Here is a 57,671-nt window from a genome sequence, read left to right as displayed (position 1 = left end):
AAAAAAAGTTTATGTACTCCAACATGATAGTAAATAATAAAAATGATGGCCAAGTTGCTTTTAAGATGCCTAGCCATCATTTATTAAAATATTAAAAACTAGAGAACCATGTAGAAACATTTTTTAAGAAATAATCAGGTGGATAATGTCCTGTTAAATCCCCACCTCCAGAATACTGACCTGAGCGATAAAGAGTCAGTCTTACTGGTGCAGTCTTACATTGTGTATATTCAATCGTTTCATTCGATAGTTTTTTAGTTGCCGAGGTATTACATCCATAACTGTTTATCCAAAACTTATTTTGCTCTTTCCCAAATAATCCATTAGGACTATCATCCCCAAAATAATCATCGGCCAAACCAAATACAGTCCAGACAGCAGGTTTACCTTTGCATTTGATTGCAGTGTTATTACTATTATAAAACCAATAAGGACGATTTGCGGCTACAGGTGCAATTGCTTTAAATTGATCACCCAAAAAACACCCTACTACAGCAGCCATATCACCGCCCCAAGAATGCCCTGTTACAAATACTTTTGTAGAATCAATAGAATAGTTACGTTTTGCTAAAGCTAACAACTCCTCTGTGAACTTAATATCATGATTGCCAACAAAGTCAGCACCATTAGGTCCTAATGCCCATCCTCGATCTGAACCCCAGCGCCATTTCTGATCTGGGTAAATAAAGATCGTATCTTGCATATTCTTTTCTAGACCAGGTACAGAAGCATTCCATCCTGAACCAAACCAATCCCTCATTTCTTTACCGGTAGTATCTGTTCCAGCAAAAACTAATACAAGTTTGTATTTTTTTAGAGGAGTATAATTTTTAGGTAAGGTAACAAAATAACTTCTGTTACTCCCTGCTGCCTCAGAAAAAGAACCACTCAACTGCCCACTTGGAACAGTAGCTGCAAACACTATATTAATGAATAAAAAAGATAAAATATTTATCTTTAATAGAATCCTGATAACACATTTCATGTCTCTATCTCTCAACCTGAGTCAGAACTATAAATTTTTCATATCATGTAATTTAGAAGGCCTATTACTATAAAAAACATGTAATGGCTTCAGACTAAGTAAACAATAACAAAATAATTGTTTAAAGCTAATTAAAAATAATTCCAAAAGTCTAGCTAATTCCATTTTTCATCGGAAGACAAACCATGACTGCACTAAGTATTGTAAAAAACGTCATAATCACAATCATGGTCGTAGGTGTATCCATAGATAGCCATGCAAGTAATAATGAAGAAATGATCCCACTTCCATATTGCAATGAACCAATCAGCGCCGATGCTGAACCAGCCATTTCAGGTACGCCATCTAGGGCTGCCGCGGTTGAGTTGGCAGCAATCATGCCATTCATAGAAAAAAAGACAAAAACCATTGCAATAATGCTATAGATTCCCCCTATCTGGGCATAGAACAAAAGGCAAAGGATTAATAGCGCCAACATGGCAATTGCAGTAGTAAATTTGAGTAATTGATCGAGGCTAAATCGTTTGACCAAGTTTCGATTTACAAAACTAAGCCCCATTACGCCGATGATATTGAGTGCAAATAACCAACCATAATGTTGTGCATCTACGCCATAAAAAGAAATATACACAAAGGGTGAGCCAACAATAAAAGTAAAAGCAGCAACATAGAAAAAAGTCACACATAATGTATAACGCATGAACTGCCCATTACTGAGTAACTGTCGGTAATTCCTAAACGTATTCATCACTGAGGATGTAGTTCGCTTTTCTACTACATGAGTTTCGGGTAAAAAGAATAAGGCAAAAAACATTACTCCGCCAATCATTGCTAATAACCAGAAAATACTATGCCAAGTACTAAACTTGATGATTTGCCCACCCAGTAGTGGCCCAGCAATCGGAGCGATTGCCATAATAATGGTAAGTGTAGAGAGCATTTGAGCAGCTTGGGTTCGAGCATACAGATCTCGAATCATCGCACGAGCAAGCATTGGACCTGTACACGCACCAAAAGCCTGAAAAACTCGCCAAAATACGATCTGTTCAATCGATTGTGATAATGCACACCCAATTGAACCAATTACAAAAAGAATCATGCCAATAAATAAAGGAATTTTCCGTCCAATACGGTCGCTCATTGGGCCCCATATTAACTGCGCCAATGCAAAGCCACCCAGAAACCCTGTAACTGTCAGCTCAACATTCCCATTTAATTCATGTGCCATTTGTGGCATGGCTGGTAAGTATATATCTGTAGAAAGTGACGTAAATGCCATTAATGCACCTAAAATCACCATAAAGAACCAGCTTGAGGTCTGTATGGTATTTTTAGAATATGAGATGGGGGCAGATGATGTTGGCATTTGAGAAACTCTATAAATTTTGCTTAGATAAAAATGAATCAGTCCAGTTTATTTTGCTTAAGCCATTGTGAAAGCAGTTGTGCAATTTGTCCGTTGTTTAGATCAGAAAAAGGAAAATGAGTATTTCCATAAATACCAATTTCTGGCAAATGGACTAATTGAGCCTGTCCACCATGTTGATTAATCTTATCAACCCAAAGCTGTGCCATTTTTAAACGCACACGCCAATTGTCTTGCCCTGCATTTTGCTGGCCTGCATAGCCATTTTTTTCAGTGGGAATGTTGTCGCCATAATAAATAATGATTGGCATTTTGGTCAGCTTCTCGAACTGTGCCATTTTTACAGGGGTCGGAGCCAATGTTCCTGTAGCACTCAACATCGACTCAGGCAGTTCATTTTCAGGGAAAACAAAACCACTTCCCGGTTCATACGCCACAATGCCTTTGACCTGACTAGATTTGATTGCTGTCCACCAACCTGGCCCACCCCCTTGTGAATGGGTGATGAGTACAGCATCTCCCGATTTCTTCAAAACCTCAACCATTGCATCGCTAATTACCTGTTCATCATAAGCTCCAGTATTTGGCGTCATTTGACGGAAATATTGATTTAAAGCTTCTGGATTTTTTGAAAACTGTACGCCATTAAAAAAATTAGGATATTGCCCGATACGGAACATATTAAACCAAGCTTGGTCGTTAGTCGTTACAGGTATTTCCGCGGCTACAGTCGATTGGCCTGCTTGTCCACGACGTGGCTGATCCACTACATAAATCGGGAAATTCTGACGTAGAAAAATTGTTTGAAACCCCTCTCGGCCATCAGGTGTTGTTCCCCATGTTTTTGCCGATTGGCCTGCACCATGTAAAAAAACCAGTGGATGAGGACGGGCATTTTCAGGAATTTGATAAAATACAGAAGCATGGTCGCCATGCAAAGTTTGACCTTGGGGGGTAAACAATTGTTTATCATCAAATTGACCCGCAGTTTGAATCACTTTCCCACCCGCTGCAAAATTACCTTGTTGGGCAATCTTTAAAATATTTGATTGCTGAGGGTTGATTGAGCAGGCTGAAATTGAAGCCGCAATACAGATTGAGAGCAGCACTTTGCCGAACATCGAGTTGGTATTTATCATTTCTTTCTCATCTCAATTATTTTAATTGCTGTACAACACTTTGAGCATTGTTTGCCAAATCATTGCCAACGGCTTGCTGTAAAGTCGTCATAATTTTCTGCATTTGAGTAGCATCTACACCAAGATTTTGAGTAATTCTTAAATGCGAACGTAATTGCGCATTTACATCTCCTAATGCAGATAGCGTACTCACAACAACTAATTCACGCTCTAAAGGAGGCAAGTTATCTCGGCTAAACAGATAACCAAATAAATGGGCTTTCAAAGCCTGATCCATCGTAGGTGAAAAATTATCGAACAATGGTTTTGAATTATCTTCGATAGAGGTTTTATTCAGATAAGCTAGTCGTTCTATACCAAGCTGATAATAATCGGTATTACTTGGTAAAGTGCTTGGCATTGCGCCCTGCGTATCTTTAATACCCTTTTTCTCACGCTCTTCAAGTAGGCTTTTAAAAGTTAGCATCCCATTTAATGCACGCGGAAAGCCTGCATAAGCATATTGATGTGCAAATACTTCTTTAATTTCATTGACCGTTAAACCGCTATTCAACCCACTGACTAATGCGGGCTTAAGTTTTTTAATATCTCCTCTTGCAGTAAATGCAGCAATTGGAATCAAACTTAATTGCTTTTGATTTAACACCACTGATTTACGAATTTTGGAAGATTCTGATGTTGGTTGAGCATCAGGTAAATTTACTTTTTCTAACCATGTAACACTTTTGCCATCTGTAGCAACTGGACTCATGGCGATGTGCGACATTGGGCTATGTTCACTTGCTCCATGCCAATGTTTAACATTAGGTGGGCACCAGATCACATCTCCCTGATGAATGATTTGAATAGGCTTCCCCCATTCTTGTGTCCGCCCTTCGCCCTCAGTCACAATTAAATATTGACCGTGAGGATGGGTATGCCAGTGCGTGATAGCCCCTGTTTCAAAACGAACAATGGCAGGCGCAACATTACCTGTTGAAGGCATGACAGGAAAACGTGAAAATTCGGCTTTACCTGAAAAGTTGTTGTCTTGGGCAGATTGAATAGCAAGCTGCTCTACTCGAGTAATCTGTTGCTCTATCTTGTCTTCAGCCCAAACCCCTCCAGAGAGAGAACTCATTACAAGTAAGGCATTTACCTGATTTTTCATCATATTTCCTCTCATCCTATAATATGCAAATCACAAAGTTTTCTATTTCAATTTTTTGCTATAGAAAGCGGTCAACTGACCCATTGCCTGTTTGACATATTCAGGCTTCCAATACGTTTCGATATGCGTCGCATTTGGAATTTTGAATAAGACTTTATCTTTTGTACCTGTAGCTTTAGCAAAGGCATCTTCAGTCATATAAAGGCTATCTGCCTGACTACCTGCGATCATTAATAAAGGCTGATTAATCAACTCAATTTGATCGGTTGCATCCCAACGCATCAGGTCAAGTAAACTGCTCATGGTATATTTAAAAGTTGAATTTGGATGAGCATGTGTTCTCCAATAATATTCATAACCTTGGCGATACATCTCAAATGGCAATTTAGCAATCTGTTCATCCGTCATATCGGCATCACCTGCATAGAGAACCGCACCTCCAGCTGCTTCCTGAGCACGAGCATCAGAGGCTTGCTTTAAACGCTGCTGAATCGTGTCTAACTGAGAATCTGCAAAACCATTACGGCGAACTCGTCCTGAGTTAAACATGCTTAATGTCGCTACAGCTTTAAAGCGTTTGTCCGTTTCCGCTGCTGCCAATGAGTAGCCACCTCCACCACAGATTCCGAGTAAACCTAAACGGTCGCTATCTACACCTGCATATTGGGTAATGAAATCGGCCATGCCATGAACATCTTCAATACGATTTGCAGGTTTATCTACACTCCTCGGTTGGCCACCACTTCCACCTTGATAAGCAGCATCTGCCGTAATGGTGATATAACCTTGTTCAGCGAGGCGCTGTGCATATAATCCGGCAACTTGTTCTTTTACTCCACCATTTGGGTGCGCCACTACCACTGCGGGATATTTCTTATTGGCATCATAATTAGCTGGGGTATAAACATTGGCGACAATATCCAAACCATTCAGCTTATAGGTGACAGGATGAATATTGACTTGCCCTTTAAGATTTTTAGTAATTGCACCGCCATACACTAGGCCAAAAGGGTTATCTTTTTTATCTGCTGCAACAGCAGCACCAGAAGTCGTAATTACTGCCGACATTAAAATGGTATTTAAAAATTTCATCATCTTTCCTCATCTAGACTTATACATCTATTTTTCGATGGGCTAACCACTCAATCATGGCTGGGTCACGATGAGAGAAAAATGCGCTGGTTGCTGTATCCATTGCTGTAATTTGCGTCATATCTTCACTTGATAATTCAAAATCAAAAATATCGATATTTTCTTGCAAGCGTTCTTTACGTACTGACTTAGCTAAAGACACAATATTTCGTTGCAATAACCAGCGCAAAACTACCTGTCCTACAGACTTACCGTATTTCTGCCCGATAGTTACAAGTACAGGTTGATTGAATAAATTATTACGACCTTCAGCAAAAGGTGCCCATGCTTCAGGTTGAATATCACGAGATTTCATCCATGGCACAGCATGCAATTGCTGGTTAAATGGATTAACTTCAATTTGGTTGACCGCAGGTTTTACCTGATTAAATGCGATAAGATCGGCTAAACGATCAGGATGAAAATTACTGACACCAATCGCACGGATTTTACCTTCAGCATATAACTCTTCCATTGCTCGCCATGCACCATGCACATCACCAATCGGTTGATGGATGAGATAAAGGTCTAGATAATCCAGTTGCAAACGATTGAGTGAACGTTCAAATTGTGCTTTTGCACCTTCATAACTGGCATCTTGTAACCATAACTTTGTAGTGACAAATAATTCATCACGAGCAATTTGGCTTTGACGAAGCGCGTTACCCACTTGTGTTTCATTTTGATAAGAGGCTGCCGTATCGATCAGTCGATAGCCTGCATCTATCGCATGTAATACAGCTTGTTCACATTCCACAGGATCTGTCATTTGAAACACGCCAAAACCAACAAGCGGCATTTCAACATCATTATTTAATCGTACTGTTTTCATCGTTATCTCTCACCACGCACATAGTAGGTGTTGGTTAAAAAATAACTATAACTCGACAATAAGGAATGTATTAGCTAGGCAATTTCGATTACATTTATATGAATATTTTATTAATCACATTCTATTAACAAAAAAAGTAGTATTTTCGAGGTCTCCAATGTCTGAAAATTTAGATGATTTGAAATCGTTTATTATTGTTGCTCAAACAAGGAGCTTTACTAAAGCTGCTGGACAATTAGGTGTGTCCCAGTCTGCTTTAAGCTATACGCTTAAAATGCTTGAACAAAGGCTGGGTATTAAACTTTTGAACCGCACCACTCGAAGCGTTTCCCTTACACAAGAAGGTGAGCAACTTCTTAATGATATTGAACCTCTCATCACCGGCATTGAACAAAAGCTCTATAACTTAAATGAATTTCGGGATTCACCTCGCGGCAAGTTACGAATTAATGGGACGGAAATTAGTCTCAACTTTTTATTATGGGATAAATTATCTAAATTTTCACACGACCATCCCAACATACAACTTGAACTGACCATGGACTATGCCTTTACAGATATTGTTAAAGATCGCTACGATATTGGGATTCGATTGGGAGAAAATGTCCATAAAGACATGATCTCAGTTAAAGTCAGCCACGAGTTAGAAATGATGACTTTGGCTTCTCCTGCCTATTTGCAAACATATGGTGCTCCTCAAACTCCTAATGATTTACCTCAACATCGTTGTGTTGGATTACGTTTACCCAGCCATGAACGGATTCAATCATGGGAATTTAAAAAAGCACAAGAGAACTCAGAGGTTCAGGTTCTATCTCCTGAGTTTTCAATGGTTGTTAGCCATGCCAGATTACAATTAAAGGCGGGTTTAGATGGACTAGGTATTGTATGGCTACCGAAAATTATGGTCGAGGCCGAAATACAAAAAGGTAATCTTGTCACGATATTAAAAGATTGGGACATGAGTTATTCAGGTTACTACATGTATTACCCGAGCCGTCGTGAGTCTTCACCATTATTTCGGCTGTTAGTAGAAGCATTACGACTGTAATTTTACCTAATTGTTTTTCATTAGATTAGATATTCTTAACTATAGCCGCTCATACGTCGGCTATAGACTATGAATAAGATGAATTAAAACGTCTTATTCATTATTTCTGAGTCAAAATGTTACACCCCATACGTGGGCCAAAAGCAACAAATGTTCTAATTAATCCCTTAATTGCTTTAGGTTGTTGCCCACGACTAATACGGCGAAATTGCGAAGCATGCCAAGCGAGTTGCAAATAGGCATCTACAGGTTTATAGCCAATTGAAGGCACATGAGCGGGTTCTATTATCGATTTCCCTGCCAAAAGTTGCTTTGCCAAATCTGGTTGTGTAGCAAATGGACGTGCCATTCCTATAAGGTCAACCACTCCATCCGCCACAATCTGGTTCATAAAACTGGCTTTACGTAACCCACCAGTTAACATGAGTGGTAATTTACTTTTTTGTCTTAGACTTTCTGCATAATTTATAAAATAAGCATCGCGCTCTACTTGTCTTTCTGGCGTATATCCGAGCTGCGCTGGAGACTCATAATTTCCACCCGAAATTTCGAGTAAATCGATTCCCTCTTTTTCGAGTGCTAACGCAATATCCATCGACTCTTCAGAGCTTAATCCACCTTTTTGAAAATCGGCAGAGTTGAGTTTTACACTTAATATTTTGTGTTTTCCTATTGCAGCTCGTACAGCCTGAACTATTTCAATCAACATGCGGCGTCGGTTTTCAGGACTACCGCCCCACTTATCTGTCCGAACGTTAGCCAAAGGTGATAAAAATTGTGAGAGTAAATAACCATGTGCTGCATGCACCTGTACTCCATCAAAACCTGCTTCAACAGCCAGCTTCGCAGTTTGAGCAAATCGATTAATCTGTTCATATATTTCCGCTTCGGTCATCGCACGAGGAATACGAATAATATTCATAGCAGGTAAATCAAGCCCAAGTGCTGAAGGAGCTATTGGTTTTTTCAAAAGTGGTAAAACTGCAACACGACCAGGGTGATTAATCTGCATAATAATTTTGCTGCCATTGGCTTGTGCAGACTGAGCCCATAATTTGTTTGCTTGCAGAAATGCTGCTGACTCTAAAACCACATTTCGTGGTTCCACAAAAGCACGATGGTCAATCATCACATTGCCTGTAATTAACAACCCTGCTCCACCTCTGGCCCAAGCTGCATACAACTGTTGTAAGTCAATTGTAGGTGAGCCATGCCGATCGGCAAGTTGTTCACTCATCGCAGATTTAGCAATTCGGTTTGGAATGGTAATGCCGCAGGCTAAAGTTAAAGGGCTTGCTAATGTGGGCTTTAGATTAGGTTTTGTCATTTTGTTTCTTCCTAAATTTAAAAATCATTTATTGAGATATATGTCTTTTAATTTCATCATTTGCACACGGTTATCATGTTGCCAAGGATGGAAATCTTTAGAATAAAAATCTAAGTAACTGCGGCTAATTTTTCGGATTACACCTTGACCGCCAAGCAAATATTTCAAACCTACATATAGACTTTTAAAATCTCTATTTTTGCCAGAAGCCTTTAAAAGCTCTTTTGTTCCTCTGCTGGTAATTATGAGAAAAGAAAGCGTAGTTTCTAACATCACCAACCGTAAGAAATAAGGTCTATTCACTAAAGATTGATAGACATCAAACGCCACAGCTTTATGCTCTGTTTCTTCAATGGCATGCCAAGCCCAAATTTTTCGCAAATGAACGTCAAATAACTCTAAGTCTTCAGGCGCGATACTAATAAAATAGTCCGCTAAAATTGCTGTTAGATGCTCCATACATACTGTACAAGCCAACTGATGCTCTAAAGAAAATCGTTGCTGTAACATACGGTTCATCTTTTTAAAACGCTTATAAATACGTTCAACTGGATAACCTTTTTTAAGCATCACGGCATTAAGTGCATCGTGCTCTTTGCCGTGATGAGCTTCTTGACCAATAAAAGCTCGGACTTGTTTAAGCAAAACAGGGTCGCTAATTTTGTCCTGATAATTACGCACACTATAAATAAACTGCCGTTCACCATCTGGGAAAGCACTTGATAAGGCAGTAAATAACATGGTCAGCAAGGGATTATCGTTAAACCAAAACTCTGGTATTTCGTCTGAAAAAGATAAGTCTAACTGGCGCACTGTAATGTCAATTGATGCAGAAATTTTAGAAAAATCTTGGGCTGACTTTGACTGAAAAAATGCATTCATGTTTATTCTCTCGTTATAAAACGCGTGGATTAAACTGACGTAATAAAAATAACGGCGTACGTAACCGAGGTATTTGAATCGGTGGAATTAACCCTCCCGACAAATCAACTCGATGTAATCTGGCCTCAACAACCTTGCCTAACCCCATATCATGTAATGGATCGTTTGCTGTGCCTGTAAAACGTAAGTTCATTTCAACCTGACGCACTTCCACTGGGTGCTCTTTCGGGGTAAATCGAACTTCACGTGGCAAACCAATTCCTAAACCACCCGTAATATTCCGATGCGGTAATCCCAAAATTGGAGGTGCCTCATAAATGACTTCACCAAGCTTGGCTTCCATTTCAATGAGTGTTGTACCTCGGCGTGAAGCTTTGCTTAAAATGCGTTTGCCATCATTTTCCCAGTTAATTTCACCCATCTTTTTAGGGTAGCCGAGCAATTCACGACCAATAATCATGGCTCGGTCATCGTCCAAAATCATCCAAGGACAAAAGATTCCTGTTCTGTTGCCAACTTTAATATGAACAAATAAACCCGCTTCATGGTAAGCGCCCGTATAGACATTTTCAGGGAAATACACACAAAACAGATCGGCTCTGGCAGGTTTAACCAGTGTCATTCCAGACGGTAACCAGCGCGCCATTGCTTTTTCATCAACTTCAACAACAGCAGTCAAATATTGAGCATTGTGATAAAGCTTATTGCCAAGATTGGCTAAACCCACAGGCACACGTAAGTCATTAATCAACTGTTTCATTAGCTTAATCTCGAAAATACTTGTTTAAGAATGGGTAGCAAAATAATGCGTGGTGTGTAGCGTCCCCCAAAAGTTTGCGCCTGTGCTACAAAGCCCGGAATCACAATTCGACAATTCCGATCCATTCCTTGAATGGCTTCTTTGGCAACGCGTTCTGCGGTTACCCAAACGAGACCACCACCAACGCCATCAATTTTTGTAATGCCTGCAACTTCGTTAAAACCAGTTTTGGTTGGTCCCGGAGCCAGCAATGTACAGCTCACACCTGTTCCTTTAAGTTCACTATGTAATGACTCGGCAAAAGAGTTAGCAAATGCCTTGGTTGCTGCATAAGTTGCGTTGGCTGGAGTTGGCTGATGACCAGAAGTTGACCCTACAATGAGTATCGCTCCAGCTTTTCTTTTAATCATTTGTGGCAACACGGCTAAAGTCAGGTCATGAATTGCCACCGAATTAACTTCAACTTCTTCACGCTCTCGGTCTGCATCTAAATCTTGCAGACAACCAAAAGTCGCAAATCCAGCGTTATTACAAAGAATGGCTACTTCAATATTTTCTAAATAATCACGAAATTTAGCCCGTGCTGCCCGATCTCCCAAATCACATGGATATAAATCTACAGATATTTGATATGCGGCTTTTAATTTTTCAGCAAGTGCCTCTAATTTTTCTACACGGCGAGCCACTAAAACTAACGAATAGCCTCGTACAGCAAACTGTTTTGCTAGCTGTTCACCAATGCCCGATGAAGCGCCAGTAATCACAACTCGCGATGAAGCTTGTGGAATAGGTAAGCTCATAATTAATGCTCAAAATATAATAATTTGATTATTTCGAACTTTTAACTTGAGCGTGAGATGTGGATCAGACATACTGATAATCATTTTCGGCCAAAACAAAAAGTAATATGAAAGATCCATATGGGCTTTCCAAAGCCAGTATTCCTATTTCTTATGCGCATTTGTTATTAGAAATCATGGTCGACAAAGGATTTTCTGCGCTTGAAATTTTGAAGAAAAGTAAAATTCCCTTAAACCTTTTAGATCAACTAGATGCCCGAATTACCCCTGTGCAGTGGTCTAAGCTGGCGTGGGAAAGCTTGTTATTGTCGAAAGATTCTGGCTTGGGATATGACTACGGATTAAAACTACGTTTAACTGCTCATGGTCCGATGGGATATGCCCTCATGAGTAGCCCAAACTTACGTCAGGCCATTGAGGTTTCAACGCAATTCTTTAACATGCGATTAAAAGATTATCGTATTGCTTTGCTTGAAAATAATGATTTTTCTATTATTAAAATTAAAGAAACTCATCCTATTGTCAGCAATCAACCCGAACAAGCGGAAACGCTTAGACGCTTTTTTTATGAATGTTTAATGATTGGTGTGATTCAAACTGGCCAATTCTTGATTGAAAATGATTCTGCTGAAATCGAGTTATGGGTTGATTGGCCTGAACCTGCTTATCACAAAGCATATCAACATTTATTGCCAGCTATTCACTTTAACCAAGCAACTAATCAAATTGGATATAAAAAACAGCTTCTAGATTTACCCATTAAAATGGCAGATCCGATTGCTTTTAAACAAGCTCTGGCACAGTGTGAAGCTGAACAAATCCGTTTTTCCGAGCAAATTAAAGATATATGTCTAACCGTAAAGGCTGAATTAAATCTAAAACCACAGGTGGGTTATCCTTCATTTGATGAAATTGCAACTCGCTTAAACATGTCTAGCCGAACATTACGACGCCATTTAAGCCAAGTCGGTTCTTCATATCTGCAATTGCTTGAAGAAGCTCAACAAAAAGAAGCTGAACATTTGTTACTTCATAGTGATATGGATATACAAGAAATTGCACTTTTTCTGGGCTATATACAACCTACGAATTTCACACGAGCTTTTAAAAAATGGACTGGCCAAACACCAATTACATTTAGAAGGGATCAATAGTGTGGATCTAACAAAATATATCTTGCTGTCTTGCTATTTTTATGTATGATTGAGTAATCACTCAATTAATGTATTTATATATGGCTCGTCCACGCAGTGAAGATAAACGTAATGCAATTTTAAGCGCTGCTATTGAAACATTAGCAGAGCTTGGCGAACGTGCGTCTACCTCAAAAATTGCAAAAGTCGCTGGCGTGGCAGAAGGCACTTTATTTACCTATTTTAGTAATAAAGAAGAACTGCTAAACCAGTTATATCTTTCGTTAAAGGCTGAGTTACGACAAGTGATGATGCTTGGTTACCCGACTAACGCCGATCTGCAAATACAAATGTCGCATATCTGGCAAAGCTATTTGGACTGGAGCTTAGAGGCTCCCCTTAAACGTAAAGTGATGGCGCAGCTTTCAACCTCAGAACAAATTACTGAGCAAAGCAAACAAATTGGCATGCAAACCTTTTGCGACCTCACTCAAAACATTCAAGAACATATTAACAGTGGAACACTACGAGATTATCCGCCGTTATTTATTGCTTCAATTTTAGGTGCACTTGCCGAAGTCACACTAAATTTTATTGGCCAAGACCCTTCTCAAACAGAGCGTTATCGCAAATCTGGTTTTGAAGCATTTTGGCATGCAGTTTCAATCTAGATAAAAGTCAAGGATGCGTGGCGTCCTTATTTTTGAACCAATTAATGAGTGAGCAAATACTCATTTAAATAAATCAAAATAAGTACTTAGCCCAAGTTCTTATTTGCACATATAGGTTTGTTCCAATAAGGAAAACAAAATGACTATTTCAAATACCACAGACTTGCCTTCTGCCTTAATGCCATCTCAACAGCACAATGGCAAATTTAGAAATACGCGTCCAAACCAGCACAAGCCTTCTTTTGGCAAAACGCTCCAGCTCATGTGGAAGTTTCTATTTAACAAACCAAAAGACACCGTTCCAAATAGAGAAATTCCTGTTTTAAGTTTATCGAAAGAACAATTGTTGAGTGCACCCGACCGCTCTCTATTTCGTTTGGGGCACTCAACCATCTTGTTACAACTGCAAAATGAATTTTGGTTAACCGACCCAGTTTTTTCAGAGCGTGCATCACCTTTTCAATGGCTTGGCCCAAAACGTTTTCACCAGCCCCCGATTAGTATTGCCGAATTACCACCCATTAAAGGCGTGATTTTGTCGCATAACCACTACGACCACCTCGACTACCATGCAGTCATGCAACTGAACGATAAAGTTGAGCATTTCTTAACACCGCTTGGTGTCGGTGACACCCTCATTAAATGGGGAATTCCAGCAGAAAAGGTTCAACAACTTGATTGGTGGGATACTACCCATGTGGATGGACTAAAATTGGTGGCTACCCCTGCTCATCATTTTTCAGGCCGTGGTATGGGTGATAGCAATGCGACGCTTTGGGCTTCGTGGGTGATTATTGATAATGACTTACGTGTATTTTTCAGTGGTGACACAGGTTATTTCGATGGATTTAAAGAGATTGGACATCGTTATGGCCCTTTCGATCTCACCATGTTAGAAACAGGTGCTTACGACCCCGAATGGCCTGATGTTCACATGCAACCAGAGCAAACTTTACAAGCACATATCGATTTAAAAGGTCGTCATTTATTGCCTGTACATAACGGTACTTTTGATTTGGCACTTCATGCTTGGGATGACCCGTTTGAACGTATTGTCAGTTTGGCTAAAGAAAATGCGTTAGCGATTAGCACACCGCAAATGGGTGAAGTACTGAACCTAAACGAACCAAATGTCGAAAATTATTGGTGGCGTTCGTAAGTTTTTTTGATAGTTTTTAAATTATTTATATCCTTCAATTTTACTTTAAAGGTATTTAAATTCAGTTATATATCCTCCAATTCTGCCATCTATGCTATTCCAAAATAAAACTAGGACTAACTTTGTCTTAGTTTTATTATTGACTTAAAACGCAGACTACATTAGTCTGTGTTTGTAGTTGATCAATTATGAAATTAAATGGCTTATATCACTAGTAGCGTTGAGTATGCGATTCACTGTCTTCTTTTTCTTGTGAATAATGAAGATAAACCTTTGAGTAGTAAGGATCTTGCTGAATTACAAGGAGTCTCTCCAAGTTTTATGGCCAAGATTTTTCCTAAACTTGAAAAGGCAGGTCTTGTTGTTGCTCAAGAAGGTATCCGTGGTGGGTATTTACTCGCTCGATCTGCTCATGAAATTAGTTTCTTAGATATCGTGAATGCAATCGAAGGTGAAAAACCGCTTTTTGAGTGTCAAGAAGTTCGTGGTAAATGCGCGGTCTTTAATCATGCTCCGCCAGATTGGGCAACCAGTGGTGTGTGTGCAGTACATGCGGTCATGTTACAGGCCGAAAAAGCCATGCGAGATGCTTTAGGTGCTCATACACTTGGTGATATTGCTAACCGTTTTGGCCGTTATGCACCCGACATATTTTTTAGTGATGTAAATGGCTGGATTAATGAACGCATCGAAGGAAAAACAGCAAAAATGCGGAAAAGTAAAATCTTACGGGATACGCTCGAATAATGAGTTTATAGGGCTTCATGCCCTAATTTAAAAATCCTCTAATCGTTTTAAACGCCTTCTCAGATTTTTTCGGACAATCAGAGAAAGGATTCGCTCACCCTAAATTTTGTGATGAGCAGGAATTTTTGTCCGAAAAATCGATCAAAAGGATAATCAAATGAGTAAACGTATTATTATTGCTGGTTCTGGCTTTGCTGGTTTATGGGCTGCACTTGCTGCACAAAGAGCAATTCACTTAGCGTCGCAAGAACAAAACATTGAAGTGGTGATGGTTTCCCCTAGCCCAAATGTTGATATTCGTCCTCGTCTTTATGAAGCTGTACTAGAAAACATGAACCCTGATATTTCAGAGTTATTAAGTGTAGTTGGGGTTAAATTTCTAGCAGGCTGGGTAAATAAAATTGATGCCGACCAACAGACAATTGACCTTTCAACCATCGATGGTAGCAAACAGACTTTAAGTTATGACCGTTTTATTCTGGCAACCGGAAGTACTACGTTTATGCCACCTATACCGGGTCTTACCGAATATGGTTTTAGCGTAAGCACACTAGAAGATGCTGAGAAACTGGACCAACATCTTAAAAGTTTAGCCAATAAACCTTTAAGTGCAGCACGTAATACTGTGGTCGTTGCTGGTGGTGGTCTTACTGGGTTAGAAGCCGTTACCGAAATGCCTGAACGTCTGCGTAGCATTTTAGGTGAAACTGATGTCCGTGTAGTTTTAGTTGACTCTTCAACAGAAATTGGTGCAGCAATGGGTGACCAAGCAGCTACAGTTATTCGAGAAGCTCTTAGCGAGTTGGGTATTGAAGGTAAAGCTGGGCTACGAGTTACGGCGCTAGATGCATCAGGGGTAACGCTTTCTAATGGCGAAAGAATTGAAACAGAAACCGTGATTTGGACTGCCGGCATGCGAGCCAACCCACTCACCTCTCAAGTTACTGGTGAAAAAGATAATTTAGGACGTATTTTAGGGGATGCTTACTTACATGCACCTGAAACAAAAAATATTTTTGTCACGGGCGATACTGTAAAAGTTCCAACCGATAATTTAGGTAATTTTAACGTGATGTCATGCCAACATGCCATGAGCCTAGGCCGAGTAGCAGGTTACAATGCCGCGGCAGAACTAGTTGATTTACCACTTCATCCATACAGCCAACCGAAGTATGTGACGTGTGTTGATTTAGGTCCGTGGGGTGCAATGTATAGCGAAGGTTGGGATCGTCAGGTTCAATTTGTGCGTGATGAAGCTAAAAAAATTAAACAAGAAATTAATACAGTCTGGATTTATCCACCAGTTGCAGACCGCGAAGCAGTTTTTGCAATAGCAAACCCTGATTTTGTGATTGTTCCTTAAAGTTAGCCTTGCTAGATCAAATCATTTTATTTAAACACCCTAAAAGCAAAGCCGTCACTGGTTTTGCTTTTAGGGGTTATGCTTGCACCATTAACAATTACGACTTTTCTAGCTCTTCTACAATCGCCAAAGCCGTCTTTCTAGCTGAAAAAGGGTTTTGACCTGTAATTAAGTTGCCATCTCGAACCACATATGGTGCAAAAGGAATAAAAGCTTTTTCATAGTGAGCACCGTATTCTTTTGCTAATTCTTCAGCATTGTATGGAACTTTTTTTGCCACCCCTGCCAAAACTTCTTCACTCCAAGCAAAGCCCGTTAACTTTTTATTTTTTATCAGTCGCTCACCATTTGAAAGTCTTACATTGAGCAAACCACAATAACCATGACAAACACTCGAAACTATGCCGCCCTTTTCATAAATATTTTTGGTGATTTCTTGAAGTTCAGGGTTATCTAAAAAATCCCACATGACTCCATGACCACCTGTGTAGTAAATCACATCATAATCTTGCCACTTGATATCTGAAGGCTTAAAGGTATTTGCTAAAAGCGTAATAAAAGCTTGATCATTTTCTCTATTTTTAACTGATTTATCTGCTACTAAAGGCACAAGTGATTTAGGTTCAATCGGAGTTTTTCCGCCATTTGGACTGACAATATCCTGTACGTAATTTTGTTTCTCAAACTCATCGTAGGCATGGGTCAGTTCACCTAACCATAGACCTGTCGGTTCATCTATATCTTTATAGCGTGAAATATTTGTCACGACATGTAATATGCGTTTAGACATTTTCTCACCTCATTTTTCATATTTATAATTCTATTCTTTCATCTATCAAAGCATAGAAAGTTGTTACTGAACGTGTGTAGTTAGTAAAGTTATGAACCTTGCTTTTAGAACACTATAAGCCTAAAGTTAACTTGAATGTCAATAGAGTCTGTAGCTATGAATATTAGCGAGTTATCTAAATTAAGCGGCTTAAGCACCCCTACAATTCGTTACTACGAGCAAATCAAACTATTGCCTAAAGCAAAAAGAAAATCGAACGGTTATCGTGAATATACCGATAATGATTTAAAGCAACTTTCTTTAATTCAACAAGCCCAGCAAGTTGGATTTTCTTTAGCAGAAATTAAGGCTTTTTTGCCTTCAAAAGTTGCCACTTGGAACCATGACGCACTCATCCAAACACTTGAATTAAAAATTCAAGAAATTGAACTTTTAGAACAAAAACTCAAAGTGAGTAAACAAAACTTACGAACTATGGTTGAAGCAATCAATAACAAACCTGATGAAATTACCTGCGAACAAAATGCTGAACGACTCATGAATCTCTATTACGACAAAGCAAAATCACCATAATTTCTTCGAGACCTATTGACCTTAAAGTGCACTTTAAACATACGATTGGCTACAGGTGATGAATGAGGACCTGTCATGTTTAAAGTTTGGGATTTTCAGCGTTGGTTAACCATTATTTTTGCCTTTTTTTTGTCTTCACATGCGCTACATGCCGCAGAGTTAGATAAGACTCAAAGTTTAGCCAAAGCAAACGGAAAAATTTTAGTCGTGATGACCAATCACTCGGATTATCCTTCCCGTTCTGATAAAACAGGACTTTGGCTGACCGAACTCACTCATTTTTACGATGTCGCTTTGGCTGCTGGCTATGACATGGATTTTGTAAGTCCTTTAGGTGGTGAAGTTCCACTAGATGAACGTAGCCTAAAATCGATTTACCTAGACAAATCTGCCCGTCACCATTTAGCCGACCCAGCCTTTATGCAGCGGTTAAAAACAACGCTGGCTCCAAGTGCCATTAATCCTACCCAGTACAAAGCCATTTACTATACGGGTGGGCACGGCACCATGTGGGATTTTCCAAACAATAAAGCTTTGCAGAATATTAGTGAACAAATCTATCGCCAAGGTGGAGTCGTTGCAGCGGTCTGTCACGGCGTAGGCGGTTTATTGCCTTTACAGGATGAAAATGGCAAACCCTTAATTGCAGATAGAACTGTTACGGGTTTTGCAAATATAGAAGAAACACTTTCAGGTATTAAGTCTCAAGTTCCATTTTCTTTACAAAATGGACTCATTGAACGTGGTGCAAAATATAAAGAAGCATTTATTCCGTTTACCTCGTATGTGATTTCGGGCGACAGATTAATTACTGGACAAAACCCACAGTCGAGTAAAGAAATTGCCGAAGCAGTTGTTAAGCGTTTAAGTAGCATGCAATAAAGCTAAAAAGACGAATTATAGACCAGCACTGTAATTCGTCTTTTTCATACAAATATTATAGAAAAAACTAACTAATCTTTTGGTAGTGAAGACCGATGGCACCAGAAGCAAAAGTTTTATTTTCAATGAGTTTAAGATTGGTCTTTTGCTGAATACCTTGGAATAGTGGCAAACCACTACCAATCAGCACAGGTGAAACTGTAATTTTGTATTCATCAATTAAATCAAGTTGCATCAAATAGTGTGCGAATCTTGGGCTTCCCAGAATCACCATATCTTTACCCGCTTGCTGTTTGAGCTTATTAATTTCTTCTTCGACATGGTCTTTTACAAGTCTGGAATTATTCCATTCAACTGTATCCAAGGTGGTTGAAAAAACGATTTTCTCTGTTTTTTCAATCCACTCAGCATGATTGCGTTCATGCTCTGAAGCTTCTGGATTTGAAAGCATTGTTGGCCAGTAATTATACATCATCTGGTAAGTCGCACGTCCCCAAATCACCGTATCGGCAGTGCTTAAAATTTCTTTTGCATGATTTGCTAAATCAGCATCGTAAGCAATCCACCCTATGTCCATTGCCCCATTTGGACCTTCGACAAAACTATCAAGCGATGCATGTAGAAACAGTATTAGTTTTCTCATTATTTACATTCCTTTATTATGAAAAATATTTATCGCTTTTTAGTATATTCAATTTGAATTATTTCTTATGCAGTGTTTTGTTTTCTGTCTTTCCTTACACCTTTTTACCACGATATCATTTTGAAATATTTATTAATTTTATAAATTACCCAAACAAGAATGTCTCCTTGTTCGGGACTATCTATAAACATGCTGTTTTAATAAGGGCTTAATTAATTAATGACTAGCGGACCAGAGCCCGGCAACTCGGTCACTAGCTTATAACCCATGAGTTTTGCAGGTGTATATGTACCGCCTTTCACAGTATTTTTGAGTAAATAATTCACTACAGTCAGTGAGCCATTTACGGTAAGGCTATAAGCGTTTTCTGTTTGAATGCGAGCAGTTTTGATTTCCCCACGCGTATTTCTTGCCTCACCCCAAACATAGGTGGGTACTTTCGCGCGAAGCTCCTCATTTGGCCCAACAACCGTTTTTTCAATACGTGACTTAATAAACTTCTGCACAGCATTAATTTTTAATACTGAGCGTAAATAGTTCATCATTTTCGCGCCCATAATCATTTTAGGGAATGCAGGTACAAACACTTCAATGTTTGGAATACCGGTTGTATAAAACGCTGTAGATACATCTCCCCACGGAACACTCATGGCACTTTTTTTACCATCACCAAAATCAATGGTCCGAACATAATGTGCTAATGGAACAGTAGTAATTTTTCCGTTTTTACGAATTTTACCGCCTTCGGCCATACCTTCTGTACTTGTTTTAGCAGTACCCGGTGAAAACCCTGTTCTAGAGTCAAAACCAAGTGCTAAATGGGTCGCATCTGGTAGTGCTTCTTTCAAGGCAGCAGCAACACAATCTGTCGGAATTACATCAAAACCAACACCCGGACAAAGCACAATATTGGCTTTTTCAGCTTGGCTGTTAAGTGACTGTGCTAACTCAAATACAGCGATTTCACCAGTAATATCGAGATAATGAGCACCTGCTTTTATACAAGCTTCCATCATGGGTTTTGATGTCGCTGAAAATGGCCCTGCACAGTGCATGATCAGTTTAAAACCTTGGAGTTGCTCACTGACCGCATCTACGTTATCAAGCCCAAAAGCTTTATAGTCGAGCCCCAACTCTTGAGCTAATGTTTCAACCTTAGCTTTGTTACGACCAGCCAAAGTTGGTTTTAGACCTTGGCGTACAGCTTCACGAGCGATTAACTCGCCCGTGTAACCATTTGCTCCATAAATTATCCAGTTTGAATCATTCGGATTTGTCATAACACAACTCACTTATTAAGAAGCAAATGTATAGTCACGCATGCCTTTTTTGTATTGGCGGGTACGGCATGACATCGCTGATTGTTGCAAAATTAAAGCCCAAGCTGGTGAAACATTTGGTTTTGTTTTTTTACCAGCGCTTAAATTACGTAACTGGAATTTGACCACAGCCATATTGGCAAGTGAAGCGAATGTTTTATTTTCCCATGTAATTGGCTTGAGTTCAGGAGAAACATTTTTGCCTTGTTTCCAAGCATTTGGCAAATTGGGTTCAATCGCTAAAGCTGTGGCAATACCAACCATATCTACACCACTTTCAACTACCTGCTCTGCTACCTGTTTACGGCGTATGCCACCTGTCACCATAACAGGCATTTTGGCAACTTTACGAATTTCTTGGGCAAACTCTAAAAAGTAAGCTTCACGAGCAAGTGTTCGGCCATCACGTGCTTGACCTTGCATTGCAGGCGCTTCATAGCTACCGCCTGAAAGTTCAACCAAATCAACTGCATGTTCATTTAGCATTTTAACCACTTGTTGAGCATCTTCAGCGCTAAACCCACCACGTTGGAAATCGGCTGAGTTCAGTTTTACTGCAACAGTAAATTGAGGGGAAACCACTTTACGAACCGCTTCTACAATCTCAATTAAAATACGAGCGCGGTTTTCTAAAGAACCACCCCATTGATCTTGGCGTTTATTGCTGAGTGGTGAAAGAAACTGACTTAATAAATAACCATGCGCTGCATGAATTTCTACACCAGTAAACCCTGCTTTTTCGCCTAAACGCGCCGTGTTTGCAAAACGCTGAATCACTTCTGCAATCATAGATTCAGTCATTTCGATTGGCGTATTAAAGCGATTTGACATTTTGCCAAGATCAAGTGAAATTGCCGATGGCGCCCAAGTCTGTTGACCAAGGTTTGCTTGCATTTGACGCCCCGGATGATTGATTTGAAGCCAAACCTGAGCACCTTTTGAACGACCAATTTGCGCCCATTTTTTAAAAGTATCCAAATGCTTTTCATCTTCAAGCACGACGCCTCCTGGTCCAGTCATTGCCCGGCGATCTACCATCACATTTCCGGTAATGATTAAACCTACACCACCATTTGCCCAAACCTGATATAAATGCATTAACTCTTCTGATGGTGCATGGTTTAAATCAGCCATGTTTTCTTCCATTGCAGCTTTGGCAATACGGTTAGGAACATATGAACCATTTGGGAATACTAGCTTTTCGAACACTTTCATTGGAATGACCTCATTCAATATGGCTTTACTTTAAGATTAAAGCTAACTTTAATGTCAATACCTTTTCGCACTTCTGTATTTAATTAATTGAATTTATTATTTTTATATAAAAAAAGAGGCACTCAATATGCCTCTTTCTTTAAAGTTTTAAAACTTTTAATTATTCGCGAATAAACGCCAATAAGTCAGCATTAATCACTTCATGATTTACAGTTAACATGCCATGTGAAAAACCCGGATAGATTTTAAGTTGGCTATTTGGGAGTAACTCAGCAGATTTCACACCAGAAGTTTTATAAGGCACAATCTGGTCGTCGTCACCATGCAACACTAAAACAGGAACCGTGATTTTCTTTAAATCTTCAGTGAAGTCAGTTTGCGAGAATGCCACAATACCATCGTAATGTGCTTTTGCACTGCCCGTCATGCCCTGACGCCACCAATTCGAAATGATACCTTCAGATGGTTTCGCATCTGGTCGGTTAAAACCATAGAATGGGCCAGATGGAAGGTCTCGGAAAAATTGTGCACGGTTTGTGAGAACTTGATTTTGTAGGTCATCAAAAACTTCTTTTGGTAAACCTTCAGGATTATTTTCAGTTTTAACCATCAGTGGTGGAACTGCACTAACAAGTACAGCTTTTGCAACGTTTTCTTGGCCGTGACGAGCAATATAATGAGCAACTTCACCGCCACCCGTTGAATGGCCAATATGAATTGCATTTTTAATATTCAGATGTTTAACCACTTCTGCGACATCATCGGCGTAGTGATCCATATCATGACCATCCCACACCTGACTCGAACGCCCATGTCCCCGTCTGTCATGTGCTACAACACGATAACCTTGCCCTAAAAAGAAAAGTAACTGTGTGTCCCAATCATCTGAACTTAAAGGCCAACCGTGATGAAAAAATAAAACTTGGGCATCGCGTGGACCCCAGTCTTTATAAAAAATTTCTACGCCATCTTTTGTGGTTACATATCCCATCTTTGTTCTCCTGCTGAAAAACTGTTTTATCGATTCGTTATAAAGGTTTGGATATTTATACTAAGCTTAAAGTTAACTTTAAGGTCAATTATCTTAATCATCTTTTAAAAATAAAATTTATATGAAGACTCTACTTAACTTTGTATCTTTTTAATCTTGAATTGTTTTTATTTTATTTCTTTTAAATGTCAAAGATTTGACATGTCAAAATTAAAGCCTTGACTTTAAAGTTAGCTTTAACCTTATAGTGCCCACACTGGCTATTAATTAACATGTCTTGATAAAGGCAACGGTAGCTACTCGGTCAATTAATGTTAAAGGAGAACTCCAATGAATATAAAACAACAATTTACTGAGGTTGAATTTGGGCAACAGAAAGTCAAAGTACCTAAAGATGGTTATTATGACCGTTTTAGAATGAACCCTGACCTTGATGAAGTTGCTCGAGATCCAGCTGCTGGCAATATCGACTTTTTCCGCCATATTCCTAAAAAAATTGTGGAATCGAGAGTAGGTCCTGTCTGGGCACCTAACTTTTATTATCGTAGTGCAAATGTTCAGCTGTTAATGCTTGCTCCAATTAAGCAAATTAAAGCAAAACTTCCTGCTGCTTTAACGCCGTTACAACCATTTCCAGGTTATGGGTTGATAGCCCTCACATTCTTTACCTATTCGGTTTGTGACAATGACCCCTATAACGAAGTATCAATTGCGATTGTCATACGCCAACCTAATGCTCGTGGGCCACATATCGTAGAGTTAATGAAATCGATGCGTCAACGTCATTTTTATGCCCATGTTTTAGCTTTACCCGTCGATACTGAAATTGCGAGAGTCCGTGGTGTATATGGTTACCAGTTACCAAAATGGTTAACTCAAATTGACGTCAACATTAACTCAAAAGAAGTTCAAGCCAATATTTTTGATCTTAATGGAAAATTAGATTTAAGTTTAAAAACTGATGTTCCTACTTTAAAACATGTCGATTCTGAAACACATATTAATAAAGCAACCATGCTACATGTAGTCGATGGAAAATGGCACCGAACAGACGTTCAATCTAATATTCTTTCTTTTGCGCAAAAGCTTTTTCCAGAGAAAGTACGACTAGTGAAAAACGAAGGCCCTTTAACAAAGTTACTAAATGAACTTGGCGCTTCAAAAATTCTACGCTTAGATGTTATTGGGGATGCTCAGGTGGTACTTAATTTGCCTAATCCACTATAGACTTATTATTAGAGATAACCGCAGTAAAAAGAGACCATGTGCTGGTCTCTTTTTAATTTTTAGATCGCTTCTTTGGTCATTTCACCATTCATGGGTCATAAAAAAATATCATGCTTAAGAAAAATGTAATATCCGAATCTGTGATAAATCAGAGGTTGATTAAACATCCTCCCCAATTTCCATACAATTATATATAATTTAAAACAATGATTGGATTAAAAAAACTTATTACAGAATAATTAAAAAATCTTTAAATACAATATATTAAAATCAATAAGGCATACATTCCCCTTCAAATAATCGTCTTATTAAACTATTGATTAAATTTACCTTTGTTTCAATTTTGATATTAATAAGAAAACTTGATAGTAAGGGATATTTACTGTGAATCAGAATCAACATCACACCACGGAAGTTGCAATTTTAGGTGCCGGCCCAGTTGGATTAACAATTGCAAATTACTTAAGTAAACAAGGTGTACAAGTTACTGTTATTGAACAATTAGATCAGCTTATTGATTATCCAAGAGCCATTGGTATTGATGATGAATCATTAAGAACAATCCAATCTTTAGGATTAATTAAACAAGTTTTACCACATACTACTCCCAATCACGCAATGCGCTTTTTAACTCCTAAAGGACGTTGCTTTGCAGATATCCAACCCATGACTCGCGAATTTGGTTGGCCACGTCGTAATGCATTTATCCAACCCCAAGTTGACCGTGTTTTACTCGAAGGTTTAGCTTTATACCCAACAACACAGGTATTTTTTTCGCGCCACTTAAATAGTTTTACTCAAGACAAAGAACATGTAACTTTAGACCTTACTACAAAAGACAAAAAACAAGAAATTATTCAAGCACAGTACCTTATTGCCTGTGACGGCGGAAATTCATTTGTACGTCGTAATCTCAATATTAATTTTGAAGGAAAAACAGCGCCTAACCAATGGATTGTTATTGATCTTGCAAACGATCCATTAGCCACCCCTCATGTATATTTATGCTGTGATCCAGTTCGTCCTTACGTATCAGCAGCTTTACCACATGGCATCCGACGTTTTGAATTTATGGTAATGCCGGGAGAAACCCAAGAAGAACTTAGTAAACCTGAGAACATCAATCGTCTATTAGGAAAAGTTTTACCCCATACCGATAATATTGAAGTCATACGCCAACGTGTATATACACATAATGCACGTATTGCAGATCGTTTCCGCGTAGACCGTATTTTATTGGCAGGCGATGCTGCACATATTATGCCTGTGTGGCAGGGCCAAGGTTACAATAGTGGTATGCGTGATGCATTTAATCTTGCTTGGAAAATGGCTTTGGTCATTAAAAAGGTAGCAAGCCCTGAAATTCTTGATAGCTATCAACTAGAAAGGAAAGACCACGCGCAAGCAATGATTAATTTATCCGTTCTAGCTGGTCACGTACTTGCCCCACCGAAAAAATGGCAAGGTGTTGTTCGCGATAGTATTTCTTATGCATTGAACTACATACAACCCATAAAACGCTATTTACTAGAAATGCGTTTCAAGCCAATGCCAAAATATAATGAGGGAATATTGGCGCCATTTTCAGGAAAAAATACACCTGTTGGAAAGATGTTCATACAGCCTCATGTCCAGTTTGGAAACAAAGACAAAATTTTATTAGATGATGTAATTGGAAATAACTTTGCCATTCTCGCTTGGGGAGTCAATCCAACTTGGGGCATATCACCCAATATTATGAAAAAATGGATTAAATTAGGTATAAAATTTATTCAAGTCGTCCCTAACGTGCAATTAGATGCACCAAATCAAACTTCTAATGCAGATTGCATTACAATCGGTGATGCGGATAGTGAAATCCGTACTTGGTTTGGTCAAACAAATCAATCTATGGTGATATTACGACCTGACCGTTTTATAGCAGGTCTTGCTATTCCTCAAACGGTAAATAGTATAAGTGAAGAACTTTTTGAAAAAATGCATTTAATTAACTAAATTTTTTAAGCCATTCTTTTGAATGGCTTTTTTATACTAACTAAAGTCCAGATAAAATTGTTTTTTAAGTACATCTAAAATCAAATCTATAGCTTTATTAACGTGATCTTTTCGATAAGAAACATATAAACCTATCATCGGTAATGGTTCTATCGTCTTTTTGACTATAATTTTATCCCCTAATAGAGGAATCACATATTGAGGTACCAAGCTCCAACCAATTTCCATTCCGACTAAATTAACGTTAAGTAAGATATTAGTTGAGTGCTGTACAACAGCGACGTTAAGCTTAGTTTTTTTAAAGAAGTTATGAATAATTCGATAAAGTTCTGGCGATGACTCTTCATTGCAAATCACAAAATCATGTTGTTCAAAACTTTTTATACTAATGCGTTCCTGCTGAGCCTCTGGCGAATTTTTGGGAATAATTAAGGTAAGTGGCTCTTGAAACACTTGAATCGAAACCAATTCATCTGAATCAGCACCATAACGAGTAAAAGCGATATCTATCTCGCCTTTTCTAAGCGCTACTAGTTGTACATCATCCGTAAGGCTATGAAAATCAATTGTTAGTTCTGGGAAATGCGCTCTTATATTGGGCATGATATAGGGGAAGATTTTCATTTCTGCCACTGGAACAAAACCAATATTTAATTGTTCTTGTTCAACTTTAGCAGTTTGTTGAGCCAAACTAATTGCTTTTTCTGTATGTTCTAAAATGATTAGAGCTTCTTTAAAAAAGACTTCTCCTGCTTTGGTCAGTTCAACTTTTCGCTTACTTCGTATAAAAAGCTGAACTCCTACTTCTTCTTCTAAATCTTTAATCTGCTGACTGAGAGAAGGTTGCACCGTATGCATACGCATTGCTGCCTTAGTAAAATTCAGCTCTTCAGCAACCGCAACAAAGTAGCGTAAGTGACGTAATTCCATGTCATATCCTAATTATTGTCTTTCCATCTTTACTACATATCCAACGATATAAAAATAAAGTCATTATCGTAACGAATGCACACAACTGGTAAGTTTTCTCGTAGCCTATTTGGGCAATAATTAATCCTACCAAAACTGAACCAATGGCCATTCCTAAATCAAATAAAGTAAAAAAGGTTGAAACAGCATGCCCTATTCTCTTTTTCTCAACCGATTGTATTGCCATGGTTTGAAAAACAGGGAAAAGCGATCCGTATCCCATTCCTATTAGTACTGCCGCCAACCAATAGCCCCACTGTGTTTGCATCCAACTAACTAAAAATAAGCCTATTGAAAAAAGGATAAATGAAGGGTAAACCACAGAATTAGCCCCTCTTTTATCATAAGAGTAACCTACCCAAGGACGCACTATAATCATTGATATTGCAAAGATAATAAAAAATATGCTGGTCGCCGCTAATAAGCCTTTTGTTTCACTATAGACACTAATAAAGCTCATAATGCTTGAATAAGCCATTGCAGTAAATAAAGCAATAACGCCGATAGACATCACCCTTTTTTCAAAGATATCGTCAAATGTAATACTCCACTTTACAGAGGCTCTCCTCCTATCGTTTAAGGAAGAAACGGGAATAAGAAAACAAAAAATTAAACCCAAACAAACAATAAATGCTAAAAAGGCAAATAAATTATAAAAACTGGTGTAACGTATCGTGGCTAATGCGATCATTGGCCCAAAAACAACTGCCAGATTCGTAGACATTACGAAATATCCCATACCCTCGCCCTTTCTATGTTCAGGTATAAAATCATTCACAATAGGCACTATTACTGTCGTCAAAATGCTAAACCAGATTCCATGCACACAACGAATAAGCAATAAAAGCCATAACTGATTTGCCCATAGATAACTTAATGCCAGAAGTGCAAATAATAATGCCGAACCTCGTAAGGCATATTTTTTACCTAACCGATCAATAATTAAGCCAGAAAAAGGACGAGTGATAATAGATGAAACCAAAAATAAGGTTAACGCCAAACCAGCCTGACTGATTGAACCGGATAATTCTTTTAAAATATAAAGTGGCAATATTGTGAGTAATGCATAGTAATAAATGAATAAAAAAAGATTGTTTAATACACACAGAATAAATGAACGATTCCAAAGCTTTTCCTTGGTAACTGAATACATTTTTCTTACTCAATATAGATGATTAGTAGAACTGTATCGACTCATATGCTCGATACAGTTCTGAACTTACTAAACATTCGGATGATCAAATTTGAAATTTCACTCAAATAATGCCAAATATGAAAAAAGCTCCTAAATATGAGCTTTTTTCATTGTGGTATTCAGATTATTGGGCCTGATGTAATTTGCGAATCACCAAAAGCATCAGTAATGCTGAAATGATAATTCCAGGGATGGCAGCAGAAATTACGCCTGTAGCACCGCTTCCCATCGCGAGTAATTGTCCAGCAATCGCAGGTCCTAACATTGCACCAATACGCCCAACCGCTGCGGCACTCCCTACACCAGTTGCCCGAATCTCAGTTGGATATACAATGCTACCAAATGCATATAAAACGCCTTGCCCACCAATTGTAAATGTTCCCATTAATGCTGCGGCTGCATACATCGCAGTAAGACTACCGGCTCCATTTAAACTAAATAAACCAGCTAAAATACCTATGTACATCAATATAATGACATAAGCTTTATTCCAGCGATCAATCAAAATACCCAAAACAACCGTGCCTAGTGCAGCGCCCATTTGGAAAAAGACTTGAGCTAAACTACCCTGTTGACGAGAGAATCCCAACTCCATAAAGAGAGATGGCAACCAACTCAACATGATGTATACAACCATCAAGGTAAAAAAATAGCTTGCCCAAAGTAATAGAGTCTGCCCTGCATAGTTATTTTGAAATAGATTTTTAAAAGAGCTTTCTATGCGTGTAATAGATTTATCCTGAAATCTAGTTTCTAAAAACTCCCGTGACTCTGGTAAAAATTTGATCATAAGTGGAAGTACAAGAAGAGGAACGATTCCACCAACGTAAAAAATTGTTTGCCAATGTCCACTTACATCATAGGCTGCCAGTAATGACACCAATATGGCTCCTATTGGCATACCACAATACATCAAACCTACAGCACGCCCACGATTTTCGCTAGAAACAGCTTCCGAAACTAGAGCAATTAAATTTGGCATTGCAGCCCCTAATCCAGCTCCTGCTAAAAAACGTACCAACAGCAACACATAGAAACTATTCACCCAAACGGTAAAAAGAGTAAATATTGCAAAAATAGTTACTGCCCCGATTAGCACCATCTTACGGCCAATACGGTCTGCATAACGTCCACCAATTAATGCACCGGGTAATAACCCCAATATTCCGACACTAAAAAAAATACCGAGTTGAGAGCTATCCAGACCAAAAGATTCTCGAATACCTACAGCTGCGATACCTGCTGCCTGAATATCAATCCCTTCAATCACAGCAATTAAAAAACAAATGACGATCGTAATAATAGAGTGCTTATTTCCTGCACGGTCCATAGAAAAATCCTTTTCTACTAGTTAAAAAAATCATTCACCATCATTTCTTAACTGCTTTTATTTCTAAATTAGCCTTAAGTTCTATAATTTTATAAAAAAATAAAAAAATATTTACTACATTTCACTTAAATACTTTAGTCTTATAGAAATAACCTATAATAAAATTTAAATAAATTTATATTTCAATAACTTATATTAAAATAATGAAACTTAAAATCCAAAAAACATATTAATCACTCAACAAAAATAAAATCTACTAATACCTAAAAATTATAATTCAGTTCAAATTAAGTATTAATAATATCCACTCATGGAAAATATTTATGATTAACCATAAAAAAACCGCCATATAAGCATGACGGTTTTTATTTTCAATATTAAATAGGCTTTTAGTATAACAACCCTAATTAAATTAATTTGCGTAATTCAATAGACAGATCTAGCAACTTTTCTTTATCAAAGGTGCTAGAACTAGAAACCAATTTTTTTAAATGCCTAACATCTTTAGCTTGATTAACAGCAATACCTGCTACAACGATACCTTGGTCTAACCCAAATAAGGTGAATCCAACATTTTGGTTTTCGTGCGGATTCATATTGCCTCGTATATGCCATTCTTTTGCAGACATATCGCCAACGAATTGAAAATTAATATCATACTGATCTGTCCAGAACCATGATGGATTAGCTTTAGGTTGCGCTAATCCCATGACATGACGAGCAAAAGTGCCTGCTTGATTATTGGCATTTTCCCAAGTTTCAATACGGGCATAATTACCATCTGCACGCAACTGAGTTGCTACATCACCAGCAGCATAAATATCTGGATTCGAAGTCTGGCAGTTTTCATTCACTTTAATGGCAAAGTCGACGTCTAAACCAGCATCTATGGCCAATTGAGCATTCGGTACAATCCCAATGCCATAAACAACAGCATCGGCAATCAACTCTTCACCACTTTCCAATATTACAACTATCTCTTCTCCTCGTAAGGTGACATTACCAATTTGCACATTTAAGTGAATATCGACCCCTCGGTTGCGGTGTTCATCAAGTAAAAATTGGCTAATAATTGCTGGTGAACGCCCCATAATCATTGGACTTTGTTCAATTAAGGTCACCTGACAATTTTTAAAACGGGCACTTGATGCTAATTCAAGACCAATAACTCCACCGCCTACAAGCAAAATGCGTTTCCCCGCTTGAAAGATTGGAACCAAGGCTTGTGAATCCTCCAAATTTCGCAGAGTATAAACATGTTTACCAACTGCATCTAAAATTGGAAGACGACGAGGAGCCCCACCTGTCGCGAGTAATAACTTGTCATAGTGAATACTTTCACCATTTTTCAAAATCACTTGATATTTTTCAGGCTCAATGCGTACAACTGCATTGCCTTGAATGGTCTCAACACCTAAATCTTTCAATTTTTGTTGTGATAGAATTTCAATTTTGGTCTGTTCAGGCCTTAAAATCATATCTTTAGATAAAGGGGGACGCTCATAAGGCAGATGAGATTCATCTCCAATCAAAATGATTTTACCGTCGTATTTGTTATTACGTAGTTCCAGAATAGCACTTGCACCTGCCTGTCCAGCACCGATGATGACAATAGTTTGAATATTCATCGTTTTATCCTTTATTTCAGCTCGGCAGATACAATGCCAAAACCAGCAATCCATTCACTGATAGGTTCATAGCAATGTAAGGTCATCTCATAATCGCCAACAGCTTCTAATGCCGCAAAAGCAGCCATCCATGTACGAACTTCTTGCCCACCACGCCCACCTTCACGGCGAATTTCATCTTCAGTCATATTTTCAAGCGCAGCAAAGTCTGCATTTTTGAATTTTTCCAATAACTGTTCGTCCCACTCTGGATTAAGTGGTACAGATACGCTCTTGTCACCTGCTGCTAAACGCTGTCCCACTGAAATGATTTTGGCCTGACGTGTATTACGAGCTTCAACAGTTGGGTTACGTCCGGCAATTAGAAACTCTTCAACTTCTGGTGGTGCAGAGCCCATTTGAGGGGTTGGTGGATCGTGTGAAAGTCCACCTGTGCCCAAAATCAATATACGTTCATTTTCTTGATTAATTGAGTTGATGAAAGCCCCAACCGCTCGTCCTAAAGCAATCGTTCGTTTTGTTGTAGGCATTGGCGCAGCCGCACCATTAATAAATATTGGAATGGTTGGGTAACGATTAAGTTGGCCATCACATAAAAAATGCAGCGGTTGAGTGACACCATGGTCGGCTTGCATCCGATATGAATATGCAACATCTACACCTTCATCAAGTACACGTCGAATTAAACTCAATGCTGTGCTTTCAGGCACATTAAGCTCACCTGGACCATAGTTCCAGTCACCTGCTGCTGTTGCGCGGACACCTACACAGAAACTCGGCATCAGGTCATAAAAGAAGCCATTAAAATGATCTGGCCCAAAAGCAATAATTAAAGTGGGGTCATATGCTTTGACCTCTGCAGCGAGCTTTTCAAATGTTTTACGCACCGTGTGTTCTTGTTGTTTTTCTGCCGGAGATGCAAATTCCATTAGCGGGCTATGAGAAGCACAAATAAGTTTAACAGTCATGATTAGCTCCGAAATAAGACAGTTTTTAGCTGTCTTATTAGTCCATTAATATCGGATTAAAATTAAGCATCAAAAAAACCAGCGTTCGCTTGACGTAAGCCACGAATTCCCAAACCACAGTCAGCATTAATAAAAACACCGGATAATGGTCGGTTATTTTGACGTGATGCGAGCAATACATAAGAACCAGTCATGTCTTCTGGTTCTGGTAAGAATCTCAATGGCATACCCTGCCCAATTTTTTGGGGATCGCGTGCATCAAGTAATCCTAGATTTTCTTGCCCAAGGGATGCGGCACCTTTCACATTGACATTCATCCCGGATGGAGCAACTGCATTCACACGCACTTTCGGTGCCAGCTCATAGGCCAGTTCACGTACCAAACCCACACCAGCATGTTTTGATGCGGTATAAATTGGACCACCACCAGATGAATAAAACGCTGAGTTAGATAAGGTAAAAATCATCGAACCTTCAGTTTTGAGTAACTCATCTAAAGCTGCTTTTGCACCAAGTAAATAACCTTTCGTGTTAATACTCATAATTTCATCAAAGGCTTTATCTAACTGTTCGCCACTCATGTTAACGATGTCGGCATAATGATCCCAAATACCAGCGTTACCAATAAAACAGTCCAGTTTTCCAAAACGTTCTACTGTAGCCTGCACAGCACGAACGTTATCCTGAAAACTCGCCACATCGCCATTAATCGCCACAATTTTGTCACCATAGCGTGCAATCAATTCATCTATTTTTGCTTGAGACCGTTGCAACACACCAACATGCGCACCCTCTTGCAAAAAACGCTCAACCAACGCAAGCCCTAGTCCCGAACCACCACCAGTAATTAATGCAACTTCACCCTCTAGCCAGCCCATCATTACGCTCCTGCCATTTCTACATAGAGTGCACCATCTTCAATCACGACAGAGAATGTCTGAATCGGATCAGTCGCTGGTACACATTGTGGTACGCCAGTTTTCAAACAAAAACGTGATGCATGAAGTGGACATTCAACCGTGCCATCATCCTCTAGGTAGCCTTCTGACATAGAAGCATTACCATGACTGCATTTATCATTCATGGCAAAAAATTCACCATTAAAATTGAACACAGCGAGTGCAGCAATATCACCTACATTACAATCTACTTTCAGCGCTTCGCCTTCATCCAACTCATCAATCTGACAAACAAAAATCTTATTCATTAGAAAAACACCGTAATATTGTGAGAAATCAAAGTCGCTTGATCGAGGGTGATATCACGTTTAGCAATTTTCCAACCTAAACTACTGCTATCATCTTTTCGAATCAGATCAACTCGTTTACCAACATAGGTCAATACGTCTTTTTCTTTTTGCGAGCGATAAAGCAAATAATTACTAAAAACTTGATATTCATTTGCTTGCGCAGTTGCTTCGACCCGAATATTAGTAATCAAGTGACGAGTACGTGATGGCGGTTCTTCGGACCACGACATTCCTGTTTCTAATTTTGCTACGCGACGCTCTAGTACAAATTTGTCGTCGTGATAAATCCATGTTGATGGTGGTGCAATACATTTACGACGATCACGTGTTTGCGCATTTGTCGTCGTTTTGAGCGTATATAAAATATCTTCGCTTAAGATTTCCAACCAATCACGGAATTTCCAGTCATCTAACAACTGTGCTTCTGCATATAGAAACTGACTAATGTCGTGGTGAAGTTCCAATCCAATAGAACGCCATACTGGCTGTGGTTTTAATGAGTCAATGATCTGGTTCATTTCACAAGCTCCTTCTCATCCTTTTTAGCCGCTTTTTTCAAAAGCTTTTGCTCATAAGCCTCATCTGCCCGTTGTACGTCTTCCCATTTTTCATGCATCAACAGGTTTGCCCAATGACGATACATGCCACGTGCAGCTGTTTCAGAGAAAACATGGTTAGTAATACCGGGAATACCATCTTCACGGTATTTTTCATTGCCAAGGCCCATTTCCATAATGAGTTTGCTTTTTCGCGCTTTATAACCACGTAACACTTTCTGGATCTCAATCCAGTTTTCACCATCGTCTGCTTCAGCAAAACCAGCTGGGCCAAATGCTCGGCAAGCATTCAACTCCATCGCTTCTTTGATGTGCTGCGGCGCTGCTTTGTCCGTGATACAGAAAGCCCAAACTTCGGTTTTATCTGGCCCACGTGGATGCCAGATGCGCATCGTCGTCATACCATTCAACCAAGACAAAGTTGGGAACATTGTGTTATGTCCAGCCAAGCGTAAAGCACGTGTGTCGCCCAAACGCTCTTTTGTTTCTTCATAGGTTTCACGGAAGTAATCTGCTACTTGACCATCAACCCAGAAATTGGCATCTGGTTTTTCCGTAAGGAAGAAACCTGAACCATGACCACGTTGACCATATTGCACACAGCTTTCTGCTGTTTCCCAAACTGGACGTGCCGTTTGTGCTGTTCCTAATGCTTTAGAAGCATCATCATTTGGTTTACCACCTAAAACTTGTACTGCAGAGGCATGCGAGTACGGCGCGTGGTATTGATCAGAAGCAAACTGTTCTGCTGCAAATTTCCAGTTACAGTTAATTTCCCATTTATGAATGCCACCAATGACTTCCGAACCACCTTCACGGCGGTCAATCATTGCATCGAGATACCAAGCAATATCACCCATATAGTCGAGTAATTCGGGTGTGTCATCTGCCCAACAACCAAAAACCAAACCTTTATAGCTTGCAACACGAGGAACCTCTTGCAATCCCCATTGTTCTTTACAAGCCCCATGTGGAAAAGCGATACCTTCCAATGGAATGTCTTTAAGAGAACCGTCAATGCCATAGGACCAGCCATGATATGGGCAGGTAAACGCACGCGTATTACCACAGTCAGCATAGCTAACCCGCATAGAACGGTGACGACATTGATTTAATAATGCTTTAATAGAACCGTCTTTTTGACGCGTAACAATAATTGGGTCCTCACCCATATACGTATTGAAAAAGTCGCCTGATTTTGGAATCTGGCTTTCGTGACAAAGAAATAACCAACAACGTCCAAAAACACGCTCTAACTCTAGTTCGTATAATTGTGGATCTGTATAGATAGTTGGCGAGATACGTCCATTTTGTGCATCGACTAAAGCATCGATTTCACACACTTCAATTTTTCCATTCATGAGAAGCACTCCTGCTGCCGCCAAAAACGCACAACATAAAATTCAATTTGAATGGATAATGATTTTTTAACTGTTTTAAGTGAAATATTTTATTTGTTTCAAATTAGACTTTTTATGAATTATTCATTATAGATTTTAAATATTAAAATTAAGTTCGACTGATACTGATCAGTGGTTTTATAAACGGATTTATGGTTTTCAAGCATTTAGCATATTTTATTAACTATCCAACGTTAATAATAGGATTTTGGGATCACAACTGATATGGAATTACGTCATTTACGCTACTTTGTAATGGTGGCTGAAGAACTCAACTTTAGTAAAGCTGCACTTCGCCTCTACACAGCTCAACCATCATTAAGTCAACAAATTAAAGACCTTGAGGATGAGGTTGGCGTTACATTACTACATCGTACTAAACGTAAAGTTGAACTCACTGAAGAAGGTAGTGTATTTCTTGAACAAGCCCGTCTGACTTTAGCTCAGGCGGACAAAGCAATTGCTATGGCTCGTCAAGTTTCAAAATTTAAAAAACAACAACTGACCATTGGTTTTGTTCCAGTAGTAGAAATGAAAGTTTTCCCGTGTGTTCTTCCGAGTTTACGCATACAAAATCCAAACTTAAAAATTGAATTACGGAGCATGAATAATACCGAACAAATGGAAGCCTTAAAGAAAGGTGAAATTGACATTGCCTTTATGAGAGATAACTTAAATAACGATGAAATTCAGAGTCAGTTTGTATTACGTGAACCTCTAATGCTATTGCTTCCTCGAGATCACCCACTTGCTCAGTACGAGCGTATTCCAGTGAAGCTTTTAAATAATATTGATTTTATTATCCCATCGTCAGAACAGTCATCGATTTTACATAATACAATTCTTAATTTTGCTGAACTTCATAAAATTAAATTTAATATTGTGCAAACTGCTCATAATATTTTATTTAATATTAATTCAATAGGGATGGGATTAGGTTGCGGGATCTTGCCTAGCTATATAGAGCCGCTCACTTTAAATAATATTGTCACTAGACCTGTTGATGTCGATCTACCTTTTTTAGATTTATTTGTAAGCTATCGCAAAGACGCAGAATCTTCTGGGGTTAAAGAATTCATGGATTTATTAAGTAAAGTTTTTTACTTAAATATTAACCAGATCTAACTTATCTTATTTAATACAAAAGTCTAAGATAAAATGACAGGGCTCAGCAAAAAACCAAATTTTTTAATTTAAATACAGGAAGAATAATAATTTATCCTTCCTGTATTTTTTATATTTTATTTAACATCATGTACTGCTAAATATTGTTTAATAATCTGGTTAAATTCTTGTGCTCTTTCAACTTGTGACCAATGACCACATTGACTAAAAATATGTGCATCAGCATAAGGTACAATATTCAAAATATCCCATGTACGAGATACAGGAATAACTACATCTTGCACACCATGAATGAGTAGTACAGGAACTTGAATCTCTTTCATCTTTTCAAAATCAAGCGGGAATTCAAAACGGTCACGGTCTCGTGCACCAACAACATCCATCAATCGATCTGATGCGTAGTCATTTTTTGCTGAGTCAAAACGAACTTTAACCAATTCATCTGTGACTAAAGACTTATCGACCACAAACATTTCTAAAGTTTTACGGATACCAGCTTCTGTCAATTCAGGATTAGCATGTGCTTTAAGTGCTGCCGTCTGTTTAGCACCACCCGTTCCCATTGATACAATACCCAGTACACGCTCTGGGTAATCCAATATAAACTGGAATGCTAACCAACCACCTAAAGAATTACCTACTAACCAGGTTTTTTCAATTCCTAAAGCATCTAATACACGGACTGCATGATCTACCCATGCACGGATACCGTAAGCAGTCCCTTCTGCAACAACAGTTTGTCCATAACCAATCGAATCAATAGCAATACAGCGTGCCTGCTCAGCAATTTGTGGTAAGTTCAACCACCAGTTTGCTGCTGCTGAAACACCAGTACCCGAACCATGTAAAAATAAAATTGGAGTACCTTCTCCAAGCTCATGATAATGAGTAAGCTCGCCTGCTGCTGTTTCAATCCATTTGTCTTCCAAACCAAAAAATGGATCTGTTTTATATTCGGGGATTTGTACTGTGCCCATGTCATTCCTCTTACAATTTATACAGCTCAACTCAAGATTAAGCTGCTTTTAGTAGACCAAATTTTAAATGTTTTACTCACCCATCTTACCTGTTCACAGCGCTTAAACTGATACTTGTTTACGATGAGGTGATACAAAAAAAATATCAATAACCAATTGTTATTTAAATAAATATTTAAAAGTATTCAAAATTTATAGGTATATGTCGTTGCAATACGATGTTCCTGCAAATCGCTTGCTTGGCCTGCAATATTGTCGAAGTTCACATCGATATACATCCACTGAAAACCTAAGCCTTTTAACTTCCCTTCTGGCACAACGTAATTCAGAATAAAGTTGAATTCATCTTCTTTACCTTTGCCTGTTAATGCACTTGATTCATAAGCTGAATCAATGCCCCAACCATGCCAATATTTTGCAGTGGTTTTTAAACCTTTAATGCCAAGATCACTAAAATCATAGCTATAAGCCACACCCACCGATTTTTCATCTTTACGGATAAAGCTCGCAACTGACCAGTTATCCAAATAAGGCTGAGGTACCCAACCTGCGAGGGATGGGAAATATGGTGCGCCAGTTGCTGCACTCGAGTTACTACCATGGTCACCAAACATTTGCTGATAAGATAAACCTACGCTGTGTGAGCCATAAGTTAAGGTTGAGCCTATAGACAATGCCTGATTATCAATATCACCATACAAGGCATCTCCCGACTCTGCATTGTCGAAAAAACGTATGTGTGAATCGACTTTTAATTTGTCATAATTGTTTTTATAGTTCACACCCAAGTAATTTTGACGATAGATATTCGTCACATCACCATAAAAGTAACTTGCAGACCAGTTTTTATTTAATTGGTAATCTATGCCCGCAACATACATCCCATCAGTTTTACCATCATTATTTAATGCTTTAGGCCATAGGCCAAAATCCATTGGCTGATTTTCATAACGGGCATTGATACTATCCAAATAACCTAACGTTAATTTGGTGTTTTTAAGATCTTTTGACTCTAGCCATACCCCATTATAAGTGGTCAATAATTGACGTGATGGATCAAAATGAATTACTGGTGTTACAGGTAAAATTTCACCAATTCGTAATTCAGTTTGGTTGATTTTCGCTTTAAGAGTTGCTCCTATTTTGCCAAACTGGCGCTCTTGTTTTCCTGTGCCTGTACCAGAAATTCCACTATACGGCAGAACCCAATCGGCATTACGGTCACGACCATCCAGACGCACAGCATACTGTGCTAACACATCAACACCGAGTTGTAACGCCCCAAACTCTGCATAGCCCGATTTTGCATCCAGTGTCACAGCTTGCGACCAACTCCCCCAGTTTTTTGCAGGGGTGTCATCATACTGACGATCTAAATAGAAGTTTTTAAATTTCAGCTGAACCTGACTATCTTCAACAAAACCAGCATTTGTGCCAGTAGCCTCTATTGTTGCTATTGCGCAAGCCATTGCGATCCATAACGTTTGACGACGCATTGCGTACTTCCTTTTAATCAATCCATGAAACCAAGCCCTATCATGCTCAACTCTATTTTTATGAAAAATTCGACTAGAGTATTAAGATATTTTTCTTTTTAAACTCAATGCTTTAAAAAAATGTTACTTTTCCAGTAATGAGGATTTTTAACAGATCACTAAAACCGATTAATCATCTCCCAAAAACCATAATAAGTATTTGTTATATATCTATTTTTATTAAAATAGCTTTATTTAAATTTGCTATTTTTAATTTTCTAATCGTTTTTTTATTTAAATAGAAACTCATCCAATCAAAAATGATGTTCATCCATTTATAGAAAATAACGCTTATACCCAAGTTATTTCATCTAGATCAAATCAGTAGATGAAAAAAAGCACTCTCGTGGAGTGCTCTTTTTCATTTATAAAAAAACTTATGCGCTCATTACTTTCGATTTTGACATGGTCAAGGCAAGATCTTCAATCATATCCTCCTGCCCCCCAACCGTACCACGGCGACCAAGCTCTAATAAAATTTCACGTGCAGAGACACCATATTTAGCTTCGGCACGTTTTGCAAACAGCAAGAAAGAAGAATATACACCTGCATAACCTAATGTTGCTGCATCACGATCTGCACGAATTGGATTTAGCATCATTGGAATCACAAGATCTTCTGCAATATCCTGTACTTTAAACAAGTCTACGCCTGTTTCTATTTGCATACGATTTGCAACTGCAATAAATAACTCAAGTGGTGTATTGCCTGCTCCAGCTCCTAGACCAGCTGCCGCCAAGTCGACCCGAATTGCACCAGCGTCAACCGCAGCGACAGTATTGGCAACGCCCATACCCAAGTTATGGTGACCATGGAAACCTAACTCAATACTGCTATCAAGTTCTTGACGAAGCAACCCAACCCGATCGGTAACATCTTGTGGCAACATGTACCCAGCAGAGTCAGTGACATAAATACAGTTAGCACCGTAAGACACCATTTTTTTTGCTTCTTCTAGCAAATGTTGTGGCGATGCCATATGTGCCAACATTAGAAAGCCTACTGTGTCCATTCCCAATTTTCGTGCAGCAGTAATATGCTGCTCAGACACGTCTGCTTCTGTACAGTGTGTTGCAACACGAATGGTTGAAACACCAATCTCATATGCCATTTTTAAATGATCAACTGTTCCAATGCCAGGCAATAACAACGCTGACACCTTGGCATTTTTCATGCGTGGCACAACAGCAGATAAATATTCTTCATCTGTTGCAGCAGCGAAACCGTAGTTAACGGAACTTCCCCCTAAGCCATCACCATGAGTCACTTCAATTAATGGTACACCCGCTTCGTCTAACGCGGTTGAAATGGCAATCATTTGCTCAACTGTAGTTTGATGACGTTGTGGATGCATACCATCACGTAACGTCATATCATGCACAATAATCTTAGACATACGGTTTCTCCTTAAACAACTTCAGCTTTTTGATTAGATAAAACGCGTTCTGCAAACATTTCAGCAGTGCGTGCGGCTGCCGCTGTCATAATGTCAAGATTACCTGCATATTTTGGTAAATAATCGCCTAGGCCTTCTACTTCAAGAAACATAGAAACACGATTGCCATCAAATACAGGTCCATTCACCAGTTTGTAGCCGGGTACGTACTTTTGTACCTCTTTGATCATGGCATTGACTGATTCCGTAATTGTAACTTGGTCAGGCTCACCTTCAACTAAACAATGAACAGTGTCGCGCATCATTAGTGGTGGTTCAGCCGGGTTAATAATAATGATGGCTTTACCTTGTTTAGCTCCGCCAACCTTTTCAATTGCACCAGCCGTAGTACGAGTAAATTCATCAATGTTCTTACGAGTACCTGGGCCAACCGATTTAGTCGAAACCGTTGCAATGATTTCAGCATAGCTAACCGTTTGTACCCGTGAAATTGCCGCGACCATCGGAATAGTTGCTTGCCCACCACAAGTCACCATATTCACATTGGGTACTTCACCTGCATCTAATAAAGCTTCCAAATTCACTGGCGGCACACAAAATGGACCAATTGCCGCAGGAGTCAAATCAATCATTAACACTCCAAGCTCATTGAGCTTGCGACTGTTCTCTGCATGCACATACGCTGAGGTTGCATCAAAAGCAATTTTGATATCATCTTTAAGTACATGAGGTAATAAACCATCAACGCCTTCAGCCGTGGTTTTTAAACCCATTTTTTCAGCGCGAGCCAAGCCTTCAGAAGTAGGATCAATTCCAACCATCCATACTGGCTCCAAAACTTCACTACGCTGCAATTTATACAACAAATCTGTTCCAATATTTCCTGGACCAATTAAGGCACATTTTATCTTTTTCATATCCTTATCCTTTATTCAGCAGCAAAGCATGCAACAACTGAATTGAAGCCATCAATTTCAACTTTAAACTCATCCCCTGGATGAGCCACCACCATTGGACCCAATGCCCCAGTCAGGACAATATCTCCTGCTTGTAATGGACGTCCGCGTCGTACCATTTCATCAGCTAACCAAACTGCTGCATTCAATGGATTAGCTAAACAAGCTTTACCAACACCTTGCGAAACAACTTCGTCCCCACGAGTCATCGTCATTTTACAGTTAACTAAATCAAGTTGATTAAGCTGTACTGGACGTGAACCCAACACAAAAGCTGCACTTGATGCATTGTCAGCAACCGTGTCAATCAATGAGATTTTCCAGTTCTCAATGCGACTATCAACTATTTCAATAGCTGGTAAGGCATAGTCTGTTGCACTAATAATGTCTGCATATGTATGTCGGGCTTGGGTTAAATCCTTTTTGAGTACGAGCGCAATTTCAGCTTCAACTTTTGGCTGAATCAACTTACCCGCTGGAATGACTTCACCATCGCCATATGCCATATCAGCAAATAACATCCCAAAGTCAGGTTGATCTACGCCGAGTTGGGCTTGTACCACTTTAGAAGTTAGGCCAATTTTTCGACCTACTAAACGGCGCCCTTCCGACAGTGCACGTACAGTATTGATTTCCTGTACTGCATAAGCGATATCCACATTTGCCTGTTCACCACCGAGCTCAGTGCGAATAGGAATAATCGCAGTTTGTGATAGTTCAGCTTGTCTTAAGGCAAAAGCAACTGAATCAACAACAGCAGAATTCGACATCAATATTTCCTTAAACTGCAAAATTGAACGTATACTGCGTTACTGAAGGTATAAAAACGGAATACGGAGTTCAGGCAAAGTTAGACACAACAAATCCCTTGTATTTTCCGAGACAGCTACCTACTGGAACGTGTACATAAAACAGTTTAAGAATGGAAAAATCTCCATCTAAATGCCAATACTTATTTTGTTTCATATAATAGTTTTTATTTATAATTAGAACAGAATACCTTTAAAGTTTTATATTAGGCCTGCGAGAGAACTATGTTAATCTACAAGTTCTAAAAATTCTTCCATCTTTATAATTTCCAATAAAATATCATTAATTTTAACGACAAATCCAACTTAAACTATAGGAGATAAAAAAATATTTACAGCTCCTATTAATACTAATTACTTAATTAAAAAATTAAAGGTAGCAATATACTACCTTTAATATAAAATACTCTAAAAATCATAGATAATAGTAGCATTTATACGATTATCAATTCCTTCTCGATCATTAAAAGTTGTCCTTTGCCCATACATATATTCAAAACCAATATTTATTGCTTTTACTGGTGTATAAAAGGCATTAATCCATCCTTCTATTAGCTCTTTATTTTGAGTCGAATCATTTTGTACGAGTTCAGAAAATGAATTACTACTATTAGCACGCATATAGCCTAACCCGACTGAGGATCGTATCTTAGGCGTAAATTTTTGAGTTAACCCAACTGTTACTGTGTCAAATTCATTTGGTTTAATATGACCATTTCCATCAAATACATAAGCATAGTTAGACCACAGTAAATTTTTAGTATCACCCTTAATATGATTGTAATCAGCTCGAATTAAAGTATTTGGAGTGACTTGCCACTTGCCGCCTAAAGCTGCTCCCCAAGCGATAAACTCATCGTGATCACCTGCTGATGTTGCTTTTTGAGTTATAAAAACTCGACCAGAAAGTGCAGATCCATTATCAAACTTGTAATTTATACGTCCTGTTGCTGATGGTAGTTTCAACTTTGCATTAGCATCCGTTGTAAAGTTCTGTGTACCTGTAGTCGTAACAGTTTCAGACTTAGGATCTTCAAGGCTAAATGCAAAATTCAAATGTGAATCCACAGGATGACTATATTTTATTTGAGATACACGTGTTAAAGAACCACCTACAGAAAGTGCTGCATCTACTGTTTCTGGGAAATACTCAATGGCATTAAAGTTTGACCAAGTTTGACCGATTAACCAGTCATCAAAGGTAATATAAGCATGACGGAGACGGAATGTATCACGCCCCGCTCCACCAAAGAAATCCATCTCTAACTTACCACCTACTTTGTGATCCCAAGTACTAGGCGCAGTAAAATTAAAACCAAAACGGGTCGCATTTAAGGTACTTTGGAATTTATCTGAATTATGTGTTTCAGCTTCGGTATGCTTCAAAGGCACGGTACTAATGTTATTATACATCGCACTAGGACCCTTAATTTGATATGAAGCATCGGCACGAATATTTCCATACAACTCAAATTCCGCCCCACCTTTAGTCACAAGGTGCTTAAGGTCCGATGAGCTAGTTGATGACGTAGCTACTACTTTTTTATCTTCATTTTGTTTATCGAACTTTGCTTGTAATTCTTGTATTTGCTGCTGAAGTTTTGCAATTTGTTCTTGAGTAACTTCTGCATAACTCGATGTAGCTACAGCAAATATTGCAAGGCTTAGTGTACTTCTATAGAATAATCTTACTGATTTATTCATTTTAAAACTCCATTTTTTGTGAATAGTCATTCGTAAAGCAGTTTTAGGCATCATGCCTAAAAGATTGCTTTATTTTGCTTTTTAATAAGGAACATAGGCCTCTCACCACAAGCAGCTTATGTTTTCCTTATATTTATTAAAGATGAGTCGGTTATTAAGAATTAGACGTAATCATTTCTCTTAATTTAAATTTTTGAATTTTTCCTGAAGGTGTCATTGGAATCTCATTCCAAACCTCTAAGCGCTCTGGGATATACTGCACAGCAAGGTTATGCTGTTTAAGAAAATCAATAATTTCTGGAAGTTCTATAGATTCCCTGTGTTCTTTTAATTTGATGACTGCACAGGCACGCTCACCAAGGCGTTCATCTGGATACGAGACTAAAGCAACGATAGCTATATCGGGATGTTGATAAAGTAATGACTCAATTTCAGCAACAGGAATATTCTCTCCTCCACGAATAATAACGTCCTTATTTCTTCCACAAATTCGGATGTACCCTTGCTCATCTTGATATGCTAAATCACCAGTATCAAACCAGTCATCATTATCGGTAGCATTCAAATAAGGACGTTTAAGATATCCACCAAAATTTGAACATGTGCGAATCATTAAAGAACCTGGTTCATTGGCAGCTTTATGTTGACCATCTTGATCAATGATTCTAATTTCAACACCAGGTAAAGGTAACCCATCTGTATTAAATGACCTTTCATCATCATCTTCAGGCCTTGTCATGGTCACGGCACCACACTCGCTCATGCCCCAGGCAGAAATTACTTTTACTCCAAGATTATCTCTTGCTTTTTTCACTAAAGGACCGGGAATCGGTGCACCTGCACAAAGGAATGTTTTTAATGAATGAAATTTTTTGTCGCCTTCTGATGCAGCAGTCGATAAATCACTCAAAAAAGGAGTTGAAGCCATTGTGAATGTAATCTTATATTTATCAATTATTTCAATTGCTTTATCAACATCCCAAATATCTTGAAGAACAACCTTGGCTTTTAAAATAACAGGCATAATAAGACCGTACATAAAACCAGTCTGATGCGCCATTGGTGATGCCATCAAGATTACATCTTCATGATTTAAATGTAATCGCTCAGCATAAGGCACTATATTTGCAAACAATGTGTTTGCCGTGTGCATTACACCTTTGGGTTCACCTGTTGTTCCAGATGTAAAAATTAATTGTGCGATATCATCAGCATTAATTTTTATGTCATTAAGCGTATTTAGGATTTGAGGATCTTTATCTAATCCGTGATTGAGTAAAACATCAGCAAAGTTATTTTCTCCATTTCCGTCAATAACAATAACATGTTGTAAGCTATTGATATTTTTTTGAAGTTGATAAGCCAACTGTTCATAATCAAATTTACGAAATACTTTGGGAACAATAAAAACCTTACTTTCACTATGCTTTAACATAAATGTAAGTTCACGTTCACGAAAAATTGGCATTAACGGATTTAAAACTGCACCAATACGTCGGCATGCAATATAAAGTAAACTGAATTCCCACCAGTTAGGTAATTGGCAAGAAACAATATCATTTTTTTGTATGCCTAATTTTCTTAATCCCAGAGCAATCTTATTAGAAGTGTGTAATAACTCACGATATGTAAAACTTCTCTCTGGCTGATCATCTTTTATACTGACTAATGCTGTTTTATCCGGATATTGATGAACAGCATCATTTAACGATTGAAGAATGGTTTTATCCAACCAATATCCCTGTTGAATCATTCTTGCTCTTCGCTGTGGCAAAAGTACTGCATCGAAATCCATTCTTTAACTCCTTGTTATATTCTTTCCCTGATTTATAGATTACTACCAAGATCATTTTTTAAAGTTGAAGCCCACCCAGTGGCTAAACACTTTTGTTTAGCCACTCCAAATAACCATTTGATAATAATAAATAAATTATATTTAGGCTGGCACAGCCTTACGACCTGCTTTATGTCTGGCAATAATTGTTTTCATAATCTGTGCAGTACCATCGCCGATTTGAAAACCTAGCACATCTCGTAGACGCTGTTCCATAACTCCACGATCATATCCAGCATGACCAAAGGTTAACAGGCACTGATGCACCACATCATATGCAAGCTTAGGCCCCCACCATTTACACATACCAGCTTCAGAAGTATGAGGAAGATGATTATCTTTCAACCATAAAGTCTGTAAACACAATAATCGAGCAGCTTCAACTTGCGTTTCATAATCTGCAAGAGGATGAGACACTCCTTGAAATGCAGTCAATGGCTTGCCAAAAGCTTCGCGCTGAGCTGCATACTCCCAAGCTTCATCAAGTGAAACTCTTGCCACAGCCAAAACCTGTAAACCTATCAATGCACGTGAAAAGTCAAAACCTTGCATGACTTGTACAAAGCCCTTATTTTCTTCCCCTAAACGGTGATTGACAGGAACTCGTACGTTGTCAAAGAAAATTGAGCCTCGTCCAATGGCACGTTGACCATGACAATCAAATCGCGTAGTACTAATACCAGGTAAATTCATCGGGACCAGTAAAGCTGTCACACCATGAGCCCCTGACTCAACTGAACCAGTGCGCCCAAAAATAACTGATGCATCAGCTTGATCAGCAGCTGAAATTGATGTTTTTTCTCCATTAAGGATGTATTCATCACCTTCACGCTCAATTTTTAAACGTAAATTTGCAGCGTCAGACCCACCTCTTGGTTCAGTTAAACCTATTGAAAAAATAGCTTCACCTGCTGTAAGTTTTGCTAACCACGGACGGACAACGTCTGGATCACCATGTTCAGCTAAAATCTGGCCATTTAAAGACGCAAGTAAATTAATATATGAAAAACTCAAATCGGCTTTAGCAATTGCCTCATGAATAACTCCAGCTGCTAGGCGCCCCATCCCTTGTCCACCATACTCTTCAGGTAACTCAGGTGCGATAAAGCCCATCTCTCCCATTTTTTTAACTAAATCTCGGTCAAAAGTTCTAGTCTGGTCACGTTCTAGAAAGCCGGGAGCGATATATTTTTGGGCAAATTTCTCAACCGTTTCAGCTAAATATTCCAAGTCTTCAGTAATATAAGGATTTTTACTCATCTCGTTCTCCTTAATTATTTGAAATATTTTCGAAATTCTGGCTTACGTTTATCTTTCAGGGCATTTACACCTTCACGAGATTCCTCTGTATCATAATAAAGTTTCAATGCATACATACCCATACCAGCAATACCAGCTTGATGTGCAGTATCCATATTGAAACTACGTTTTGCAATTGCTAACGCTGTTGGACTACGTTCACAAAGTTCTTCTCCCCATGCTTGTACTTCTGCATCGAGTTGATCTGCCGGAACACATTTATTTGCCAATCCAATTGATACAGCTTCTTCTCCAGTATAACGTCGACACATATACCAAATTTCACGAGCTTTTTTCTCACCCACAACTCGTGCTAAGAATGCGGTTCCATAACCGGGATCAACAGAACCCATTTTAGGACCCACTTGACCGAAAATTGCTTTATCAGAACAAATGGTTAAATCACATATAGTTGCCAAAACATTTCCACCGCCAATCGCATAACCTTGTACACGTGCAATTACAGGTTTAGGAACATCTCGAACGGCTGTATGCAACTCTTCCATTGGCAAACCAATTGTGCCACGACCATCATAATTTCCATTATGAGCAGACTGATCTCCACCTGTACAAAATGCACGATCACCAGCACCAGTTAAAACAATTGCACCCACATCTCGATCATACCCAGCTTTATTTAGTGCTTTAATGATTTCATCACAAGTCTGTCCTCGGAAAGCATTCATTTTTTCAGGACGGTTAATGATGATCCACGCAACGCCATTTCTAACTTCGTATAAAATATCTTCAAAATTCATTTTTCATTTCCTTGAACTGTTATTCGTTATTTATTCCAATTGGAATTAACCATTCATGGTTAATCCACCAGAAACACTTAATACTTGACCGGTAACAAATCCCGCATCATCACTTAAGAAAAATGTAATAGCTGATGCTAAATCATCAGGTTGGCCTAAGCGGCCAAGTGGTATAGCACGTGTAAAAGCTTCACGAAGTTTTTCTGGATTCGAAGCGCCTTCGGTTACACCAGCCAATAAAGCCGTATCAGTTGGCCCAGGACAAATAACATTAAAAGTAATATTATTGCGTGAATGCTCACGAGCCAGTGTTTTAGAAAAAGAAAGCAATCCACCCTTACATGCCGCATATACAGCTTCACCAGATGAACCTACTCTTGCAGCATCAGATGCAATATTCACTACACGCCCATGATTTCGTTCAACCATCACTGGTAAAACAGCCTGGTGCATATTTAACATTCCAATTAAATTGATCTGAATTAATTTTTCCCACTCATTTTCAGATGTTTTCAAAAATGGTTTAAACACATCCCAACCTGCATTATTTACCAAGCCATCAATTGGTCCCAATTGTTCTTGGGCAGATTTAACAGCAAGATCAACAACCTGACGATCAGTAATGTCACACTCAATCGCAATTGCCTGACCATTATTTGCTTGAATTTCTGCAACCAAGGCCTTAGCTGCTCCCAAATTCATATCAAATACCGCAACTTTTGCACCTTCTTCCGCTAAGCGCTTACAAGTTGCTGAACCAATCCCTCCAGCACCACCTGTCACGATAATTACTTTGTCTTTTAGTCCTTTCATAAGTTTTCCTTGTCCATTTAGTGAGCTAAATTTTTCATTCCTTGTTGATAATTTCAAAATAGCTAACAAGAAAATTAATTTCAATTATTAAATATTAGAGCTCACTATACGAAATATATAAACAAGTTGATATATTTTATTAAATATATGTTTTATATAATAAAAATATTATTTTTAACAAAATTTATGAAATAATTAGTTACATTTATTATGCAAAAATAAGATTCTTAGCTGCCGATTTGAAGCATTAAAAATACAAGATTGGAAACATTTCAAAAGAAAAATTAGTAATATTAATTTTCAGATTATTTAACAAATTATGCGGATATAATTTTTCAAAAAATAAAGCTCTTATTCGTGTAATGCACAAATAAGAGCAGTTTTTCAATTTTATTTTTAAAGGAGATAGCTATACATACGATTTATTAAACCATATGTATATGATCCAGAAATGAGACCTTTAGAAAGTCAAACCTTAATTAGAAAATGCAGCTATACCCGTCTGAGCACGCCCAAGGATAAGAGCATGGACATCGTGTGTCCCCTCATAAGTATTTACAACCTCTAAATTCACAAGATGACGGGCGACACCAAATTCATCACTGATCCCGTTTCCTCCGAGCATATCCCTAGCTAAACGAGCAATATCAAGAGCCTTACCACAATTATTGCGTTTAATTAGTGAAGTACCCTCAACCGATGCAATTCCCTCATCTTTCATTCGACCAAAACGCAATGCTACTTGTAAACCCAGAGCAATTTCAGTTTGCATATCCGCAAGTTTCTTTTGAATTAACTGATTTGCTGCTAAAGGGCGCCCAAACTGCTTCCGATCCATCGTATATTGATGGGCTGTATGCCAGCAAAACTCGGCTGCTCCCATTGCCCCCCATGCAATACCATATCTTGCACTATTCAAACATGTAAACGGGCCTTTTAAACCACGAATGTCTGGAAATGCATTTTCCTCTGGAACAAATACGTTATCCATTACTATCTCACCAGTAATGGAAGCCCTCAATCCCACTTTTCCATGAATTGCAGGTGTAGAAAGACCATCCCAACCTTTTTCTAAAATGAAGCCTCGAATATCACCAACATTGCCTTCAGGTGAAACTTCTTTTGCCCATACTACGAATACATCAGCGATAGGGCTATTTGTTATCCACATTTTAGCGCCAGTTAAACGGTAACCACCCTCAACTTTTTTAGCGCGAGTAATCATACTTCCAGGGTCCGAACCATGGTCAGGTTCGGTTAGACCGAAACAACCAATGTATTCACCTGTAGCGAGCTTAGGTAAATATTTTTGCTTTTGCTCTTCAGTACCGAATTCATTAATAGGAACCATAACTAAAGAACTTTGAACGCTGGCCATTGAACGATAGCCTGAGTCTACCCGTTCAATTTCACGAGCAATTAACCCATAACTCACATAATTTAACCCTGACCCACCATATTGTTCAGGAATTGTAGGTCCTAAAAGACCTAGCTCGCCCATTTCACGAAAAATAGAAGCATCTGTTTGCTCATGACGGAACTGTTCTAATACACGTGGCATTAGCTTATTTTGACTATAATTAAATGCAGTATCCCGAATCATTCGCTCTTCTTCAGTTAACTGATTTTCTAATAAAAAAGGATCTTGCCAATTAAATTGAACTCTACTCATTTTCTCATTCCTTTAGGTAAAAACATCCATCTATTAAGTTGTAGCTTGTTTAATCATGTCTCGAGCAATAATGATTTGCTGAATTTGTGTTGTTCCCTCATAGAGACGGAATAAACGAACATCTCGATAAAATCTTTCAATTGAATATTCACTGATGTATCCAGCCCCACCATGTATCTGCAAACAACGATCAGCTACTCGGCCACACATTTCAGTCGCAAACATTTTTGAACATGATGCTTCAGTACTAATATTTTCCCCCAGATCACGACGACGTGCTGCATCCAACACCATACATTTCGCAGCATAAATTTCTGTTTTTGAATCTGCCAACATTGCTTGAATAAGCTGAAAATTAGCAATTGATTGACCAAATTGTTTACGTTCTATTGCATATTGCAAAGCATCTTCCAACATACGCTCTGCCATTCCTGCACTATAGGCAGCTATATGTAAACGGCCTTTATCAAGCACTTTCATCGCTGTTTTAAAACCAATACCCTCTATACCACCAATTAATTGATCTTTATGAACACGACAATTATCAAAAATAACATCACAGGTATAAGAACCTTTTTGTCCCATTTTTTTATCAATCTTTCCTAAAGTCAGCCCAACTGTACCAGCCTCAACCAAAAAGGCAGAAATGCCTCCAGCACCTTTAATATCTGAGTTAGTTCTAGCCATAACGGTAAAAGTTGAAGCACGAGGCGCATTAGTAATAAAACGCTTAGTACCATTTAAAATATAATAATCACCATCTTTGACTGCAGACGTCTTCAAAGCGGCAGCATCTGAACCTGAGTCTGGTTCTGTTAAGCAGAAAGAACCTATAATTTCTCCGCTAGCATAACCTGGTAAATACTTTTGTTTTTGCTCATCAGTACCATCAATAATAATTCCACTTGAACCAATGCCATTATTTGTACCAATCAAAGAACGGAATGCAGCAGAAGTTTGCCCCAACTCAAATGCAACTAAAACCTCTTCTTCCATCGTAATTCCCAAACCACCATATTCTTCTGGAATGGTTAAACCGAATAAGCCCAATTCCTTCATTTGTTGGACAATATGGTCTGGTATCGCGTCAGTTTCATCGACCTCATGTTCTAAAGGTCTCAACGTATTCTTAACAAAACTTCGAATTGTAGATAACAACTGTTCTAATGTCTGTTGATCACGAATCATATTTCTCTCCTTATATCCTTATACAATGCTATCCAAAGCACCATTTTGTAATACAAAACCACAAGTAATTTCGTTATACGAAATAAAATAACAGCACAACTCTCAATGAACAAGAATTTTTTGTTTAAAATTTCGCAATACAGAATTAATGTTCATTAATTTGTGTAAATATATTGATTTAACTCTCAAACAAAGCTAAATTTAAATGACCACTTATTTTGTTATACGAAATTAGAGTTTATGATTGGTTAATTCTTCTTTTCAGATTTTTAGCCAATATTGCTGTTGACTAGGTGAATCATTAAAAAAAGCATCAACTATTCTAATTTTTTTTGTATAGCGAAATATAATTGATATGATCAAGAATAGTGTTTGATCAAATATGGGAATGGTATGCATCTAGAATATAATCAACTAAAAGAACAAGTCGAAAAAAAAGTGAACTTTGATGAAATCCGCTTAGATCCGATTTCTCATATTCACCGCGAGAATAATCCTCAATTTATTGCTTCCTTAGCGCGTGGATTAGAGATATTACGTTGTTTTTCAGCATCCAACCAAGTTCTAGGTAATCAAGAACTATCTCATCTTACAGGCTTACCTAGACCAACAATTGCAAGAATTACGAGTACATTAGTGTCACTTGGTTATTTAAAACAACTTCCAAATTCTACCAAATACACCCTAGACATTGGTGTACTAGCACTTGGTTACGCCGCATTATCTAGCATATCTGTACGATCAATTGCCCATTCTTACATGGAAGAAATGTCCAGATATGCACAAGCTCCTGTTGCTATGGCAATGAGAGACCGATTAAACATGATGTATCTAGATGTTGTTCAAACCGAAACCAATTTAACTATGCGCAGACCAATTGGTTCTACTCTACCCTTACATAATACATCTATGGGAAGAGCATGCTTAGCAGCTCTTCCTGAAAATGAACGTGAGTTTATTTTAAAAGCATTAGAAAAGAAGCACACAGCTGAAGAATGGCCAGCAATCAAACGTAGTTTAGATCGAGCCTTTCATGATTATCAAAACTATGGGTATTGTTTATCTTTAAGCGAGTGGCATAAAGAAGTGAACTCTGTTGCCGTCCCCTTAATACATCCAATATACGGTTTATTGGTCTTTAACTGTGGGGCACCAAGCTATTTAGTGAATCAAGAAAAACTTGAAAACGAAATTGGACCAAGATTAATTCATATGGTTCAAAATATTCAAGATGCTCTAAACACCTTGCATTAACCAATCATTAAAAACTGAACTCTAGTTCAGTTTTTTTAGGAGTAATTTTAACAATGAAACTGGATTTCGCAATATGGAAAATTTAGAACGTGAATCGATGGAGTTTGACGTTGTCATCGTAGGTGCAGGACCTGCCGGTCTGTCTGCTGCGATTAAGATCCGTCAATTAGCGATTGAAAATAACTTACCCGATCTTTCTGTTTGTGTAGTTGAAAAAGGCTCTGAAGTAGGTGCGCATATCTTGTCTGGTGCTGTGCTTGAGCCACGTGCCATCAATGAACTGTTCCCGAACTGGAAAGAAGAAGGCGCGCCTCTTAATGTCCCTGTAACTGAAGACAAAACATTCTTCTTGCTTTCAGACACCACTTCTAAAGAAGTACCTCACTGGATGGTTCCTAAAACCATGCACAATGATGGTAACTACGTTATTTCGTTAGGTAACGTGGTTCGTTGGTTAGGTCAAAAAGCTGAAGAACTAGAAGTTTCTATCTTCCCTGGCTTTGCTGCATCTGAAGTGCTTTACCATGAAGACGGTACTGTAAAAGGTATTCAAACGGGTGATATGGGTATTGGTAAAGATGGTGAACCAACACATAACTTTACACCAGGCTATGAACTTCACGCTAAATACACTCTCTTTGCTGAAGGTTGCCGTGGTCATTTAGGCAAACTCCTAATTGCAAAATACAACCTCGATAAAAATGTTGATCCACAGCACTACGGTATCGGGATTAAAGAGCTTTGGGAAATTGACCCAGCAAAACATAAGCCGGGCTTAGTCATGCACGGCGCTGGCTGGCCATTGGCTGAAACAGCTTCTTCCGGTGGTTGGTGGTTATACCACGCTGAAAACAACCAAGTGACTTTGGGTATGATTGTGGACTTGTCTTATGAAAACCCACACATGTATCCATTTATGGAAATGCAGCGCTGGAAAACTCACCCACTGATTAAACAGTATTTAGAAGGTGGTAAGCGTATTTCTTACGGTGCACGTGCTGTAGTGAAAGGCGGTTTCAACTCATTGCCTAAATTGACTTTCCCGGGCGGCTGCTTGATTGGTGATGATGCAGGTTTCTTAAACTTTGCAAAAATCAAAGGCTCACACACTGCCATGAAATCAGGCATGTTATGTGGTGAAGCTGTATTTGAGGCGATTGCTGCTGGTGTAGAAAAAGGCGGTGACCTTGCCATTGCACGCGTTACCGAAGGCGAAGATTTATTCACTAAAGAATTAACCTCATACACTAACAAATTCAACAACAGCTGGTTAAAAGAAGAGCTTTATAACTCTCGTAACTTTGGCCCAGCAATGCATAAATTTGGTCAGTGGATGGGTGGTGCATTTAACTTTATCGACCAGAATGTCTTTAAAGTGCCATTCACTTTACATGACTTGAAGCAAGACTTCGCTGTATTGAAAACCGTTGATGCAACTAGCTTCAAGCCAAACTATCCAAAACCGGATGGCAAGCTTACATTTGACCGTTTATCTTCTGTGTTTATCTCTAACACGGTTCATGAGGAAAATCAGCCAGCTCACTTGAAGCTTACTGATCCGTCAATTCCAGTGAACGTAAACTTACCGAAATGGGATGAGCCTGCACAGCGCTACTGCCCTGCTGGTGTTTACGAAATCATGGAAGATAATGATGGTTCTAAACGCTTCCAGATTAACGCAGCGAACTGTGTTCACTGTAAGACCTGTGACATTAAAGACCCATCTCAAAACATCACATGGGTAACGCCAGAAGGCGGCGGTGGCCCAAACTACCCTAATATGTAATCTCTGACGACATAACAGAGTTTCAATTTACTAATAAAACAAGATATGAAAGGGATAATCTAATGGGTGCATTAACAGGATATAAAGTATTAGATTTAAGTCGTATATTAGCCGGACCTTGGTGCAGTCAAATCTTGGCAGACCTTGGCGCAGAGGTAATAAAAGTTGAACGTCCTTATTGTGGAGATGATACTCGACAGTGGGGACCACCTTGGTTAAAAGATAATAAAAAGCAAGATACCCAAGAGGCTGCTTATTATCTATCAGCAAACCGAAATAAATTTTCAGTTGGTATTGATATTTCAACCATTGAAGGTCAAGCTCTGATTAAAAAAATGGTTTTAGATACAGATGTTTTAATTGAAAATTATAAAACAGGCACCCTTAAGCGCTATGGACTAGACTATGAGAGCTTATCTAAAATCAATCCTCGTTTAGTATACTGTTCTATTACAGGTTTTGGGCAAACAGGCCCCCGCTCTAAAGAACCTGGGTATGATTTTATCATTCAAGGTATGGGAGGAATGATGAGTGTTACAGGAGAGCGTGATGATTTACCAGGAGGAGGCCCACAAAAAGCTGGCATTGCACTTGCTGATTTAACAACTGGTTTATATTCCAATATTGCCATCCAAGCTGCTCTTCTTTCACGCCATAAAACAGGCGAAGGCCAATATATTGATATGGCACTACTAGACACTCAAATTGCTTGCATGTCCCAGCTTGGAATGAACTATCTAGTATCAGAAAAAATCCCTGGTCGTTATGGAAACGCTCACGCAAATATTGTGCCTTATCAGGTTTTCAAAGCTCTTCAAGGTGAATTCATTATTGCTTGTGGTAATGACAATCAATTTATTTCATTGTGCCAAAGTATTGGCTTAGCTGAATTAATACATAACCCTAAATTTTCAACCAATGCCCAACGTGTAATTCATAGAGATGCATTAATACATGTCTTACAGTCACACTTTTTAAGTGATATCGCTGAGAATTGGGTTACTAAAATTCATGCTGTTCAAGTCCCTGTTGGTATGATTAATAATATTGAACAAGCTCTCTCAGAGCCGCAAGCAATTGCGCGCAATATGATAGTTAAAGTCCCCCATCCCTTACAAAACAACTATCAAATGATCGGCTCACCTATTAAACTTTCAAAAACACCAGTTGAATATAAAAAAACTCCCCCTCTCTTAGCAGAAGATAGCGATTTAATTCTGCAACGTTATCTTAACGATGAGGAATTCACTGCTTTGAAGAATAAAAGAATTGTTCAATAATAAAAAACCCTTAGTAAAAACTAAGGGTTTTCGACTTTAATCAATGAAGATTAAAGTTTAGATACCAACTCTGGTACCACAGTGTTCAAATCACCAACTAACCAGTAGTCAGCAACACTGTTGATTGGCGCTTCTTCGTCTTTGTTGATTGCAACAATAACTTTAGAATCTTTCATACCAGCTAAATGCTGGATCGCACCAGAAATACCTACAGCAACGTAAAGGTCAGGCGCAACGATTTTACCAGTTTGCCCCACTTGGAAGTCGTTAGGTACAAAGCCCGCATCAACTGCCGCACGTGAAGCACCTTGTGCTGCACCAAGCTTGTCAGCTAATGGATCAAGTACTTTATGGTAGTTCTCACCAGAACCTACACCACGACCACCAGAAACAACAATGCGAGCAGCTGTTAATTCAGGACGGTCAAGCTTAACGATTTCTTCAGATACAAATTGAGAAATACCTGCATCTTTTACTTCGCCAACTGTTTCAATCGCAGCAGAACCACCTTCCGCAGCTACTGGATCAAATGCTGTACCACGAACAGTACCTACAATGATTGCTTCGTCAGATTGAACAGTTGCAATTGCGTTACCAGCGTAGATTGGACGCTTGAATGTGTTCGCAGATTCAACAGAAATAATGTCTGTGATCATGCTTACATCAAGAAGCGCAGCAACACGTGGAAGAATGTTCTTACCAGTCGTTGTAGAAGCAGCTAAAACGTATTTGTAACCTTTAGCCAAGTCAGAAACTAAGCCAGCTACGTTTTCAGCTAATTGGTTTGCATAAGCAGCGTTGTCAGCAAGCAATACTTTGCTTACACCAGCAACTTTAGCAGCAGCGTCAGCAACTGCTTGAGCACCAGAACCAGCAACTAATACAGTAATATCACCACCGATTTTTTGTGCTGCAGCAACAACGTTTAAAGTAGCACCGTTAAGTACTTGGTTGTTGTGATCAGCGATAACTAAAATACTCATGATTTTATCCTTCCGTATTAGATCACTTTCGCTTCATTTTTCAATTTTTCAACAAGCTCATCTACAGATTTCACTTGTACGCCAGCTTTACGTTCTGCTGGAGCTTCAACTTTAACAGTTTTAAGCTTAGTACCAGCTGTAACGCCATAATCAGCAGGAGATTTAGTATCAAGTGGCTTCTTACGAGCTTTCATGATGTTAGGCAATGCTGCATAACGTGGCTCATTCAAACGCAAGTCAGTTGTAATGATTGCAGGAAGTGCCAGTTCAACAGTTTGTAAACCGCCGTCAACTTCACGAGTTACTTGTACTTTGCCGCCATCAACTTTCACTTCAGAAGCGAATGTACCTTGGCCCGCACCTAATAATGCGCCAAGCATTTGACCGACTTGGTTAGAGTCATCATCAATTGCTTGTTTACCAAGAAGGATAAGTTCTGGTTTTTCAGCGTCAACAACACCTTTTAAAATTTTAGCAACTTCTAAAGCGCCAATTTCATCAGTGGTTTCAACTAAAATACCGCGGTCTGCTCCCAGAGCCATTGCAGAACGGATTTGTTCTTGAGCTTCTTTAGGCCCAACAGAAACAATAACGATTTCTGATACTGTTCCTTTTTCTTTTAAGCGAACCGCTTCTTCCACTGCGATTTCACAAAATGGGTTAATTGACATTTTAACGTTAGTTAGGTCAACCCCACTATTGTCCGGCTTAACACGAACTTTGACGTTGGCATCAACCACGCGTTTTACAGCAACAAGAGCCTTCATGTAATTCCTCGAATAAAGATAAAAAATGGTCTATTACTGCATACTGAAGTAATAGACCATGCCAAAGTAAATTATATTGAAAATGAGCGATTATGATTAATGAATGA

53 protein-coding genes (1 of these 53 running past the window's edge) are annotated in these 57,671 nt (G+C 38.7%); 14 read left to right on the top strand and 39 right to left on the bottom strand.

Annotated elements, in window-relative coordinates; translation table 11 throughout:
• Nucleotides 1–91 precede the first annotated feature (91 nt).
• From MMY79_RS08625 to MMY79_RS08600, 6 genes are all read right to left on the bottom strand, one after another.
• Nucleotides 92–922: an alpha/beta hydrolase-fold protein gene (locus tag MMY79_RS08625; RefSeq protein ID WP_252613018.1), complete on the bottom strand. Its 831-nt coding sequence runs from the start codon at nucleotides 920–922 to the stop codon at nucleotides 92–94.
• Nucleotides 923–1,136: 214 nt separating this feature from the next.
• Complete coding sequence (locus MMY79_RS08620) at nucleotides 1,137–2,351, bottom strand: multidrug effflux MFS transporter (RefSeq protein ID WP_252613016.1); 1,215 nt, start codon at nucleotides 2,349–2,351, stop codon at nucleotides 1,137–1,139.
• Between the two features lie 38 nt (nucleotides 2,352–2,389).
• Complete coding sequence (locus MMY79_RS08615; RefSeq protein ID WP_252613014.1) at nucleotides 2,390–3,490, bottom strand: alpha/beta fold hydrolase; 1,101 nt, start codon at nucleotides 3,488–3,490, stop codon at nucleotides 2,390–2,392.
• A 16-nt stretch (nucleotides 3,491–3,506) separates the two neighbouring features.
• The gene (locus MMY79_RS08610; RefSeq protein ID WP_252613012.1) at nucleotides 3,507–4,643 is read right to left on the bottom strand and encodes a carboxymuconolactone decarboxylase family protein; all 1,137 of its coding nucleotides are present in this window, start codon (nucleotides 4,641–4,643) and stop codon (nucleotides 3,507–3,509) included.
• A gap of 39 nt (nucleotides 4,644–4,682) precedes the next feature.
• On the bottom strand, nucleotides 4,683–5,735 hold the full coding sequence (locus tag MMY79_RS08605; RefSeq protein WP_252613010.1) for an alpha/beta hydrolase: 1,053 nt from the start codon (nucleotides 5,733–5,735) through the stop codon (nucleotides 4,683–4,685).
• A 16-nt stretch (nucleotides 5,736–5,751) separates the two neighbouring features.
• Nucleotides 5,752–6,603, bottom strand: a complete 852-nt coding sequence (locus tag MMY79_RS08600) for an aldo/keto reductase (RefSeq protein WP_252613008.1) — start codon at nucleotides 6,601–6,603, stop codon at nucleotides 5,752–5,754.
• Between the two features lie 157 nt (nucleotides 6,604–6,760).
• On the opposite strand from MMY79_RS08600, the gene MMY79_RS08595 reads away from it, so the two are divergent.
• A complete protein-coding gene (locus tag MMY79_RS08595; protein ID WP_252613007.1) occupies nucleotides 6,761–7,654 on the top strand; it encodes a LysR family transcriptional regulator in 894 nt (297 codons plus the stop codon).
• Between the two features lie 100 nt (nucleotides 7,655–7,754).
• On the opposite strand, the gene MMY79_RS08590 is transcribed toward MMY79_RS08595, so the two are convergent.
• From MMY79_RS08590 to MMY79_RS08575, 4 genes are read right to left on the bottom strand one after another with little or no spacing between them, the layout of a single operon-like run.
• Nucleotides 7,755–8,981, bottom strand: a complete 1,227-nt coding sequence (locus MMY79_RS08590; RefSeq protein WP_252613006.1) for an NADH:flavin oxidoreductase/NADH oxidase family protein — start codon at nucleotides 8,979–8,981, stop codon at nucleotides 7,755–7,757.
• Nucleotides 8,982–9,005: 24 nt separating this feature from the next.
• Entirely contained in the window at nucleotides 9,006–9,863 is an 858-nt protein-coding gene (locus MMY79_RS08585) for a metal-dependent hydrolase (RefSeq protein WP_252613004.1), read from the bottom strand.
• 13 nt (nucleotides 9,864–9,876) lie between these two features.
• The gene (locus MMY79_RS08580; RefSeq protein WP_252613002.1) at nucleotides 9,877–10,623 is read right to left on the bottom strand and encodes an acetoacetate decarboxylase family protein; all 747 of its coding nucleotides are present in this window, start codon (nucleotides 10,621–10,623) and stop codon (nucleotides 9,877–9,879) included.
• Nucleotides 10,623–11,423: an SDR family oxidoreductase gene (locus MMY79_RS08575; RefSeq protein ID WP_252613000.1), complete on the bottom strand. Its 801-nt coding sequence runs from the start codon at nucleotides 11,421–11,423 to the stop codon at nucleotides 10,623–10,625. The genes MMY79_RS08580 and MMY79_RS08575 overlap by 1 nt, the downstream gene beginning before the upstream one ends.
• 107 nt (nucleotides 11,424–11,530) lie before the next feature.
• Between MMY79_RS08575 and MMY79_RS08570 the strand changes: the two genes are divergently transcribed.
• From MMY79_RS08570 to MMY79_RS08550, 5 genes are all read left to right on the top strand, one after another.
• On the top strand, nucleotides 11,531–12,577 hold the full coding sequence (locus MMY79_RS08570) for an AraC family transcriptional regulator (protein ID WP_252612998.1): 1,047 nt from the start codon (nucleotides 11,531–11,533) through the stop codon (nucleotides 12,575–12,577).
• An 80-nt stretch (nucleotides 12,578–12,657) separates the two neighbouring features.
• Nucleotides 12,658–13,227, top strand: coding sequence for a TetR/AcrR family transcriptional regulator (locus tag MMY79_RS08565; RefSeq protein WP_252612997.1), 570 nt, complete (start codon nucleotides 12,658–12,660; stop codon nucleotides 13,225–13,227).
• A gap of 139 nt (nucleotides 13,228–13,366) precedes the next feature.
• Nucleotides 13,367–14,386: an MBL fold metallo-hydrolase gene (locus MMY79_RS08560; protein WP_252612996.1), complete on the top strand. Its 1,020-nt coding sequence runs from the start codon at nucleotides 13,367–13,369 to the stop codon at nucleotides 14,384–14,386.
• Nucleotides 14,387–14,584: 198 nt separating this feature from the next.
• Nucleotides 14,585–15,133: an Rrf2 family transcriptional regulator gene (locus tag MMY79_RS08555; protein WP_252612994.1), complete on the top strand. Its 549-nt coding sequence runs from the start codon at nucleotides 14,585–14,587 to the stop codon at nucleotides 15,131–15,133.
• 157 nt (nucleotides 15,134–15,290) lie between these two features.
• On the top strand, nucleotides 15,291–16,496 hold the full coding sequence (locus MMY79_RS08550; RefSeq protein ID WP_252612993.1) for an FAD-dependent oxidoreductase: 1,206 nt from the start codon (nucleotides 15,291–15,293) through the stop codon (nucleotides 16,494–16,496).
• A 97-nt stretch (nucleotides 16,497–16,593) separates the two neighbouring features.
• Here the strand turns inward: MMY79_RS08550 and MMY79_RS08545 are convergent, their stop codons facing one another.
• Nucleotides 16,594–17,286, bottom strand: a complete 693-nt coding sequence (locus tag MMY79_RS08545) for a type 1 glutamine amidotransferase domain-containing protein (RefSeq protein ID WP_252612992.1) — start codon at nucleotides 17,284–17,286, stop codon at nucleotides 16,594–16,596.
• Between the two features lie 156 nt (nucleotides 17,287–17,442).
• On the opposite strand from MMY79_RS08545, the gene MMY79_RS08540 reads away from it, so the two are divergent.
• Both MMY79_RS08540 and MMY79_RS08535 read left to right on the top strand, forming a co-directional pair.
• Nucleotides 17,443–17,859, top strand: coding sequence for a MerR family transcriptional regulator (locus tag MMY79_RS08540; protein WP_252612990.1), 417 nt, complete (start codon nucleotides 17,443–17,445; stop codon nucleotides 17,857–17,859).
• Nucleotides 17,860–17,934: 75 nt separating this feature from the next.
• Nucleotides 17,935–18,741, top strand: a complete 807-nt coding sequence (locus tag MMY79_RS08535) for a type 1 glutamine amidotransferase domain-containing protein (protein ID WP_252612988.1) — start codon at nucleotides 17,935–17,937, stop codon at nucleotides 18,739–18,741.
• Nucleotides 18,742–18,808: 67 nt separating this feature from the next.
• Here the strand turns inward: MMY79_RS08535 and MMY79_RS08530 are convergent, their stop codons facing one another.
• The 4 genes from MMY79_RS08530 to MMY79_RS08515 form a co-directional block, all read right to left on the bottom strand.
• A complete protein-coding gene (locus MMY79_RS08530; protein WP_252612986.1) occupies nucleotides 18,809–19,384 on the bottom strand; it encodes a dihydrofolate reductase family protein in 576 nt (191 codons plus the stop codon).
• Nucleotides 19,385–19,596: 212 nt separating this feature from the next.
• On the bottom strand, nucleotides 19,597–20,664 hold the full coding sequence (locus MMY79_RS08525) for a saccharopine dehydrogenase NADP-binding domain-containing protein (RefSeq protein WP_252612984.1): 1,068 nt from the start codon (nucleotides 20,662–20,664) through the stop codon (nucleotides 19,597–19,599).
• A gap of 15 nt (nucleotides 20,665–20,679) precedes the next feature.
• Entirely contained in the window at nucleotides 20,680–21,918 is a 1,239-nt protein-coding gene (locus MMY79_RS08520; protein ID WP_252612982.1) for an NADH:flavin oxidoreductase/NADH oxidase family protein, read from the bottom strand.
• A gap of 160 nt (nucleotides 21,919–22,078) precedes the next feature.
• Nucleotides 22,079–22,909 carry an alpha/beta hydrolase gene (locus MMY79_RS08515; protein ID WP_252612981.1) on the bottom strand — a complete coding sequence of 277 codons (831 nt, stop codon included), beginning with the start codon at nucleotides 22,907–22,909 and terminating at the stop codon, nucleotides 22,079–22,081.
• Between the two features lie 330 nt (nucleotides 22,910–23,239).
• On the opposite strand from MMY79_RS08515, the gene MMY79_RS08510 reads away from it, so the two are divergent.
• Together MMY79_RS08510 and MMY79_RS08505 are read left to right on the top strand one after the other, a co-directional pair.
• Nucleotides 23,240–24,136, top strand: coding sequence for an acetoacetate decarboxylase (locus MMY79_RS08510; RefSeq protein ID WP_252612979.1), 897 nt, complete (start codon nucleotides 23,240–23,242; stop codon nucleotides 24,134–24,136).
• A 384-nt stretch (nucleotides 24,137–24,520) separates the two neighbouring features.
• A complete protein-coding gene (locus MMY79_RS08505) occupies nucleotides 24,521–26,131 on the top strand; it encodes a bifunctional 3-(3-hydroxy-phenyl)propionate/3-hydroxycinnamic acid hydroxylase (protein ID WP_252612977.1) in 1,611 nt (536 codons plus the stop codon).
• 36 nt (nucleotides 26,132–26,167) lie between these two features.
• Here MMY79_RS08505 and MMY79_RS08500 read toward each other — a convergent pair whose 3' ends face one another.
• The 9 genes from MMY79_RS08500 to hcaE form a co-directional block, all read right to left on the bottom strand.
• Nucleotides 26,168–27,061, bottom strand: a complete 894-nt coding sequence (locus MMY79_RS08500; RefSeq protein WP_252612975.1) for a LysR substrate-binding domain-containing protein — start codon at nucleotides 27,059–27,061, stop codon at nucleotides 26,168–26,170.
• Nucleotide 27,062: 1 nt separating this feature from the next.
• A complete protein-coding gene (locus MMY79_RS08495) occupies nucleotides 27,063–28,253 on the bottom strand; it encodes an MFS transporter (RefSeq protein WP_252612973.1) in 1,191 nt (396 codons plus the stop codon).
• A 166-nt stretch (nucleotides 28,254–28,419) separates the two neighbouring features.
• Nucleotides 28,420–29,625 (bottom strand): 3-(3-hydroxy-phenyl)propionate transporter MhpT, encoded by a 1,206-nt coding sequence (mhpT, locus tag MMY79_RS08490; RefSeq protein ID WP_252612971.1) that lies wholly within the window; start codon nucleotides 29,623–29,625, stop codon nucleotides 28,420–28,422.
• 407 nt (nucleotides 29,626–30,032) lie between these two features.
• Nucleotides 30,033–31,253: a 3-phenylpropionate/cinnamic acid dioxygenase ferredoxin--NAD(+) reductase subunit gene (gene hcaD / locus MMY79_RS08485; RefSeq protein ID WP_252612969.1), complete on the bottom strand. Its 1,221-nt coding sequence runs from the start codon at nucleotides 31,251–31,253 to the stop codon at nucleotides 30,033–30,035.
• 11 nt (nucleotides 31,254–31,264) lie between these two features.
• Nucleotides 31,265–32,221 carry a 3-carboxyethylcatechol 2,3-dioxygenase gene (locus MMY79_RS08480; RefSeq protein ID WP_252612967.1) on the bottom strand — a complete coding sequence of 319 codons (957 nt, stop codon included), beginning with the start codon at nucleotides 32,219–32,221 and terminating at the stop codon, nucleotides 31,265–31,267.
• A 62-nt stretch (nucleotides 32,222–32,283) separates the two neighbouring features.
• Nucleotides 32,284–33,099 (bottom strand): 3-phenylpropionate-dihydrodiol/cinnamic acid-dihydrodiol dehydrogenase, encoded by an 816-nt coding sequence (gene hcaB / locus MMY79_RS08475; RefSeq protein WP_252613485.1) that lies wholly within the window; start codon nucleotides 33,097–33,099, stop codon nucleotides 32,284–32,286.
• A 2-nt stretch (nucleotides 33,100–33,101) separates the two neighbouring features.
• Nucleotides 33,102–33,428, bottom strand: coding sequence for a 3-phenylpropionate/cinnamic acid dioxygenase ferredoxin subunit (hcaC, locus tag MMY79_RS08470; protein ID WP_005046830.1), 327 nt, complete (start codon nucleotides 33,426–33,428; stop codon nucleotides 33,102–33,104).
• Nucleotides 33,428–33,988, bottom strand: coding sequence for a 3-phenylpropionate/cinnamic acid dioxygenase subunit beta (gene hcaF / locus MMY79_RS08465; protein WP_252612965.1), 561 nt, complete (start codon nucleotides 33,986–33,988; stop codon nucleotides 33,428–33,430). The genes hcaC and hcaF overlap by 1 nt, the downstream gene beginning before the upstream one ends.
• Nucleotides 33,985–35,388: a 3-phenylpropionate/cinnamic acid dioxygenase subunit alpha gene (hcaE, locus tag MMY79_RS08460; protein WP_252612964.1), complete on the bottom strand. Its 1,404-nt coding sequence runs from the start codon at nucleotides 35,386–35,388 to the stop codon at nucleotides 33,985–33,987. Before hcaE ends, hcaF begins: the two co-directional genes overlap by 4 nt.
• A gap of 264 nt (nucleotides 35,389–35,652) precedes the next feature.
• Here hcaE and hcaR point away from each other — a divergent pair, with 264 nt between their 5' ends.
• Entirely contained in the window at nucleotides 35,653–36,552 is a 900-nt protein-coding gene (hcaR, locus tag MMY79_RS08455; RefSeq protein ID WP_151743713.1) for a DNA-binding transcriptional regulator HcaR, read from the top strand.
• 116 nt (nucleotides 36,553–36,668) lie between these two features.
• Here the strand turns inward: hcaR and MMY79_RS08450 are convergent, their stop codons facing one another.
• From MMY79_RS08450 to MMY79_RS08395, 12 genes are all read right to left on the bottom strand, one after another.
• Entirely contained in the window at nucleotides 36,669–37,529 is an 861-nt protein-coding gene (locus tag MMY79_RS08450; protein ID WP_005046825.1) for an alpha/beta fold hydrolase, read from the bottom strand.
• Between the two features lie 185 nt (nucleotides 37,530–37,714).
• A complete protein-coding gene (locus tag MMY79_RS08445; protein ID WP_252612962.1) occupies nucleotides 37,715–39,025 on the bottom strand; it encodes an OprD family outer membrane porin in 1,311 nt (436 codons plus the stop codon).
• 416 nt (nucleotides 39,026–39,441) lie between these two features.
• Nucleotides 39,442–40,461: a 4-hydroxy-2-oxovalerate aldolase gene (dmpG, locus tag MMY79_RS08440; RefSeq protein WP_252612960.1), complete on the bottom strand. Its 1,020-nt coding sequence runs from the start codon at nucleotides 40,459–40,461 to the stop codon at nucleotides 39,442–39,444.
• An 11-nt stretch (nucleotides 40,462–40,472) separates the two neighbouring features.
• The gene (locus MMY79_RS08435) at nucleotides 40,473–41,378 is read right to left on the bottom strand and encodes an acetaldehyde dehydrogenase (acetylating) (RefSeq protein WP_252612958.1); all 906 of its coding nucleotides are present in this window, start codon (nucleotides 41,376–41,378) and stop codon (nucleotides 40,473–40,475) included.
• 11 nt (nucleotides 41,379–41,389) lie between these two features.
• Complete coding sequence (locus MMY79_RS08430) at nucleotides 41,390–42,187, bottom strand: fumarylacetoacetate hydrolase family protein (protein ID WP_252612956.1); 798 nt, start codon at nucleotides 42,185–42,187, stop codon at nucleotides 41,390–41,392.
• A gap of 447 nt (nucleotides 42,188–42,634) precedes the next feature.
• Entirely contained in the window at nucleotides 42,635–43,930 is a 1,296-nt protein-coding gene (locus tag MMY79_RS08425) for a DcaP family trimeric outer membrane transporter (RefSeq protein ID WP_252612955.1), read from the bottom strand.
• A 154-nt stretch (nucleotides 43,931–44,084) separates the two neighbouring features.
• Complete coding sequence (gene aliA / locus MMY79_RS08420; RefSeq protein WP_252612953.1) at nucleotides 44,085–45,725, bottom strand: cyclohexanecarboxylate-CoA ligase; 1,641 nt, start codon at nucleotides 45,723–45,725, stop codon at nucleotides 44,085–44,087.
• A gap of 141 nt (nucleotides 45,726–45,866) precedes the next feature.
• Nucleotides 45,867–47,024, bottom strand: coding sequence for a cyclohexanecarboxyl-CoA dehydrogenase (gene aliB, locus MMY79_RS08415; protein WP_252612951.1), 1,158 nt, complete (start codon nucleotides 47,022–47,024; stop codon nucleotides 45,867–45,869).
• A 14-nt stretch (nucleotides 47,025–47,038) separates the two neighbouring features.
• Nucleotides 47,039–47,821, bottom strand: coding sequence for a 2-ketocyclohexanecarboxyl-CoA hydrolase (gene badI, locus MMY79_RS08410; protein WP_045431555.1), 783 nt, complete (start codon nucleotides 47,819–47,821; stop codon nucleotides 47,039–47,041).
• 45 nt (nucleotides 47,822–47,866) lie between these two features.
• A complete protein-coding gene (locus MMY79_RS08405) occupies nucleotides 47,867–48,634 on the bottom strand; it encodes a glucose 1-dehydrogenase (protein ID WP_252612949.1) in 768 nt (255 codons plus the stop codon).
• 475 nt (nucleotides 48,635–49,109) lie between these two features.
• A complete protein-coding gene (locus MMY79_RS08400) occupies nucleotides 49,110–50,306 on the bottom strand; it encodes an acyl-CoA dehydrogenase (protein WP_252612947.1) in 1,197 nt (398 codons plus the stop codon).
• A gap of 33 nt (nucleotides 50,307–50,339) precedes the next feature.
• Nucleotides 50,340–51,494, bottom strand: a complete 1,155-nt coding sequence (locus MMY79_RS08395) for an acyl-CoA dehydrogenase family protein (protein ID WP_252612946.1) — start codon at nucleotides 51,492–51,494, stop codon at nucleotides 50,340–50,342.
• A 393-nt stretch (nucleotides 51,495–51,887) separates the two neighbouring features.
• Between MMY79_RS08395 and MMY79_RS08390 the strand changes: the two genes are divergently transcribed.
• The 3 genes from MMY79_RS08390 (at nucleotide 51,888) to MMY79_RS08380 (ending at nucleotide 55,814) form a co-directional block, all read left to right on the top strand.
• On the top strand, nucleotides 51,888–52,748 hold the full coding sequence (locus MMY79_RS08390) for an IclR family transcriptional regulator (RefSeq protein ID WP_216116564.1): 861 nt from the start codon (nucleotides 51,888–51,890) through the stop codon (nucleotides 52,746–52,748).
• A 73-nt stretch (nucleotides 52,749–52,821) separates the two neighbouring features.
• Nucleotides 52,822–54,534 carry an electron transfer flavoprotein-ubiquinone oxidoreductase gene (locus tag MMY79_RS08385; protein ID WP_252612945.1) on the top strand — a complete coding sequence of 571 codons (1,713 nt, stop codon included), beginning with the start codon at nucleotides 52,822–52,824 and terminating at the stop codon, nucleotides 54,532–54,534.
• A gap of 62 nt (nucleotides 54,535–54,596) precedes the next feature.
• Complete coding sequence (locus tag MMY79_RS08380; protein WP_252612943.1) at nucleotides 54,597–55,814, top strand: CaiB/BaiF CoA-transferase family protein; 1,218 nt, start codon at nucleotides 54,597–54,599, stop codon at nucleotides 55,812–55,814.
• 50 nt (nucleotides 55,815–55,864) lie between these two features.
• Here MMY79_RS08380 and MMY79_RS08375 read toward each other — a convergent pair whose 3' ends face one another.
• The 3 genes from MMY79_RS08375 to MMY79_RS08365 form a co-directional block, all read right to left on the bottom strand.
• On the bottom strand, nucleotides 55,865–56,797 hold the full coding sequence (locus tag MMY79_RS08375) for an FAD-binding protein (protein ID WP_252612942.1): 933 nt from the start codon (nucleotides 56,795–56,797) through the stop codon (nucleotides 55,865–55,867).
• Between the two features lie 17 nt (nucleotides 56,798–56,814).
• Entirely contained in the window at nucleotides 56,815–57,564 is a 750-nt protein-coding gene (locus MMY79_RS08370; RefSeq protein ID WP_252612940.1) for an electron transfer flavoprotein subunit beta/FixA family protein, read from the bottom strand.
• Between the two features lie 71 nt (nucleotides 57,565–57,635).
• Nucleotides 57,636–57,671, bottom strand: partial view of an MFS transporter gene (locus MMY79_RS08365; protein ID WP_252612938.1) — the end only. The gene runs 1,275 nt beyond the window's last position; the window shows 36 of its 1,311 coding nt (coding positions 1,276–1,311); the start codon falls outside the window, past its right edge; the stop codon is at nucleotides 57,636–57,638.

Source organism: Acinetobacter sp. XS-4, from assembly GCF_023920705.1.
In the GTDB taxonomy this organism is placed as follows: domain Bacteria; phylum Pseudomonadota; class Gammaproteobacteria; order Pseudomonadales; family Moraxellaceae; genus Acinetobacter.
This window is presented reverse-complemented; position numbering and strand designations above follow the sequence as displayed.

Bases quoted from the DNA above. Each gene is read 5' to 3' on its own strand.
- MMY79_RS08620 (WP_252613016.1), bottom strand. From the start codon at position 2,351: ATGCCAACATCATCTGCCCCCATCTCATATTCTAAAAATACCATACAG.
- MMY79_RS08615 (WP_252613014.1), bottom strand. From the start codon at position 3,490: ATGATAAATACCAACTCGATGTTCGGCAAAGTGCTGCTCTCAATCTGT.
- MMY79_RS08610 (WP_252613012.1), bottom strand. From the start codon at position 4,643: ATGATGAAAAATCAGGTAAATGCCTTACTTGTAATGAGTTCTCTCTCT.
- MMY79_RS08605 (WP_252613010.1), bottom strand. From the start codon at position 5,735: ATGATGAAATTTTTAAATACCATTTTAATGTCGGCAGTAATTACGACT.
- MMY79_RS08600 (WP_252613008.1), bottom strand. From the start codon at position 6,603: ATGAAAACAGTACGATTAAATAATGATGTTGAAATGCCGCTTGTTGGT.
- MMY79_RS08595 (WP_252613007.1), top strand. From the start codon at position 6,761: ATGTCTGAAAATTTAGATGATTTGAAATCGTTTATTATTGTTGCTCAA.
- MMY79_RS08590 (WP_252613006.1), bottom strand. From the start codon at position 8,981: ATGACAAAACCTAATCTAAAGCCCACATTAGCAAGCCCTTTAACTTTA.
- MMY79_RS08585 (WP_252613004.1), bottom strand. From the start codon at position 9,863: ATGAATGCATTTTTTCAGTCAAAGTCAGCCCAAGATTTTTCTAAAATT.
- MMY79_RS08580 (WP_252613002.1), bottom strand. From the start codon at position 10,623: ATGAAACAGTTGATTAATGACTTACGTGTGCCTGTGGGTTTAGCCAAT.
- MMY79_RS08575 (WP_252613000.1), bottom strand. From the start codon at position 11,423: ATGAGCTTACCTATTCCACAAGCTTCATCGCGAGTTGTGATTACTGGC.
- MMY79_RS08570 (WP_252612998.1), top strand. From the start codon at position 11,531: ATGAAAGATCCATATGGGCTTTCCAAAGCCAGTATTCCTATTTCTTAT.
- MMY79_RS08565 (WP_252612997.1), top strand. From the start codon at position 12,658: ATGGCTCGTCCACGCAGTGAAGATAAACGTAATGCAATTTTAAGCGCT.
- MMY79_RS08560 (WP_252612996.1), top strand. From the start codon at position 13,367: ATGACTATTTCAAATACCACAGACTTGCCTTCTGCCTTAATGCCATCT.
- MMY79_RS08555 (WP_252612994.1), top strand. From the start codon at position 14,585: ATGGCTTATATCACTAGTAGCGTTGAGTATGCGATTCACTGTCTTCTT.
- MMY79_RS08550 (WP_252612993.1), top strand. From the start codon at position 15,291: ATGAGTAAACGTATTATTATTGCTGGTTCTGGCTTTGCTGGTTTATGG.
- MMY79_RS08545 (WP_252612992.1), bottom strand. From the start codon at position 17,286: ATGTCTAAACGCATATTACATGTCGTGACAAATATTTCACGCTATAAA.
- MMY79_RS08540 (WP_252612990.1), top strand. From the start codon at position 17,443: ATGAATATTAGCGAGTTATCTAAATTAAGCGGCTTAAGCACCCCTACA.
- MMY79_RS08535 (WP_252612988.1), top strand. From the start codon at position 17,935: ATGTTTAAAGTTTGGGATTTTCAGCGTTGGTTAACCATTATTTTTGCC.
- MMY79_RS08530 (WP_252612986.1), bottom strand. From the start codon at position 19,384: ATGAGAAAACTAATACTGTTTCTACATGCATCGCTTGATAGTTTTGTC.
- MMY79_RS08525 (WP_252612984.1), bottom strand. From the start codon at position 20,664: ATGACAAATCCGAATGATTCAAACTGGATAATTTATGGAGCAAATGGT.
- MMY79_RS08520 (WP_252612982.1), bottom strand. From the start codon at position 21,918: ATGAAAGTGTTCGAAAAGCTAGTATTCCCAAATGGTTCATATGTTCCT.
- MMY79_RS08515 (WP_252612981.1), bottom strand. From the start codon at position 22,909: ATGGGATATGTAACCACAAAAGATGGCGTAGAAATTTTTTATAAAGAC.
- MMY79_RS08510 (WP_252612979.1), top strand. From the start codon at position 23,240: ATGAATATAAAACAACAATTTACTGAGGTTGAATTTGGGCAACAGAAA.
- MMY79_RS08500 (WP_252612975.1), bottom strand. From the start codon at position 27,061: ATGGAATTACGTCACTTACGCTACTTTGTTGCGGTTGCTGAAGAGCTG.
- MMY79_RS08495 (WP_252612973.1), bottom strand. From the start codon at position 28,253: ATGTATTCAGTTACCAAGGAAAAGCTTTGGAATCGTTCATTTATTCTG.
- mhpT (WP_252612971.1), bottom strand. From the start codon at position 29,625: ATGGACCGTGCAGGAAATAAGCACTCTATTATTACGATCGTCATTTGT.
- hcaD (WP_252612969.1), bottom strand. From the start codon at position 31,253: ATGAATATTCAAACTATTGTCATCATCGGTGCTGGACAGGCAGGTGCA.
- MMY79_RS08480 (WP_252612967.1), bottom strand. From the start codon at position 32,221: ATGACTGTTAAACTTATTTGTGCTTCTCATAGCCCGCTAATGGAATTT.
- hcaB (WP_252613485.1), bottom strand. From the start codon at position 33,099: ATGGGCTGGCTAGAGGGTGAAGTTGCATTAATTACTGGTGGTGGTTCG.
- hcaC (WP_005046830.1), bottom strand. From the start codon at position 33,428: ATGAATAAGATTTTTGTTTGTCAGATTGATGAGTTGGATGAAGGCGAA.
- hcaF (WP_252612965.1), bottom strand. From the start codon at position 33,988: ATGAACCAGATCATTGACTCATTAAAACCACAGCCAGTATGGCGTTCT.
- hcaE (WP_252612964.1), bottom strand. From the start codon at position 35,388: ATGAATGGAAAAATTGAAGTGTGTGAAATCGATGCTTTAGTCGATGCA.
- hcaR (WP_151743713.1), top strand. From the start codon at position 35,653: ATGGAATTACGTCATTTACGCTACTTTGTAATGGTGGCTGAAGAACTC.
- MMY79_RS08450 (WP_005046825.1), bottom strand. From the start codon at position 37,529: ATGGGCACAGTACAAATCCCCGAATATAAAACAGATCCATTTTTTGGT.
- MMY79_RS08445 (WP_252612962.1), bottom strand. From the start codon at position 39,025: ATGCGTCGTCAAACGTTATGGATCGCAATGGCTTGCGCAATAGCAACA.
- dmpG (WP_252612960.1), bottom strand. From the start codon at position 40,461: ATGTCTAAGATTATTGTGCATGATATGACGTTACGTGATGGTATGCAT.
- MMY79_RS08435 (WP_252612958.1), bottom strand. From the start codon at position 41,378: ATGAAAAAGATAAAATGTGCCTTAATTGGTCCAGGAAATATTGGAACA.
- MMY79_RS08430 (WP_252612956.1), bottom strand. From the start codon at position 42,187: ATGTCGAATTCTGCTGTTGTTGATTCAGTTGCTTTTGCCTTAAGACAA.
- MMY79_RS08425 (WP_252612955.1), bottom strand. From the start codon at position 43,930: ATGAATAAATCAGTAAGATTATTCTATAGAAGTACACTAAGCCTTGCA.
- aliA (WP_252612953.1), bottom strand. From the start codon at position 45,725: ATGGATTTCGATGCAGTACTTTTGCCACAGCGAAGAGCAAGAATGATT.
- aliB (WP_252612951.1), bottom strand. From the start codon at position 47,024: ATGAGTAAAAATCCTTATATTACTGAAGACTTGGAATATTTAGCTGAA.
- badI (WP_045431555.1), bottom strand. From the start codon at position 47,821: ATGAATTTTGAAGATATTTTATACGAAGTTAGAAATGGCGTTGCGTGG.
- MMY79_RS08405 (WP_252612949.1), bottom strand. From the start codon at position 48,634: ATGAAAGGACTAAAAGACAAAGTAATTATCGTGACAGGTGGTGCTGGA.
- MMY79_RS08400 (WP_252612947.1), bottom strand. From the start codon at position 50,306: ATGAGTAGAGTTCAATTTAATTGGCAAGATCCTTTTTTATTAGAAAAT.
- MMY79_RS08395 (WP_252612946.1), bottom strand. From the start codon at position 51,494: ATGATTCGTGATCAACAGACATTAGAACAGTTGTTATCTACAATTCGA.
- MMY79_RS08390 (WP_216116564.1), top strand. From the start codon at position 51,888: ATGCATCTAGAATATAATCAACTAAAAGAACAAGTCGAAAAAAAAGTG.
- MMY79_RS08385 (WP_252612945.1), top strand. From the start codon at position 52,822: ATGGAAAATTTAGAACGTGAATCGATGGAGTTTGACGTTGTCATCGTA.
- MMY79_RS08380 (WP_252612943.1), top strand. From the start codon at position 54,597: ATGGGTGCATTAACAGGATATAAAGTATTAGATTTAAGTCGTATATTA.
- MMY79_RS08375 (WP_252612942.1), bottom strand. From the start codon at position 56,797: ATGAGTATTTTAGTTATCGCTGATCACAACAACCAAGTACTTAACGGT.
- MMY79_RS08370 (WP_252612940.1), bottom strand. From the start codon at position 57,564: ATGAAGGCTCTTGTTGCTGTAAAACGCGTGGTTGATGCCAACGTCAAA.